Below are 57,671 nucleotides of genomic sequence, written 5' to 3'. Positions count from 1 at the left end.
TGAACCTGTCGACGCTGGTTCGGCAGGACTATCGCGACGACTGTGCCCTTTTCGCCTGCACGGGCGGTACGGCCCGCGCGGTGAAGGTAGTCCTTGTGATCGGCGGGCGGATCGACGTGAACGACCAGATCGATTCCGTCGACGTGAATTCCACGGGCTGCGACGTCCGTTGCAACCAAGACAGGCGTGCGCCCGGCCTTGAAACGCTCGAGAACGCGGGTGCGCTGGTTCTGTGCTTTGCCGCCGTGTAGCGACTCTGCAGCGATGCCGAGAGCGCGAAGGCGGTCGGTGATGCCATCGCATCCGAGTTTGGTCCGAGCGAACATGATCGTCCTGCCGTCGCGGGCACCGATCTCGGAGAGAACGACGTCCTTCTGGCCACGATCGACCATCAGCATGTAGTGATCCATCGTGTTGACACTGGCCTTGCCGTCCTGCGTCGAGTGCTCGACGTGATCGGGTAGGAACTGGCGAACGAGTGATTGGACTTCACGATCGAGGGTGGCGGAGAACAGCATTCGCTGTCCATCGGCCGGTGTGTCCGCCAAAACGGCGCGCACCTCTGGAAGGAAACCCATGTCGGCCATCTGGTCGGCTTCGTCGAGGGCAGTGATCTCGATGGAGTCGAGAATGCAGGTGCTCTGGCGTAGGTGATCGGCAAGACGACCTGGTGTCGCGACGAGAACGTCGACTCCTCGGCGAAGCTGCTCGACCTGCTTGTTGAACGGCGTGCCGCCAACCGCAGCAAGCAAACGAAGACCCTGCGCATTTGCGTAGGGGAGCAGGGAGTCCACGACCTGGAAAGCAAGCTCACGGGTCGGAACCAGAACCAGCGCGCGAGGACGCTTGGCTGCAGGCCTATCAGTGTGCTGTGCGAGGCGAGCGAGGATTGGAAGACCGAACGCCAGGGTCTTACCCGAACCTGTCTGTGCACGTCCGAGCACATTCTTCCCGGCAATCGCGTCGGGGAGTGCTTTGGCCTGGATCGGCGAAGGCACGGTGATGGAGTTGCGGGCCAAAGCGGCCACTACCGCCTCGGGAAGTCCGAGTTCAGCAAAGGTAACGACCGTGGTCGGTACTTCGTCCGCGGTGGGTGTAGTTGGTGTACTAGTCGAAACAGCGTGAGTCACGCAGTAAAACCTCTCCGGATTACGGGCACGCCACGAAGCCACAGCTGAGAAAAGACCCGCAGGAGAAGGGCACATAAAACAGCTAGATCACATAGAGACGAGCCAGGGCACTGTCACCTGGCCATCCTTGCGCAGTTGAACTTCGCGCAGAGTGGGGCTGTTTGTGCCTTATCGAATTACTAGGCCGCGATGGCGACCTAGGACTACTGTACGCGACCGGTCTTCGATTCATCGACTCGAAATATGTGAGCTGTCCTACTTCCGTGACCGAACGACACGTCTAGCCCGGTCCGAGTAGCCGACCGAGTTCGTCTAGCCACGGCATCGCGACGAAAATCGTCGGCAGAACCAAAATGATCGCGGCGGCAAGATACGCCGCAATACTGATGCGGATGTCGGTGCGAGGACCACCTAGACGTCGCACCCTGATCAGGGTGCTCGGGCCGCCTGCCGCGAGTGCACCACGCGGAGCGGTCGATCCGGCACACGTCACGAGTGCCCGAGCCAGCGGTGTCGGCCCGGTGACCTTGACGGCACAGTCGTCGGCCAACAGTTCGACGAGCAACTGCACGCTTCCGAGCGCGGATCGACTTCGGACTATGCGTGGAAAAGCCTCGTTGACTGCTGTGAACGCCTCGAGGACTAGATCGTGACGCGATCGTAGATGTGACCGTTCGTGACTGAGGATTGCCGTGATCTCGGACCTGTTGAGGTTGGTCAACACACCCTCACTGAGCACCACGCGTTGACGAAGGCCTGGGAGGCAATAGGCGATCGGTTCTACGGCGTCGAGAACACGTATGTCCGCGTTGCGCACGCCCGGGAACGGCCGTGCGGAGTCACTGCTGCGATCGAGCAGGTCGACTAAAATGCGATGTCGAGCCCGCCGACGCCGTGTTCGGACGAATACTTGAACGAAGGAGAACAGCAGCTTGGCGCCGATGCTCAAGGTGATTGCCAGCACGGCCACGTACAGGATCCATAACGGCAGGCCAAGTGCTTCGATCTCATCCGTCGGAGCTGTGGTTGGACGGCCGTCCGGACCGGGGACCAACAGTAGGCCGCCGATGGCCAGCCCCGAGCTGAACGCCGAGAGCACCGCAGCGATGGCAATTGCTTGCCAGAGGACAAGAGCTGCACGCGGCGCGTGGTAAGGCCATGTCGCACGACTGAACACAGCAGGAACGGGACCTGCAAGAAGCAGTGCGAGTACCGCGAAGACCAGCGCAGTGGTGGAGTTCATGTCCTCACTAACCGATGGCAGGGATCAATCGGATTGTGACACTCCGACGTGTGAAGTCGAATGTACATCCGATTGTGCCAGCTCCAGAGCCGCCAATGCTTCTCGGAGGGCCGCTGCTTCGTCTGCCCCTACTTGGCCGACGAAGTGAACCAAGGCTGCTGCTCGTCCACCGGACTTGGGCGCTTGCGCGAGTGCGTCCACCATGAGGCTCGCAACCAATTCGTCACGGCTGTGTAGTGGGGCATAGCGGTGTGCGCGATCATCGCGCTGCTGAATGACCAGCTGCTTCTTGGCAAGCCGCTGGAGCACGGTCATCACCGTTGTGTACGCCAGTTCACGATGTGCGGCGAGCGCTTCGTGCACCTGTCGAACAGTCTGTGGTTCCGTGGAATCCCACAGATGATCCATTACTGCACGCTCGAGTTCGCCTAGACCTGCCATTCAGCCAACTCTACGGGTAGTCCGACACAAATGCGTACTACTCCACGTAGTAACTCTGTGATCTCAATTGCAGCGTGGTCCTACTTGTTGCGTGGGGAATTCATCGACAGACCCAATTTAGTACCGAGACATGCCTATCCTGCAGTGATGTCAGAACTTCATCGAAGTCCAGCCTTCGACGTCCAGGAAGGGGCGGAGTGCACTCGATCGTGTCTCTTTCGCTGATCAGCGGCGCCACGCCGATCTTGGTATCGATCCTCGGCCTACTCGGTGCTCTGTGGTTACTGGTGTCGAGGCGACGGTGGTACCTCCTGCGCGCGGTACCTATCGCGCTCGTGATGGCCTCGGTCTTCGGATTCTCTCTTTACTACGTCGTGGAGAAGATGTGGCGGCCGTTTCCGGATCCGATCGAGGTCGAGATCTACGTATGGATCGCAGTCGGCACAGCCGCATTGCTGTTGGTGGTGCCCAGAACGATGGTGGCGTTGGGGTTGCTGGGTAGAGCGGCGTCGATTCTCGCTGCGCTACTCGTCGTTCTGGCGGTATCCGTGCAGGTAAACCTGGTGTTCTCGGCATATCCTACGGTCGCAACAGTGTTCGGGGTCGATTCGGCCGATCGAATCTCCCTCTCGGATCTACCCGGGCCAGAACCCGGCGTGATCACCGGCGATCCACTGGACAAGTCCTGGAATCCTCCGGCCGACATGCCGTCCGCCGGCAAGCTGACCTCGGTGTCGATTCCGGCGACAGCTTCGGGATTCAGCGCACGAGAGGCGCAGGTGTACCTGCCGCCGGCCTACTTTGTAAATCCGCGCCCACTGCTGCCGGTTCTGGTGCTTGTTGCCGGCCAACCTGGGGCGCCCGAAGATTGGCTGAACGGGGGCAGGCTGATCGAAACGATGGACGCATTTGCGCGCGAGCATGCCGGTCTCGCACCGGTCGTCGTGGTAGCGGACGCCACTGGCTCGGCCCTGGCCAATCCGCTCTGCGTGGATTCACCTCTGGGCAATGTGGCGACATACCTGTCCAAGGACGTGCCGAGTTGGTTCACATCCGCCCTGCAGGTCGATCCGAACCCTCGCAGTTGGACGATCGGGGGATTGTCGTACGGCGGGACGTGCTCACTGCAGATGGCAACAAACTTTCCAGATGTCTATCCAACCTTTCTCGATCTGTCGGGCCAGCTCGAGCCGACGCTCGGTGATCGAAACCGAACAGTGAACGACGTGTTCGGCGGGAAAGACGCGGCATTCGTGGCTGTCAATCCAATGGATCTGCTGAAGACGAGACGGTTTCCCGATTCTGGGGGCGTCTTTGTCGTCGGCGCTGACGACAACGACTACAAACCAGGGCAGAAGACGGTCTTCGAAGCTGCTCAGGCAGCAGGAATGGACGTCCGTTACTCCGAAGTGCCGGGTGGTCACAGCTTCGCCGTCTGGTCCGAAGGTCTGAAAGAGCAATTGCCGTGGCTGATGCAGAGAGTAGGGCTGATCTCGTGAGCAAAATTTCCGAAGGAAACCAACAGGTCCCATCGGAAGATGCGACAGCGCCGGACACGACCCCCGCGACCCCGTCTTGGCTCGACCGGCGAAGACTCCGAGCAGTGACGGTGTGGCACAAAGCGGTACGACAACTCGTGCGACTGCGGGCACTGATCGTATTCGGCGCCAAGGGAGCACCCGTCAGTTTCGGATTGCTGACCGCAGTCTTGGTATTCGGCATTCTCGGGGCGAGCATCGGGCACAACACGATTCATCGTGACTTCGCCGTCGGGATCATGCCGTTCGAGGAGTTCCGGGTATGGACAGCGTTGACCTCCGGGCTTGTCGCGCCGGGTGTTCTCGGGTACGTGGTAGCGATTGTTGCGATCCTGGTGGCCGCAGCTCCGATCGAACGAAGGATAGGTTCGGTCAAGTTTGCGATTGCTGCATTTCTCACGCAGATACTTGGTGCCTTGCTAGGCCTCGGAGTCGCAGCATTGGCCAAGACGTTCGATGCGGATTGGGGTTTTCGGCTGCATGTAGGGACTGCTATCGGGCCTACGACGTGGATCGTGGGTGTCGTCATGGTGGCAAGCGCTCGTATGGACACTTTGTGGCGACGTCGTATTCGCGTGGGATTGCTTGCGTTGTTGGTCACGCTGGCGCTGTTCAGTGGACATTTGCAGGATGTCATTCGCCTCGCGTCCGCTGTGGTCGGACTACTCCTCGGTCCCGTGATCGTGGGCAGATCTGCGCGGGGTCCACGGCTCGCCGGTACGCAGCGCGAAGGTCGTGTGCTCGTTGCGCTCATCGTGGCTGCAAGTGCACTCGGTCCGGTCATCGCTGCATTGAGTCCCGACGCCGTCGGCCCGTTCGCGGTGCTCCGCGACGTCGTGCGCGGGGTTCCTTACACCGCCGCCGAGGTACGCGAAATCTGTGCCGATTCACCCACCGATCCGGAATGTCGTACCGGCCTTCTGGAGTTGCGGTTGGGTGGAGTGGGTCCGACGATACTCTCTCTCATGCCGTCGATCTTCTTGCTGTTTCTGGCAGACGGCCTGCGGCGAGGTCGTAAATTCGCCTGGACTGCAACAGTTTTCGCACAGATCGTACTGATGGTGCTGTCGATGGCCAACTTTGCGATCAGATTCGTGGAATCGGGCGACGACCAGTCCGTCTTCTACGGTCTCGAGTCGCCGACGGCTTACCGCACGATCGTTCCGTTTCTCCTACCGCTTGCGGTTCTCGTTCTTCTGCTGCTGACGCGAAAGTTCTTCGATGTGTCGGCGCCGAAGGGGACGTACCGCACATGGGGCTTTGCTGTCGTCGGATCAGCAGTGGGTCTGGCTGTTCTGTACGTTCTGGGTGGTCTCGCGGCGCGCGGGGGATTCGACAACGAACCTTCGATCCTCGGATTGCTCGCGGACTTCCCCCAGAGGTTGGTCCCACCGGTGTATCTCCAGTGGCTGGAGCCACGGTTCTTGCCCGAGAGCATTCCGACCACGTTGCTGTTCGAATGGACCGGCGTCGTGTTCTGGGCGGCACTGTGCGTACTTGTCCTCAACACCTTTCTCACCCCTGCATACGGCGTCGATACCGACGCCACCGAACGTGCCAAGGAATTGCTGACAACCAGCAGTGGCAGCGCGCTGTCGTGGATGACGACCTGGCGTGGCAACAAATATTGGTTCGCCACCGATGCGCGGAGCTATGTTGCGTATCGCGTCATTTCCGGCGTAGCACTGACCACCGGTGATCCAGTGGGTCCACGAGAAAGATTGCGAGAAAACGTCATCGACTTCGCGGAGTTTGCTTCGAAGAACGGTTGGATTCCGTGTTTCTACTCAGTGACACCTCAGGTGCGGGAAATCACAGACAGTATCGGGTGGGGTGGCATCCAGGTGGGCGAGGAGACAATCCTCGACCTCGAGAATTTGGCTTTCACCGGGAAACGATTCCAAGACGTCCGTACCGCCTTGAACCGAGCAAAGAAGGCAGGTGTGGTCGCGGAATGGATCAGCTTCCCCGATGCTCCGCTCGCCATCACCGACCAGATCACGGCGATCTCGGAGGAATGGGTCGCCGATAAAGGAATGCCCGAAATGGGCTTCACACTGGGAGGCTTGGAAGAGGTCGACGATCCACACGTCCGATGCCTGATCGCTGTGGACGAGCATCGGACCGTTCACGGAATCACCTCTTGGATGCCGGTATACGAGAACGGCGAGATCGTCGGCTGGACTCTCGATTTCATGCGTCGCCGTGCCGAAGGCTTTCGACCGGCAATGGAATTCCTCATCGCATCGGCCGCTCTGCTCCTCGAGCAAGAGGGAGTGAGGTTCCTGAGCCTGTCCGGTGCACCGTTGGCCAAGATCGACGACGGCCGAGGTACGGAAATTTCGACGGATGCGTCGACGTTCTCGACTCTGCTCGATCGCTTGCTCGACGTACTGGGCAGGACCCTGGAACCCGTGTACGGATTCAGATCGCTGCTCGCCTTCAAATCGAAATTCCAGCCCAGGTACGAGTCCATGCATATGACGTTCGCCGATCCAGCGGCATTGCCGAGCATCGGAAATGCAGTCGGGCGGGCGTACCTACCCGAAGTCTCGCTGGGGCAGGGCTATCGACTGGTTCGAACGATGATCGAGCGTTAGCTCTCCGAGGAGAACGAGGTCGTGGCGACCGCTTGCCTCTGTGGGCCGCCGACGGCGCCGTAGACATGTCGAGTACCGATAGGAACGATGAGGGGGCGATCGGACACCGGGTCCTCGATCACTCTTGCTTCGAGTCCGAACACATCGAGTAGAAGCTTCTCCGAGATCACGTCCTGGGGGCGACCTGCCTCGACGATTTTGCCTTGTGACATGACGATGATCTGGTCGCTGTACCGAACGGCCAAATTGAGGTCGTGCAGCACCATGATCACGGTGCGGCCCAGGTCTTCGTGGAGTCGGTCGATCAAGTCGAGAACCTCCAGCGAGTGCGCCAGGTCGAGATAAGTGGTCGGTTCGTCGAGCAATAGAATGTCCGTGCCCTGTGCGAGCGCCATGGAAATCCAAGCCCGCTGGCGCTGACCTCCAGACAGTTCGTCGACCGGACGATCGGCCAGATCACCGACTCCGGTCAGTTCGAGGGCGTCCGCGACCTCGGACTCGTCGTCCGAACTCCACTGTCGAATCCAGGACTGATGGGGGTGCCGACCCCGCGAGACGAGGTCGGCGACTGTCAAGCCTTCCGGCGCAACGGGTGCCTGCGGCAACATCCCGAGGACCCGTGCGACGTCCTTCGTGCGCATCGACGAGATCGCTTTTCCGTCGAGAACAACCCTGCCCGACTTGGGTTTGAGCAACCGGCCGAGAGCGCGCAACAAAGTCGATTTGCCGCACCCGTTTGGCCCGATCACCGTGGTGATGACACCGGTCCGAACCTCGAGGCCGAGATTCTCTACGACGATGCGGTCTCCGTATCCGAGAGTGAGATCCTCCGCGACGAGACGTGGCAGATCGGTGGCGGTCATGCGGAGGCCTTTCGATTGCTGCGGACGAGAAGGTACAGAAGGAACGGTCCGCCGAGTGCGGAGGTCACGATGCCGACGGGGAGCTCTACCGGCAGGATCGTTCGCGCGATGAGATCGCTGCCGACGACGAGTAACCCACCCAGGATTGCCGACGCAATGATCGGCGGCCCGGGTGTTCTCACTAGCCGCAGTGCGATCTGAGGGGCTGCCAACGCCACGAACCCGATGGGGCCGGCAGCGGCCGTCGCGATGGCCGCGAGCGCTACCGCAGCGAGAAGCAACGCTGCCTGACGCAATTGCAGTCGCACGCCGAGGGATCGAGCATTGTCGTCGCCGAGGCGGAGGGCGCCGAGGGTGAAAGACGATACGACGGTCAGGCCGCCGACTATGAGCACCGCGCTCATGACCGGCCACACCGAACCCCAGTCTGCACCGTTCAGTGAGCCGTTGAGCCATAGCTGAGCTCGCGACACATCGTTGATGTCGGCACTGATGAGAAGCCATCCGATCGACGCTGTCAGCATGGCATTGATCGCGATTCCGACGAGGATCAACCGAAACCCCTGGACGCCGCGCTTCCATGCGAGTGCGTAGATGATCGCCGCGGTGGCGATTCCACCGATGAGCGCAGCGAGCGGCAATCCGAGGGTCGCGAGAATGCCGGCGAAGGTGCTACCGCCACCGAGGACGATGAGTGCCACGGCTGCAGCACTGGCGCCGGCGGTGATACCGAGGATGTCTGGACTCGCGAGTGAGTTTCGCGAGATGGATTGCGTCACAGCACCGGACATACCGAGTGCCATACCGACGAGCACTCCGGTAAGAGAGCGCGGCAATCTTAAGTCCATCACGATGAATCGCTCGATTCGTGTGCCGCCGCCGAGCAGAACGTCGATGACGTGCCCTATCGACAGGGGGAAGTCACCACGTCCGATGTTGATGCACATCAACAACAACAGGGCCGCCAGCAGAACGAGATTGACGAGCACCATGAAGGGACGCCGCACCAACGAAAGGCGACCGATCCGAAAACCGGGCCTGGATGGAACTGTCAGCTTTGTTGCCTCTGCCGACGTGGTCTTCGATTCCACTGTGGTCACAGGCTCGCTAGCTTTCGCCGACGGACCAGCGCAATGAAGAATGGGGCCCCGAACAGCGCAAGGACGATGCCCACCTGTAGTTCACCGGGTCGCACGACGACGCGTCCGATGACATCTGCCATCAGCAGCATCACGCCGCCCATCAAACCTGCATAGGGGACGAGCCATCGATAGTCCGGTCCGGTGACGACGCGGGCGACGTGCGGAACCACCAGTCCGATGAACGCGATCGGTCCACACGCTGCTGTCGCTGCACCCGTCAGCAGCGTAATGGCGATGATCCCGACAGTTCTGCTGAGTGCGATGTTGACTCCCAACGAGCGTGCGACGTCCTCGCCGAGGCTCATGACGTTGAGGCCAGGAGTGCTGGCGAGAGCGATGAGGACACCGAGTACGAGGAACGGAAGAACCTGCCAGAGGACGTCGAGGCCCCGGCCGGCAACCGAACCCACCGACCAGAACCGGTAACCGTCCAAGGTGGTCTGGTCTATCAGCACCACTGCATTGGTCATGGCCGACAGAAAAAACGCGACAGCGGCACCCGCGAGCGCAAGGTTGAGCGGACTCGCCTTCCCGTTCCCGATAGAGGACAACCCGAAGACCACTACGCTCGCCAGCGCCGAACCGGCAAAGGCGAACCAAAGGTACTGGCTGGGGGAGTTGAACCCGAAAAGGTAGATGGCGAGCACAACGAAAAAGGCTGCTCCGGCATTCAGACCCAGCAGTCCGGCGTCGGCCAAGGGGTTTCTCGTATGGCCTTGGATCAAGGCTCCGGCGATCCCGAGTGCGATTCCGACGACAAGCGCAAGAAGGGTGCGCGGGACGCGCAGGGTGCGAACGATGATGTCGGTATCGGTGCCGGTCGAATGCACCAGTGCGTTGCCGATCTCGGCGAATGTCAGCGGCCTCGCTCCGATGGCGATGCTGGCGAGAATCGCGGCTGCCAGCGCGACGGTCAGAACGAGAAGTCCGAACTGCCTACGTTTACGGATGGCCTGCACCGAGTTCTCGCGTGGGACGGGTTCGAACTGTTCGGCGTATGCGGTCTTTTCACGTACCACCTCGGTGCTCGAGCGGCCGAGAGCGAACTGTCTACAGAGTCCTCGACGGACACCGATCGGTCCTCGGGTTGTGGAGTCACGGACTACGAGTCCAGTCCATCGCATGCCAGTGCTCTGACCGTCGTGCCCAGTACGAAAACCCTGATTCCAGAGCAGCAACCCGACTGCAACGACCACCGAGATGGCTCCGAAGACGAACCTGTCCGCCTCACCACCACCATTGTCGTCGCGAAGAGAATCGACGATCGACCACCCGATCCCCAGAGGTAACAGCACGATCGCAAGGTCGACGAACGCTGCCACGACGCGGAGATACCACGGGGCAGGGCCGCGTGGAATCTGCTCTTTCGAAAAGTCCACGTCCGAAGGTGGACTGGGACTTTTCGATCCGAGTGATGGGGCCGTCGTCACAGTAGTAGTGACTCCTCACTTTGTTGAAGGTAATGCTGCTTAGGTTACGGAACCCTTTGTCCCTACCTACGTCCGGGAAGGCTAGCCAATCCATACAGGCTCATAAAAGCCGAAGCCTCGGTGTTCACTCGAAAGATTGGTTAGGCTAACCTACTGAATGTGGCTCTTCAGGGCTATGTCGTTCGAACAAGGGAGTGTTCTGGTGTCAGTTGCAACAACGACGTCCGATGCCTGGGCCGATGTGCATCGTTCGATTGGGTGCAGCGATGAGGGCGGTCCACTCGGCGGGGCGTGCGTCGGCCTTCGTGCCTTGAACTCGGACTACCCCCGCATGTATGCGGTTGCATCGATGGCGAACGAAGCCAAGCGTCGCTGGTGGCAGTTGGCAGTAGGCCTCGAAAATGGTCGAGCAGCACAGATGGTCACTCGTTCCCTCGAGGACGTGAAGACTCCCGACGTGGCAGCGATTCAGGTGGCAACCGCGCTGATTCATGCAATCGTGGGCCGCGTCGTCGCCTTGTTGGTTCTTCAGGGGCGTGCGTGGGATCCAGGCATCGACAATCTGTGGATTCACATGGACAGCGACGGCGGTATCGACTGGGCGGGGCTCACTTCGCCCGTGCTGAGAGTCTTGCCCGGCGACAGCTTCGATGGGGCTTCGGGGACGGTCACTCTTCCATGTGAGGAAGCGTTGCTGATCTGGACAGCCCACCGATGCATCACTTCCCTCGATGCCGTTTCTCGGGCGATCGCTGACTCTGCGCCTCTCGATCCGCAGGTCTTCTGGTCGTTGGTCGGTGATGCAGTACTCGGCGCATCGACACACGTGCCCATGTTGTCGAGATCGCTCGGAGTATCGAGTGCTCGTCGCGGACAAGCGCTTCTCGATGCCTTTGTTGCTGCCGGAGTTCCCGTCCGTTCGCGTCCCACCTCGATCGGACGAGTTCGATTTCGAGCGTCGTGAACACACCTTGCAGATGCAGTAAGGGTAGCCTAGGCTGACGGAAAACTAACGGACCGCGCCGGAGTCCTGAGGGCTGCAGTGACTCCCGGTCCTTGCCGCGGCGGGCTCTACATCCATTCGGATGTGGGGCCCGCCGATTTTTCTCGGCTGGGTCTCGTGTAGTTCTGGGGAGAACACTCGCCGCTCGCCACGCGCGGCCACCACACACTAGGAGGGCCTGAATGAGCCAGAACGAACCGAAGGCAACAACTCCCTCTGATACGAATGTCGATCCAGCCGACATCACCGAGATGGTCGCGCAGGGTTTCGACGGCACCCTAGGACTCGAGTATCTCGAAGTCTCCGGCGATCGAGTCCGCGCGACCTGGGACGTAACGCCCAAGCTCCACCAGCCAGCCGGGATCATGCACGGTGGCGTTCTCTGTGCCGTGGTCGAGTCGCTTGCCAGCATCGGCGGGAGCGTGTGGCTCGGTGACCGCGGACACGTCGTGGGCGTCAACAACAACACGGACTTTCTCCGCGCAACGCGTTCGGGTCGCCTCACCGGCGTAGCCACCCCGGTCCATCGGGGTCGCACTCAGCAGATCTGGCAGGTGGACATATCCGACGAAGCTGGAAAGCATGTTGCACAAGGCAAGGTTCGGCTCGCCAATATCGTCGACACGGCAATTCTGGGAAACGCCGCGACATGAGCCCGCGAGGAGATTGTCGGCGCGGCGTGAGCGCCGCGTTGCCGCGTCGATGATTCTCTTCGAACTCGACGCACTACCTTTGCAGTCATGAGTGAAACGGTCGGCAGCGGGATGTCGTCTCCGAGGGTCGGAGCGTTCGATCCCGAACACGTCGCCCAGGCACGTGCGGCAATCGCCGCAGTCGACGACATCGGGGTGTGGGTCCAACGCTTCGACCTGCTGGGCGATCCGACTCGGCTACGCATTCTGCTGTGCATGCACCGGGCGCCCGGCATTTGCGTCACCGATCTGGCATCGGCGCTGGAGATGACGCCGACCGCCGTCTCACACGCCCTACGCCTTCTTCGCAACGAGGGGTGGGTTGCCGTTCAGCGCGACGGCAAAAAGATGACCTACCGACTGGACGACGACGTCGTGCACAGCATGCTGCACCAACTCGGCGCCACCCATGCACGACATGTGCACGAATGACGCCGAGTGATGACCTTGGGTGAAGCGGTCAGCCTGCGGCTTTCTGCTCCTGCTTTTCGACCCTCTTCGAGCGCTTCGATTCCATCGAGTTCAATTGTTCGATGGCCAATCGTGCGAACACCTGCTGCTCGGTAGATGCCATCTGTGCACGCCCCTTCCCGAGGAAGGTGACAAACCACGAAATGACCGTGGTGAGGCGGCTGCGGTAACCGACCAGGTAGTACAGGTGCAAGGCGAGCCACATGATCCAAGCGATGAAGCCGCTGAACTCGAACTTTCCGACCTTGGCGACGGCATTGAAGCGCGACACAGTGGCCATGGACCCCTTGTCGAAGTATTTGAACGGCTTGCGCTCTGCCGGATCGGCTCCGGTCAGTGACGCCTTGATCTGCTTGGCGGCGTAATTGGCCCCCTGGATCGCACCCTGTGCCATACCTGGAACATCTTGGACGGACATCAGGTCGCCGACCACGAAGACATTGGGGTGGCCTTTGACCGTCAGATCAGGTTCGACGATGACCCTCCCGGCACGATCGGTCTCGGATCCGGACTGCTCAGTGAGTTGTTTCCCGAGCGGGCTGCCCTGCACTCCGGCGGACCAGACCTTGCACTGTGCGTCGATGCGACGGGTCGTACCGTCCTTTTCCTTGACGGTCAGGCCGTCGTTGTCCACATCGGTGACCATTGCATTCAGCTGAATCTCGACGCCAAGCTTCTCGAGTCGTGCTGCGGCTTTGTGGCCGAGCTTTTCGCCCATGGGTGGCAGCACAGCTGGGGCCGCGTCGAGCAGAATGACGCGAGCGTCACGTGGGTCGATGTTGCGGAATGCGCCGTCGAGGGTGCGATCTGCCAGTTCTGCTATCTGACCGGCCAGTTCGACTCCGGTAGGTCCGGCGCCGACAACCACGAAGGTCATCAGACGGTCCTTCTCCTCCTGATCGTCCGACAATTCGGCCTGCTCGAATGCGCCGAGAATACGACCACGAAGTTCGAGAGCGTCGTCGATCGTTTTCATGCCGGGTGCGAACTCGGCGAAGTGGTCGTTGCCGAAGTACGACTGCTGCGCTCCGGCCGCGACGATGAGGCTGTCGAAGTGGGTGACGGTGACGCGTTCGAGGAGCTTGGAGGTGACCGTTTTGGCGGTCAGATCTATGGCTAGAACGTCACCGAGGAGTACTTCTGCATTCTTCTGCTTACGCAGGATGACCCTTGTCGTGGGAGCAATCTCGCCCACGGACAGGATGCCGGTGGCTACCTGGTAGAGAAGAGGCTGAAATAGGTGGTGGGTGGTCTTCGCGACCAGAGTGACGTCGACGTCGGCCTTCTTGAGTGCCTTGACGCCGAACAAGCCACCGAATCCGGAACCGATGACAACGACGTGATGACGCTTCGACTCGACCGGTTGGATGCTCATTAACCTGCTCCTAGAGATTTGAGATGTACCACAACGGTAACGGTCCGGGTTCGGGGTGTCTCGGCAAGGTTCCCATGTCGGAGGCCGAATCGGGTGTTGACATGACGGCTAGTGCCACTGACCTGGGCGAGTGATCACTGGTCGATTGCGAAAAGCGACCTGTTTGCTTCTGTATCGCTTCAGAAGTGTCTCGTCGGATCATCGGGCGCGAGCGCGCTGTGCCAGCTCCACTGTTGCCGCGCGTAGGTCGGAGACGGCGGTAATCGGTTCGGCATATGCAACGCGAGTGGTCGCCTTCCCGCGTGGGGTGAGCACGGCGAGGTCGAGCCCGTACCGGTCGGCCGACATGACCGTACTTTCCGTCGCATCCGGGTAACCGCCGATAGCGCGCGCCATTGCGAGCAACGACTCGCTGTGATCCTCGTTCAAGTGCGTGAGCGCACCGGCGGCCTGCGTCGCCACCGGGTCGGATGTTGCAGCTGCATAGTCGTCACCGATTGCAGAATCCATCCGGCCGTATCCGCCTACCCAACGGACTCGATCAACGCGCAGAATCCACACCGAGAAATCGCTGTAGTCAATGTAGTACTTGGCGGCGGGGACAGCAGATAGATGCGCTTGCCGCGCAGCGGCTATCTCGTCGCCAGATGGTCGTTCCACCACGCCGGCCAGAGTGATTCTCGATGTCGCGAGCGGATCGGTAACCGATGCCGGGGAGACCACCGACACACTCGCTCTAGGGTCGTGATCGAGGTTCCGTCCATGCTCGGCCATGTTCGATACACACAGAACGGGTGAGCCACCCAATAGGCCATAGGTGATATAGGAAGCCCACGGGTCGCCCTCGACAGTCAAACTTGCGAGGGTGCCTGTGTTGGTCGATGCTGCGACGGTTCGCGCCTCTTCGGCTGCCGACATCCGTTGGGCAGGCTCGAGCTCGCCCAATGGGGGAGGGACGGAAGGAGCGTCGCCGGGATCGCCATGATCGAGTGCCATGATCGCAGTCTACGGAGCGTCTTCGGTCGTCATGACCGTTCGAGTGGCGCAGGCGACTCGGAAAATTCGTTTCGTCGCGCGAATCGCGGGCATACTCTCCCGGTGATCAAGGTAATGCGCACGAACCGAACGGTCCGGGCTGTGGTGGCTGCGATGGGGTTGTTCGTTGTGGTGGCTGCGATATGGGCGGGTGTCGGATACGTATATGCCGATGACCACAAGACCATGTCGGCGACCACGGTGGGTCTTTGTGTCCTCGCGGCCGGGTGGTTGGTGATTCTAGGGGCATTCGGCATCAAGTTCGGTCGCCTACGCGCTCGACGACGTAAGAGTGAACACGACGGCTGAGGCACAGGTGTTCCCTTCGGGTAGCTATCGAGAAGTCGTGAGTACGAACAACTTTTGCGTCGCACGCGTCGTCGCGACATAGCGATCGACCGCTCCCTCGGTGTCTGTCCCGAATGCGTCGGGGTCGATCAAAATTACGAGATCGAATTCGAGGCCCTTGGACATTTCTGGAGTCAGCACGCGAACGCGTGAATTCGCCCGGAGTTCAATACTTCCGGTGGCATCGGCGCTGATGATGCAGACGATCCCTTCCGTGTGCTGGGCCAGCCATGACTCGATAATCGAAGCCAACTCTGACGTGCGTCCGTGCACGACGGGGATGCCGCTCCGACGAATGGAGGTCGGCACGTTGGCGTCCGGCAGAACGGTTCGAATGATCGGTTCGGCTTCCGTCATGATTTCCTCGGGTGTTCGGTAGTTGATGGTCAGCGACGCCACCTCGACGTTTTCGAACCCGACTCGTCGCAGCCGCTCCTGCCACGACTCCGTGAACCCCCGACGAGCTTGGGCGCGATCTCCGACAATGGTGAAGCTCCGGGATGGGCAGCGTGACAACAACATCTGCCACTCCGCATCGGTCAGTTCTTGAGCTTCGTCGACTACTATGTGCGCGAACGGACCTGCTAGCGCGGCGTGACCGTTGTCGAGAGATTCGTCGTCTATAGGGACCATGTCGTCGACGAGGGCATCTCGAATGCCCTTTTGGCGAAGTTGGGCGATCATTCCTTCTTCGTCGTCCAATTGAAGTAGCTCGTCCACAACCCTGTCCATCCGCTTACGTTCGGCCGCTGCGGTTGCAGTTCGGCGGCGGTGCCGGAGGGACAGGTTCGGATCGCCGAGGCGCCTACGCGCGGCGTCGAGTAGAGGGAGGTCGGAGACTGTCCAACTCTTGGGCTTCGGTCGCTGCAGCGTTGCGATGTCGTCCTCGCTGAGCCAGGGCGCACATGTCCGAAGGTAAGCGGGTACCGACCACAGATCTGCGACGAGATCGGCGGCTTCGACCAAGATCCACGCCTTCTCCAGAGCAGCGCGCAACTCCTCGTTCTCGTGCAACGACGTTCGGATAGTCGTGGCCGAAACTTCACCGTTGTATTTGTCGGTCAGGATCGTGAGAAGCAACTCCCACACTTGTTCTCGGGCCTCGTTGTGCGGAATGCCAGGTTCGGGTGCACAGAATGCTTCGACCCAGTCCTGGGGACTGAGCCAAAGGTCGGCCCAGTCGGTCTCGACGGTCATTCCCGTGGTCGATGGCTGCTCGTAGAATCTGACTGCGGACTCGATGGCCGTCACGAGATGTCGCGACGCTTTGAGGCGGGCGATCGAAGCGCCTTCCTCGAGTGCGGCGGACCCACCTTCCGGCACGAGGTCCCGCAGGGTGCAGATGTGGACGCCCTCCTCACCGAGGCTCGGTAGGACGTCGGCGACGTACGCCAGGTAGGGCTCGTGCGGCCCGATGAACAGCACACCACCTCGATGATGACCGACGAGGGCGTCGGCGTACAAAAGGTACGCGGCGCGGTGTAGAGCGACGACCGTCTTCCCCGTGCCAGGACCTCCGTCGACGACGAGCGCACCGCGCGATCCTGCGCGAATGATCGCATCCTGATCGGCTTGGATCGTTCCCAGCACATCGCGCATCCAGTGCGACCTGTCACTGCCGAGACTCGCTATGAATGCGGAGTGATCGTCGAGTGCAGCGAGCCGGCGCACCCCATTCTCGCCTTCGAGTTCGTCAGCAGTGAAAACCTCGTCCCAATAGTCGCTCACACGGCCACGAGTCCAGCGATACCGACGCCGGCGCGCGAGCCCCATCGGGTTGGACTGTGTTGCGCCGAAGTACGGCTCGGCTGAAGGGGAGCGCCAGTCGACGAGGAGTTGATTTCCCTCCGTGTCCAGGAGCCCTAGCCTGCCGATGTACGACGACTCGTGTGTTTCGGCATCGACGACGTGGCCGAGACATAGGTCCAAGCCGAATCGGCGTAGGGACCGAAGGCGAGCAGTGAGTCGGTGGACTTCGAGATCTCGTTCCATCAGTTCCTGGCCCATCCGGCCGGTGTCCTTACGGACGGAATCGAGTCGGTCGGTCAGGTCAGCGATAGATTTCGTGAGGCTTGCCGCGATCGCAGCGAAGTGTTCTTCGTCGCCCTCGATCAACGCGGGGTGGGCTTTGGCGATGAGTCGATCCGAGAGATCGAAGGCATTTTCGGTCGCCGAGCTCACGCGGCCGGCCCCCATGGCTCGATTCGCGATGGGTTCGAAGTCGGTGGTAAATCCGGCACAGGTAGATGCATGAGTTTCCTTCCCTTTCCGCAGCTTTCGGCTTCAGCCGGTAATTCTGCGCCGCACCCGGGGTCTTGCCACAAGCCCCCGGGTGCGCTATATGTTGAAAAGGGAAGGGAAGCTGTTGCACGCTGTGAGCGGCTCGGTGAAGGCCGAGAATGGCCTTGCTACCGGCCCCGTCTATCAGACGAGACGGTGTATCAGACGAGACGGTGTATCAGCCCGAGACGTCGATGATCTCGATCGCGAATACCAAGGTGTCGCCTTGCTCGATGCCCGCGGACGGCTGACCACTGGGGTACCCGTCGGCGGATGTCATCGCGACGGCTACCTTCGACCCGACAGTCTGCCCTGCAATCGCCTTCTGAAAGCCAGGTACGACTCGCGCAAGCGGGAACTCGACCGGTGCGCCGCGTTCGTAGCTGCTGTCGAAGACCGAACCATCGCGGCCGTTGACTCCCATGTAGCAGACCGAGACCGTCGCGTCGTCTGCCACAACCGGTCCGCCACCGGTCTGCAGGGTGTGTACCTGGGTTTCGGTCACAGCGAACGGTGTGGTGACCTCGACGAGGGGAGCCGTCGTATCGGTTGATGCGGCGACTGCCACGCTGCCGGTGGATCCGGGAAGCGTCCATTCAGGTGTGGCGCCGGCCGCGGGTGCTTGGGACGGGCAGGTGGTGGACGCCGGTGCAGATTCGCTGACCGATGAGGTAGTCGAATCGGAGCCGCATGCTGCTAGCGCCACAGCGAGCGCCGCGGCGCAGGCCGTGAGTACGCCGGATTTGGTTGCGCGAGAATAATTCACGTCGATCACGCTACAGAACCTCGATCGCGCGAAGGAACTCGAACCCGCATCGTTCGTAGAGATCGTCGATCGGCCGCTGTGGTGAGCGGAAGAGCCCACCGGTGCTATCCAGTGGTCCGCGTATCGTCCTCCGACTGCCCGGTGGGAAGGATGCCGTGCAGGACGATGTCGGCCAGTGCGTCGGCGACCGGCCCTGGATCGTCGATATCGCGGACGGACATTGCGAAGATCGCGGCACCCGCGAGAATGTCGAGGAGAGTGTCCACGTCGACACCTGCACGAATTTCGCCCTGTTCGCGGCCTGCAATCAGTCGGCGCTCCAGTTCTGCTCGCACTCCTGCGAGCTGGCGTACGACCAGCACTTCACGTAAGGCTCCGTCGGTACGCACCTCGCTCATCAGTCCGGGGGCTGCTGCCCGGGTGGCGGGGGACGCGAAAAGTGCGACCGCGCCCTGCACCAGTGCGTGAACCTGGTCGGCCATCGTGCCGGTGACGCCGAGAGTCGAGTCGATGTCGGCGCCTAGATCCGTGTCCAGAACCGGGTAGACGGCTTCGTTGACTATGTGAGCTTTCGACGGCCAACGACGATAGATGGCGGGGCGTCCGACGCCCGCGAGGGCGGCGATTGCGTCGATCGTGGTGCCGGCATACCCCTTGTCTGTCAGCAATTGTCGGGTGGCATCCAGCACGGCTGCGTCGATCGTCGGGTTCCGCTGCGGGCCGAGCCGATGCTGGGCCTCGGGTTCCTTCGGCATTTTTTACAGACCCCTTGTGGTTTCGGTGTGACGTCCGTTACATTCCGTCACGACTTCAGTCGTTACAAAGTGTAACGACTAGCGCGTGCCATCAGTGTCTCCCGAACCACTAGGAGTGGTTATGACTTCTGAATCCATGGGAGCAGATCCCGACTTTGCCGAGCTCGCCCGACCGGGTGAGTCCCGGAGCGATCCCGCTGTCTTGCGGGCGCGACTCGAGCGCTGGCTGGCCACAGTTCTCGACGCCGAATCCGAACCGGAGGTGACCTCCACCGAAATTCCGGCCGGGACAGGCATGTCCAACGAGACGGTGCTGTTCGACGCTGTGTGGACCGAGGACGGGTGCCGCTCGGAGCACCAGCTGGTTGCGAGGATCGCGCCTGCCGTCATCGGGGTGCCGATCTTCCCGACCTACAACTTGGACCAGCAGTTCCATGTCATGCGGGCAGTAGCGACCCACACCTCGGTGCCGATTCCCCGTGTCTACTGGTCGGAGTCCTCGCCTGAGATACTCGGTGGCGAATTCTTCGTCATGGAGCGGATCAAGGGCGACGTCCCTCCCGACGTGATGCCGTACAACTTCGGATCCTGGCTGTCCGAGGGCACGACGGAAGAACGTTCCCGACTCCAACTCTCCTCTATCCAGATTCTCGTCGACCTGCATGCCATCGCAGAGCCCCACCGCGTCTGCCCGGGTTTGAGATGTACCGACGGCGACGAAGAGCCCACCGGCGAGACGGCGTTGCGTGCGCATGTGGCGGGTCAACGGCGCTACTACGAATGGGCCACCGCTGACGGACCACGGTCTCCGCTGATCGAACGCGGACTCGACTGGATCGAGGCGAACCTGCCCACCGACGACCGACCGGCGGTGCTGTGTTGGGGCGACTCCCGCATAGGCAACGTCATGTACCAGGACTTCCGGCCTGCAGCGGTACTCGATTGGGAGATGGCCACGCTCGGTCCGCGCGAGTTGGACCTCGGCTGGATGATTTACTTGCACAGGTTCTTCGAGGATCTCGCCACGATGGCCGGGCTCCCCGGGCTACCCGACCTTCTCCGCCGCGAAGACGTCGCCGACACGTATCGGGAGCTGACCGGGCACCGACCGGACGATCTGAACTTTTATACGCTGTATGCGGCTGTTCGTCACGCCGTCATCATGTTCCGAGTGCAGAGCCGTGCCGTCGCTTTCGGCCAAGCGCAGCTACCAGAGAATCCAGATGACATGATCATGCACCGAGCGAGTCTCGAAGCCATGCTCGACGGAACCTACTGGGCCGGCGTCACCGCGGGAACCGTCGCATGACTCTGTCTCCGCTCGACGACTACCCAGTCCACCAGATCGCCGAGCCCATCCGACATGTCGGCACCTCGGACCGCAATTTCTACGACCGGTACTACTTCAATTGTCACGCCGGGGTCGACGGGGCCGATCCACTGTTTCTCATCATCGGACTGGGCCAGTATCCCAATCTCGGTGTGTGCGACGGATTTGCGGTGCTGCGACGCGGAGATGATCACCTCGTCTTTCGAGCTTCCCGAGCACTGGGGGAGGATCGCATGGATCTGTCCGTCGGACCGTTGCGGATCGAGATCATCGAGGGATTGCACCGTCTGAGAGTCGTTCTCGAACCGAGCCTGGAGGCTCCCGACCTCAGTTTCGATCTCGAATTCGAGTCCGACGTGCCGGCGAACCTCGAGGCGAGGCACTTCCACCGGCAACTCGAGCGGGTCACCTTCGACACCCAGCGGTTCGTCCAAACCGGGACGTGGGCGGGGACACTGACGCTCGACGGCGAGGCCATCCCCGTCACGCCGGACACGTGGCGCGGCAACCGTGACCGTTCCTGGGGCGTTCGGCCAGTGGGCGAAGCGGAACCACCTGGACGCAAGGCTGATCCAACGATCGCCGCCGAGCAGAACTTCTTCTGGATCTACTCGATCATGCAGTTCGAAGACTTCACCATCGTCACGGTTATCCAGGAGGACAGGTGCGGTCGGCGCATCGTCGAGGACTCGACTCGGGTCTTCGCCGATCGAACTCGTGAACGGGAGTGGCTGGGCCGACCGGATCACGAGCTGACCTTCGTTCCGGGTACCCGCGAGGTCGAGACCGGGACACTGTACTTCCGCAGACCGGGCTCGCCAGGCAAAGCGGACCACGTCCTCACCGTGACCTGCGAACCAGTGCTTCCGCACTACCTGGGGGTCGGGACCGGGTACGGCCTCGAGCAAGATTGGCGCCACGGTATGTGGCAGGGCGAGCTGGTTGTCCAGGGGTTTCGCGAGAAAGTCTCCGAGATCGAGCCCTGGAAGAAGATGTTCAGCCCTGTCGACAATCTCGCGCGATTCACCATCATCGAGGACGGCGTCTCCCTCACTGGCGCAGGACTCTTCGAGGTAGCGGTCATCGGACCCCACGAGCAATACGGGTTCACCGGGGTCGGTGACGTAGCCCCCTGATCACCCGGGACATCGGCTGAACACTGAGCCTTCGTCGACGTCCCGGTCAGTGCTTCACGCGATACCGCACGTGCGTCGTGAAAGGAGAGTGAATGGCTTCGAGTGGTTCGAGGCTCAAGCTTCTCAGGCCTTCGAACGGTGATTCACCGCTTCCGAGCAAGACTGGAGTGATATCGAGGACGAGTTCGTCGATCACGCCGGCGGCGAGGGCCTGACGAACGGTCGACGCTCCGCCGGCGATGGAGATGTCGTTTTCGCCTGCTACTGCCTGGGCCTGGGCGTACGCGGAACCGAAACCATCTGTCACAAAGCGGAAAGTAGTTCCACCCGCCATCTCGATTGGTTCGTGTTGATAATGGGTGAGTACGAACACCGGTGCGTGGTACGGGGGATTGTCACCCCACCACCCGCTCCAGTCCTCATCCCATTCACCCCGGACGGGGCCAAACATGTTACGGCCCATGATGAATGCTCCACGGGGCCGCAGTAGTTCAGCGGTGATCGCGGCATCGGCCTCGTTCGTGGCCTCACCGATATGCCATGTGTGCAGTTGGAGGCCTCCGACACCCAACGGGTTGTCCTTGTCCTGATCGGGGCCGGCGACGAATCCGTCCAGGGAGATCGACACGTGCGCTGTAGTTCGGGTCATGCCCTTACGACTGCCACCGCGATCGAAACTCATCGCCCCATCACAAATGCAATCTACTTCTGGTGATCCCAGGCTATGGAGTCGCGAGTTCTGTAGGGGTAGCGACGAAGTTGAGGAGAAGAATGGCAGTTCAGAGCGATGATCTCTTGACAGGCTCGTGCGAGACATGTGTCTCGCCCCGGCATACGGGCGTGAAGTGCGTAGCGTTCTGGCTCGACGGAGAGGGAATGCTGTGACCTTGGATCGGCGCTAGAGGAGTTTTCGAGTAGGGCTGCCGGACGGCTCGTCGTTCTACACGGTGGCCGATGCCGGTCCGCTGTGAGAATATAAACGACGCGAGTGCGAACGAAGTATTGGCCGTTTTCTCCGCGACACGAGGGACTCTGGGCTCACCCGAGCCGGACAGCAGGCCGAGGCTCTAGGCGAAGATTTCGTGATTTTGCCGGCGGATATTCCCGCAGAACCCGATCGGACCGAACCTCGGGCCCTGCCTCTGTCTGTAATGGCGACCTGACCGAGCACTTGGCCTATTTGAATCGATGTTCGATGCGTCCGTTTCTCGAATGGCGATGTTCCAGATGGATAGTTGGTGATCTGGCACTGTTCCCACGGGGTCAAAAGAACCCGGACGGGACACGGGCCAGTGAGGGTGGCTGGTACGCGGCGGGTTACCGCAGTGGATCGCACGGGTTGTCGGCTTCGAGCTTCGAGCTCAGTCTGAGGGTAGGACGGAGTCAGTGGGGTAGCCCAACACGGTTCGAAATTCGCGGCTAAAGGCCGTCGTGACCCGGTGGGCAATTCGCCAATGGCCGTCAACGCGACGGTACGCAACATCGTAATATCCGTGCATTGTGAGTCGCGGGGCGTCTGCACTGTTACGCCAGGACCCGTGGAAATCGAGATGTATACGCGCCGTAGCGCGGTCGCCGTCAATGGCAAGCTGCGGCAAGTGCAGCATGTGGATGCCCTCAAACGGCACGCCGCTGCAGTATTCGTTTAGAGCCGTGGTGCCCTGCACGAATGTAACTGGAGCTTCGTCACCCACGGGTCGAGACTGATAAATTCCGTCCGCGGTAAATAGGGAGCTCCATCTCTCTCCATCGTGCTCATCGAATGAACGGGCGTAAGTCGCTTCAAGTTCAATAATGTTCAGTCTCGCCTCTAGCGCCTCTACGCGTTGTTCAATGTCCTGCGTCATCGTGCCTCCTTCGTTGAGTTGGTCCGTATTCCGGGACCTGGTGTCAGGTATCGTCGTTTCTGGGATGAATACCTTCGGTGCCGCTCAAATATCGCAACAATGACTGAGGAATCAGCGTGAAACTCCACACACCTCATGTCTTTGATCGGCAGATTTCTGTACCTCAAATTCTTGCTTATCTGGAGACTTATCTGCGGAAATTGTCACTTTGATTGCACCGCTCCGAAGTCTCGAACCAGCGGTGACTATTTGGGTAATTATATTCTTGTCCACTTATCGATCATTCAGTACAGAATGAAGACAGTCGGTGCTTAGATCAATGCAGGATCCCATTGGGCGGGAGTATTATTGCTCCCGCCCAATGGGCCCGCCACTGCGGTAAGGCGCTGCTCGACGCCGCCAGCATGCCGAACGCGGGAATTCCGAGCGAGCCGACGATCCGCAGAACCCTCGTACTGATCGATGCCCACCGGTTTGACCAGCTCATATAAGCGCGGATGCGGCTGACATTCACCACGATCGAGGGGTGCCGGGTTATCGCCTGCGACGGCAAAACTGTGCGCGGCGCCAAAGACCGCGACGGGAACCAGCCACACCTGCCGGCCGCGATGGACCACGCCACCGGCGTCGTGATCGGACAGGTAGACGTGGCTGTGAAAACCAACGATATCCCCATGTTGCGCGAGCTCCTGGGCCAGTTCGACATCACTAATTCGGTAATCACCATTGACGCTCTGCACACACCGCGGTCCACGATCGAGTACATCGTGGGCCGGCTTCCCGGATGCGCACCGGTAGCGGGCCGAGGGTGATGGCGACGTTGCGGAATCTCGCGCTGGCCATGATGCGGGGCGCTGGGCACACCAACATCGCCGCGGCCTGTCGCCACTATCAACACTGTCTTGCGGACGCGATTAATCTAGTTCCCACCAGCGAGAAGGCGGCTTTGACGTGACCCTGTGGTTGGAGGTGCCCGACCCGATGACACGGCCTGGCTCGTTCGGGCTACGTGTCTTGTAGGTTCCAAGGCGAAGTCAGCAGCTGGGTGGCCCTCGGAGCGATGCAGGTAGTCGGCCATCCTGAACTGTCCCAGGTTTCTTGACGCCCACACGCTGGCTGAACTCCTACAGGAGGGGCGATCGTTGAGCGTAGTAGATCGAACGGAACTGAACGGGCGTACGGTGTCCGGGGGTTCTATGTAGTCGGCAGGCGTCTAATCAATCGACCCACTCCATAGCCCAAATACTCGATACCCGCGATCGTGTTCGCCGGCACGCCATGATCCGACTGCGATTGGCAACTGCCTCGGTCTCAGGCATGCCTCGCAGGACGGCGGAGACCTGCGAGAGGTGGCGATTACGAACCTGTCCGATCCTGTTGAGTCTCTGCAGAGCCAGATACGGGTGCCGATAGCTCATCTCCTAGGTGTGGTGTGAGACATACCTTCGATAGGTGTCGCAGTCAGTGACTCATGGTCGGCAATGTCACACAGATAGATACATTGAAGACCCCTACGGAATGCCAGAAAACCGTTTGCTGGACTCTGATCGGCCCTGCTACCTTGCCGGAGAACCGTGCACGAGAACAAGGAGGTGGTACCTGTGAACGCTGTAACGACATGGGTGCTCCTTTCTCTTATCACGGTCGGACGAAAAGACCGTCCGGGAGCGCCGTTAACGAGCACTCTCGAAAGGCACGACCATGAAATTCACTTCTGCACAGCTTGACGACGGCGTTCTCGAGCGTGCGTTCACTCTCGATGGGATCCCCGGCATTCTGTGGACCCCAGAGTCTGCATCCGTACCGGTGCCGCTAGTTTTACTCGGTCACCCTGGGGGACTGCACGCGATGCATTCCAGGTTGGCAGGGCGGGCCAGGGCTTCAGTTGTCGAACACGGCTTCGCCGCGGCCACCATCGAGCTTCCTGGCGGCGGTGAGCGGCCCCGTTCCGCTGCCGCGGAGCAGGCCCGCAGCGATCTGCGGCGGGCGCTGGCGGCCGGTGACCCGGTCGACGAGATAGTCGATCGGCTCGTACTTCCGCTGGTAGACAATGCAGTCCCGGAATGGCAGGCCGCATTGGATGCCCTCCTTGCGCTACCTGAAGTTCGCGGACCGGTCGGGTTCTCGGGAGGACCGATAGCCATCGGTATCCGGTTCGCGGTGGTCGAGCCGCGTATCACGGCCGCCGTGTTGTTCGCGGGTAGCTTCGTGCCCGCCGCCATGTTCGACGAGGCCCGTCAGCTCACCATTCCGCTACAGGTTCTCCTGCAGTGGGACGACGAAGGGAACGACCGGCAGGCCGCTTTGGATCTGTTCGACGCCCTCGGTTCAAAGGAGAAGACGTTGCACGCGAACATGGGCGGGCATGCTGGAGTACCACAATCCGAGGTCACCGGTGGGGCGCAGTTCTTCGCCCGACACTCGAGTTAGTCGGTCGTTTCCGGCACCTGTCGGTATGTCCGTTGTCAGTTTCGGAAGTGGACTGCGCGGTCGTTGGCCGGTTCGTGTCAGAGGAGCGCAGTATCGACCGTACTAGCGGCGTCGATCTGCTCGCACGGCAATGAGTAGGCGCCACTACCGCATCTGCACTCCACGGGCCCGTGCTGATGCGGTAGTGGCGCTGGGCGGCCTGCACTACCTGCTGGGCGCATGAAGATCCCAATCTGTTTGTCACGGTGAGTATTTCAAACTACGTCTCTCTTCGCGGCCATGACCCCCGCTCGATCGGAGTTACCGTAGGCGGCGACGAGGTCCTGATATCCGTGCCGCAGCATGGCGCGCGCGGAGTTGTCAGTCGACGTTCGGCGACCACTGCACGCCGTTGATATGGCTCTCACCGTCGACGAAGAGGGTGTTGCCCGTCATGTACCGGCAATCATCGCTACCCAGGAACAGTGCCACTGGCCCGATGTCTTCCAACGGGTCGCCCATGCGTCCCATCGGATTTGCGCTGGCCAACGCCGCTGCATTCTCTGGACTTGCTGCCTCCATCCGCTCGAACGCCGCGCTCTTAGCGCCAGGACAGATTATGTTGCAGCAAATTTGATGCTGAGCCCATTCCCGCGCAGCTGTGCGAGTGAGTGTGCGTAGAGCCTCTTTCGCCATGTTGTAGGCGACTGAGTACATGTGGGCGTTCACGCCGTTGAGCGAGGCGATGTTGATTACCCGGCCGGTTCCGTGCTTCTTCAGTTCGGGAAACGCAGACTGCATCGCCCAAAACGCAGCCATCGCCCCCATATCGAATCCGGCGCGTACGCGCTCACCGAATCTTTCACTGGCAGTCCAGCGGTCCTGCCATGACTGTCCGGGTTGTTCGTCGAGCCAAGCCGACGCCAATCCGAGACCCCGCCTGCGGTCGCATTGGTCGTCGTAGTCCTCGAGCACGGCGGAATTCTCCTTGTCCTCCGATGCTTGCACCCGAGTGTGGTTGTTTCGGAGCTAATTTCGACCATTCTTGTCGACGTGTGGTTCGTCCGAACAAGATGTCGAGGGACTCGGGTTTGTACCCAGGCGCGGTGGGCACCGGCGCCCTCTGGTCGCCCGTACCGGGAACGGATGTGCTGTTTCTTTGCTGCCCATGAACTCATGGACATTATGGTTGGCAACAAGGGGGCGGGGATGCACACTTGTCGAACCAATGAAAGGGCACCGCATCATGAACACAATGCAGCCGTACAAGCGATGAACTCGATGAGACCCCTCGGTGAGCTGACCCCCGCTGATCGACACCGCGCGATAGCCGCTGTCTTCACCGAAAATGTTGCACTGGTGCGTGATTGGGAGGATCCCGCTCCTGTCGAGGGCTGGGTCGTCCGCGATATCGTTGCGCATCTGGTCAACTGGTTCACTGACTTCCTCAGTGCTGGCGGTCAGAAATTACCACCCGGACCGGACGTACAGTCCGATCCTGCAGCCGCTTGGCAGGCGCACGTCGAGGGTGTGCAGGCCCTGCTCGACGAAGCCACCGACGAGAGCGAGTTCAGCCACCCGATGGTGGGCACCCACCGACTCGCCGACGCGATCGATCAGTTTTATACCTCGGACGTCTTCATGCACACCTGGGACTTAGCAACCGCCATCGGTCGAGCGCCGAACCTGGACCCTGCATTCGCCACACAGTTGCTCGACGGTATGGCCGGAATAGAAGACCTGCTGCGGTCCTCGGGCCAATACGGTCCGGCCGTCGCCGTGGCTGCCGACGCAGACCCGGTGACGCGACTGGCCGGCTTCATCGGGCGAGATCCGAGCTGGCCCAAAAATTCGTTGCCGAGCAGCTGACCACCTGTGGAGCATTCTCGATGGTCCGTTCATGGACGATATTTCCCCTGGACGGTGGACCCCGATAGCGAGAAATGCGGGTTCCGCTGAGAGGATGTCCCCATGTGTGAAGTGGTCGACGGGCAGTGGACGTGAAGTCCCAGAACCGCCAGGATTGGGCCCCGCTCCTGCAAACGCTGGCCGGACGCCGTGAAGCTGCACGGTCCATGGGCGGGCCTGAGAAACTCGCCCGCCACCGGGCCGCCGGTCGAGTAGACGCCCGCACCAGAATCGATGAACTGCTCGATCCGGGTAGCTTCATCGAAATCGGCACCCTGGCCGGCGACGGTTCCACTCCCGCGGACGCTTTCGTCGCAGGCTCCGGCCTCATCGATGGCCGGCCTCTTCTGGTCGGGTCCGAAGACTTCTCGGTCAGCGGTGGTTCCATCGGCACCGCCGCAGCCACGAAGCGCGCACGGATCGCCATGCTGGCACAGCAGGAGCGTCTTCCTTTGGTCATGATGCTCGAGGGGGCAGGGCATCGGGCCGTCAACGGCCTCTTCCCACACCGACCGGCACCCAATGATCTACAGGCGATGAGCGAGTTGGCGGGTCTGGTTCCCACTGTGGCGGTGGTTACCGGCCCATCTGCCGGGCATGGGGCGCTGACCGCGCCCCTGTCGGACTTCGTGGTGATGGTCGACGCGGATGCTGCGCTGTTCACCGCGGGTCCTCCGCTGGTGCAGGCGTCGACAGGCGAGCAGGTAACCAAGAGTGAACTAGGTGGGCCCGCAGTACACGCGGTGGAGAGCGGAGTTGTCCACAACGTCGTTGCGGACGTCGAGGAGGCACTCGCGCTGGTGCGACGCTATTTGTCGTATTTCCCGAGCAGTGCTTGGAATCGACCGCCCGCGACGACAGCAGTATCCGGGCACGATCTCGATGAGCGGGATCTCGATGACTTGTTGGACATCATCCCGCCGAATCCGCGGAAAAGCTACGACATGCGGGAAGTGCTGGAGCGGCTGGTAGATGCAGGATCACTGTTGGAGATCCAGCCCGAGCATGGTGGTTCGATCATCACAGCCCTTGCGCATATCGGCGGGCAAGTAGTCGCGATTGTCGCCAACCAGCCACTGGTACTTGCCGGTGCGATCGACAGGGCGGCCGCAGAGAAAGCGGCTCGCTTCATTTCGATGACCAGCGCATTCCACCTGCCACTGGTGCAGCTGGCGGACAATCCGGGCGTACTGGCCGGCAGCGTGTCGGAGCGCGCCGGAATTCTCCGGGCCTCGGCCCGTATGTTCGCAGCTCAGCATCGTGCGCAGGTTCCAAAGCTTCACGTGACCGTGCGTAAGGCCTTCGGCTTCGGCAGTTCGGTGATGGGGCAGAACGCGTTCGGCGGGCAAACTGTTTCGTTGGCGTTTCCCGGGGCCATGCTCGGTGGGATCCCGGCCGTCGTCGGCGGTCATACTGCCAAGGACGATGAGAAGACTCGAGCGGCACTGATCGAGAACGAGAACTCGGGCCCCTGGCGCTTGGCCGGCACGGTCACCTACGACGAGGTTATCGATCCGCGCCAGTTGCGGAACGCATTGCTGGGAGGTCTGCGAATGGCCCGAGGTCGTGACGACGCACCGGTCGAACCTATTCGGCACGTTGGCTATCTTCCCTGAGCGAAGCGGAGGACAGGGCACGAGCTGAATTTCGTGCCTGCTGCGTGTGAGGGTCGGTCGGCGATGGTTGCTGTTGATATACATACACGAGGTGCGAGTGAATTTTGTTTACCGGAACACGGATCCAGTCGATGGACCGAGCGTAATCAGACAATCGGTCGTTGGATCGAGCGTGAACATCTCAAAAGAGGACGAATAATGAATGCAGAGTTGACCATCCAAGAGCGACGAACACGGGCACTTGCGACGGTCACCGCCCCGGGGCGGCAATTCGAGCTTGTCTACGAGGATGTTCGCGGACATCGAATGCAGGTGTTCAAGAACCGGGCGCGATCGCTGAGCGAGATTCTCACTGCGTCGGCAGCCCGCGGTGATCGCGAGTACCTGGTATGCGGCGACCTTCGGTTGACCTTTGCCGAGCACCATGACCGGGTGGCCTCGCTGAGTCGGGCGCTACAGGAGAAGTACGGTGTCGGCAAAGGCGACAGAGTGGCGCTCTTGGCGGCCAACAGTGCGGAATGGGTGCTCTCCTTCTGGGCTGTGACCGCACTGGGCGCGATAGCCGTCGGGATGAACTCGATGTGGTCGGCGCGTGAAACCGCAGATGCCATCGAACTCTGCACACCCATGCTCGTAGTCGCTGATGAAAAACGTCGAGCAATACTTGACGATCCGAAAATTCCCGTGCTGACGATCGAGGAGGACATTCCTCGACTCAGCCTTGAATATTCGGGTGCCGAACTGCCGCCTGCTGTGGTCGAAGAGGACGACCCGGCCATCATCATCTTCACCAGTGGCACCACAGGTAGGGCGAAGGGAGCCACGCATTCGCACCGCAACGTGATCGCCGCAGCCGACTACTTCGCCGTCAATGACGCGGCGGCTGCTGAGATGGGCATTCCACGTCCGGAACAGCGCCGGGTGCTTCTTGCGGCGCCGCTGTTCCACATGATGTCACTGCACAACTTGGTGGTTCCACGGTTGGTCTTCGGGGACGCGGTGGTGATCTACGTTGGAAGGTTCGACATAGACAAGGCGCTCCAGTTGGTCGAAAAGGAACAAGTGACCCAGTGGGGGATGGTGCCGACCATGGCCAACCGCCTCGTTCAGCTCGAGGACATCTCGGGTTATGACCTGTCCTCACTTACCGCAATTTCCCTGGGGTCGGCACCGTCCTCACCGTCACTGAAAACGGCACTCCGCAAAGTTCTCCCTGACGCAGCAAAATCTCTGGGTACCACCTACGGACTCACTGAATCTAGTTCAGCCGCAACCATTGCGACTGCCGCCGACCTTGCACTTCACGAAGACTCCGTAGGCACTCCAGTTATGACTATGGAGGTGAAAATCCAGGAGATCAGCGGAAGCCAGGTGGCGGACGGCGTCGAAGGCGAAATCTGCTTGAGAGGGCCCTTGGTAATGCTGGGCTACTGGAACAACGCCGTCGCGACAGCTGCGGCTATCGATGCTGACGGATGGCTGCACACGGGGGACATCGGCGTGATGCTCGACGGGCATCTTCGTCTGCGCAGTCGCCGATCCGACCTCATCATCAGAGGCGGCGAGAACATCTATCCAGCTGAGGTCGAAGCTGCACTCACAGAGCACCCCGCGGTGCAGGAATGTGCAGTATTGGGCGCGCCGCACGAAGACCTTGGTCAAGAGGTGGTCGCCGTAGTAGTGACCTCGACCGACACGACGGAGGCAGACCTGAAAGCCTTCATGTCCGAGCGCATTGCGCGCTACAAGGTCCCGACTCGCTGGGTGCTCACTCAGATCGAGTTGCCGCGCAACGCCACAGGCAAAATCGTGCGGCGCGGGTTAGAGGCGCTTGCGCCGCCCACGGCATAAGGGTTCCCGAACCGATAGTGCGCTTTCAACGAAGTCTGTGCAGTCGCTTGATGGCTACCCGCTGGCCATCAAGCGACGACCTGCCGACACCAGCGGCTAGGGCGTCTCGGCGGAGGGCCAGCGCTCGATGATCATCTCGGTCATCTCGTTCACCCGGGTCTCGTCGAGAGCGGAGTCGCGGCGAATGAGGATGCGAAAGATCGCAGTGCCCGCCACAACCTCGGCGATCATCGGCAGCTCGTCATCGCCTCGGCGCTCCTGACGGAAGCGAGATTCGAAAGCTGTCAGATTGCCGGCCAACCGGGCAATCATCATGCTGTGCACTTCAGGGTTGGCGACGGGGCTCGCTGCTGCCGGGCGCAGCGAGGATAGCTTCGAGGTGGTGCCCGAGATCATCGTGTCGGGCGACACCGGGGGAGATGACGACCATGCCTCGACTCGGATGCTGTTGGCGTTCTACGGTTTCACCCCGGCATACCGGCCGGTGCTCGACGCCCACTGTTTGGGCGATCTGCAGCCGGAACTCAACGCTATGTCCAAGCAGGGCGGGCAGCGCGCGCGTGCACCGCCTCGGTACATTCCGAACGAGCCTCGTCCTACAGCGGAGAATCAGCGGCCATCATGCATCTGGTGGTTCAGCAGATGGTCGACGCCATCGCCGGACTCGGTGACGCGCTCGTCGACGGTACTGCTTCTCCTGACCACATACTCCTGGATTTACGCGGAACCGCCGTCGTGCACCAGGTTGGCGAGGTGCCGGTTCTGTCGCCCAGCGAGATCGCCGACATTCGGTCCGATGCTGTACGCGCTGAGCAACACTGGGGGAGGCCTATGGATCTGGAATGGGCGATCGACCGGTCCGGCACTCTGTGGTGGCTGCAGGCCAGGCCGGTCACTACCCTGCCCGGCGAACTCGACGAGATGGACTCGCCACTTGCGGGCGTCGACCACGTGTACACGCGCTGCAACATAGGGGAGATGATGCCGGCGCCTTCTGCCCGCTGACCGCATCGGTATCCGGCTATGCCATCGACCACGCGATGCAAAAGGCTGCAAGTGGTCGCGCGGGCACAACCGAGCTACGAGAAACCGTGGCTTCAGGTCGGGTATTTTTATGGACACATGTTCCTGAATCTGGCCGAGGGCACGGCGCTGAGCTCGGGCCTACTCGGAAATTCGCTAGAGCAGTTCTCCACATCGATCTGCGGTCGGGTGGTCGACGAATTGACGCCCAAGCCGGCGAAACCGTTCTTTCGCAAACTAGGCAATACGGTCCGCCTCACCGCGTATGCACTATCCGCCGGTCCGGCGATCAGACGCCTGGGCGACCAGATCGCCGGATTCCCGGTTCCGACTAGTGATGACCGACGAGACGTTCTGCGGCAGTTGGAAGTCGGCGTCGAACAGTACTGTGACATCACGCTGACTCATGTGCGGTCGTCGTCACGCGCAGCGGTTGCAGCCAACATCCTCGAAAGCGTTCTGATGAAGCAGGCGGTCAGGAAGGGACGCAGTGAGGACGAGGGGAGAGCCGAGGACCCGGAAGGGTTGGGATCGATGATGCAGGAAAGGCGTCTTACGTGTTGCCAAGTCGATAGTGGATGCGCGTGAAGTACAGCGCGGTGAGGTCCTGGTAGCCCCGGTTACCGACGTCGGGTGGACGCCGTACTTCACCGTCATCGCCGCGCTTGTCACCGATATCGGAAGCTCTGTTTCTCACGGTGCTGTGGTGGCGAGGGAGTACGGGCTACCGTGCGTCGTCAATACCTTGGTGGCAACTCAAGTGCTCGAGACCGGTGACCGGGTTCGCGTGGACGGGGACCAAGGTCTGGTCACCAAACTCGATCGGCACTGACCCCCGCCTTGGCGAACGTGAGACGTCAATATATGTTGACGATATGGATTTCGAGAAGAAACTCACCGCAGCCGAACTGACCGCGTTGTACGACGAATACAACGCCGCCCTCGCAGCGGTCGAGCTCGCTGAAGGTGTGCGCGATCTGGGGCGTAAGGATGCTGCGAAGTGGATCACCGACGCCGAGCGGCGTCGCATGGAAGCCGTCTCTGATTTCGATGCGCTCGAGATCAACGCGTTCCTGGCTTCGACGATGATCGCCGACCGCTACGCCATCATCGAGCGACTGCGCAGTGCAAGCCCGCCGGTGCCGTGGTCGAAGATCGGCGACGTTCTCGGCATGAGCAAGCAAGCAGTGCATCAGTGGTACGGCGGCTACAACCTGCGGCCCAGAGTGAAGAACCCGACGCACCCCGCCTGACAGTTGAGTAGCGACTGTAGTGGAGTCGTTGTTTCGTGCCACGGATAGCGTCAAGATTTCTTGACCGTTGCCTGACTCTGAGAGTGGGCGCCAACGAATGAAGTTCCACTGAGAGCGGTTTCGATCGCAGGTCTGGGGGATTATGGCCGAAGTACGCACGGCCGCAGTGAAACAGGCGCAGCAAAGCGATTCGTTGGGCTGACCGACCCTGCGTCTGGGTATAGCCATCGCGCGGCAGTCACGCACCGATGATCCACCGACCGACCGCCGGCTGACGAGTCTGCATGCGTCACGCGGAGTGCGAGTTGTATCGACTGGCATACGAAGCGGAAAACATTTTCGACGGGGGACAACGTTCAACGTATTACTTGACATAATGTTGATTATCGGCAAAATGGGTGAAAACGCAGGAATCCCAGGTCAGCGCACGGCTGGCCCGATGAACTGTTTAGGTCGGTGTTCCTCTTCAAAAATCATCGACCAGTTGCCCAATCACCGTATGCAGAGTCTCGAAAAATACGATACGCGCACACAGGGATTGGCCGCTGCGCTCGATGTACGCCATTCGTACAGCATCGCTATTGCTATCTATCGACTTTGCTGCCATATCGATGGCCTGTCCCATGTGCAGTCTCATCGGAATTTCCGGCCGTCACTTCGGAGTCCATCCCCTGTCAGCGGGCTCTCCAGCCCTTTAAATCGTCACAGTGACGATTCGACAGGTTGGGATTGATCGCCAGGTTCCCTGAAGACCTATCGATGATCGGCGGGTCTCGCACCCGTCAACAGTCGATGCTCTGATCTTCCTTTCTCGCACGTGGATCCAGACAAGAATTCGGCGCAACAGGCGGGATTCATCCGCAGTGGGTGAGTATTTTCAGCCCAGGACAGCTCACACTCGAATTCGACAACCGCTGCCGCGAGGATAGAGGAATGTGATGACTGCTGAATACGATCGCCATCCCGTAAAACAAGGATTTGCAGCCGGAACAACATTTGCCGCCGCAATCCTGCTGCTTACTGTGTCGATTTTGACAGTGCTGCAGGGTATTTCGGCGATATCGAAAGACGCATTGTTTGTCGCCGGACCTGAGTACATCTACAAATTCGATCTCACCACGTGGGGTTGGATCGTCACGATTGTAGGTGTACTCGGTGCGCTTATTGCAATCGGCATGTTCAGTGGAGCTGTCTGGGCCCGAGTCGGTGCCATTGTGATCGCAGCGCTATCGATCATCGCCAATTTTCTTTGGCTCCCCTACTACCCATGGTGGTCGGTTTTGGTGATCGCCATCGATATCGTCGTAATCTGGGCAGTTGCTTCCTGGAGGACTGACTGAAGCACCTCGGCGGCAAGGGAAGTCAGCTCGAGGCGGTTCATCTCCACGCCTCGAGCTGACGGCACACCTCGCTCCTGTGCGTCCTGGTGGGGTCACCTATCCCCCACTGGTAAACCTGTGTGCTGACTTTATCAATCGGATTCGACGATTCTCCAACGTCCTCGACATCAAGAACGGGTACGCATCGTTCGTGTACAGCTTGCTCGGAATGACCGAATTCACCGCCACCGCAACAGAAGCGATCAGCCCGGGCAAGCACCAGATCCGTGCAGAGTTTGCCTACGACGGAGGAGGGCTCGCCAAGGGCGGCACCGTCACGATCTACTACGATCGCCGCGAAGTCGGGACCGGTCGGGTAGATCAGACACAGCCGATGGTTTTTTCCGCCGACGAAACGACCGATATCGGCGAGGACTATGGCATGCCGGTCAGCGTTGCGTACGCCGGCGCCAGTAAATTCAACGGCCGCATCGAGGTCGTGCAAATCGATGTCGACGACGGCGACCATTCGCACCTCATCGACCCCGCCGACATCGCCAGAGTCGCAGTATCGCGCCAGTAGCACCAGGCTTGTTCCCGACACCTGAACCTTGTCGGATCGGTTTTCTCCACCGGTTCGACAAGGTTCAGTGCTATTTCGGGGGCATGACGCTGCGAAAGTGGTCAGCGATGTCGCCTGTCGTGGTGAACCAGACGCCGTCGGCATTCGCCGTGATGTGTTCGAGTGCAGCGCGAAAGCGCCGAAGTCGATACGGCTGGCCGGTCAGAAATGTGTGAATCGAGATGGCCAGCACCACAGACTGATCGGCTGAGTTGTCCTTGAGTTCCTCGAACGAATCGATGATCGTGCGCTCGAACTCGTCCGCTGTGCCGTGATGGTGAACGAATGCCGGCAGATCATTTGCCTCGTGGGGGTACGGAACGCTGAGCAAAGGTCCGCCGCGGGTGGAAAGCCACACCGGTTGATCATCGATCGGCCAGTCGAGTGTGTAATCGAATCCGCGCTCAGCAAGGAGGTCCTCGGTTACGCGACTCGGATTGGCGCCGGGACTCATCCACCCACGAGGCGGTATCCCTTCGAGGCGTTCGATCGTGGAATAGACCTCGTCGATGGTCTGGCGCTCGTCGGTCTCGTCCTGTTGGTTCGGTTGGACCGCGTTGGTGCGGCCGTGGGCTACGAAGTCAGCGTCGAGTTCACGAAATGCGTCGAGCAACTCAGGTGCGTGATCGTATGTTTCGGTGTTGAGCAACAGGGTGGGCCGTATCCCGCTCCGCTCCAGAGTTTCTGCGATTCGGAATCCGCCTACACGGTTACCGTACTCACGCCACCCCCAGTTATAGGTGTTCGGTTGATCCATATCCGGGGTGTAGCCGAGGCCTGGGGGGCCATCATCGTAGGGAAAGTGCTCGCAGTTGACAGCGACGTACACCGCAAGTCGAGCACCACCGGGCCACTCGAACTGTGGACGATCGGTGATAGCCGAGTATTCGAAGCGTCCGTGTGAGGCAAGGGCCATCGGCTCATTATGCCCCGCGACTTCACGATCGCTGCTGAAGCAGAATCATCCTGGGCGGGTGATGCTGTCCGGACCGGAAAAGGGCGATGCTTGAATGCCGAGGACAACGTCTCTGGTGAACACGACGCGCCTGAGCGATGCGATCTCACATGACGACGAAGGAGTGCCCGTGAGCACACGGTCAACGCCTGAACGGACTCCCGCAGTAGTCGATGCACCGGCACCTGAGCATTCGGGTTCAGGGCGCGCTTCACGTGCCTTGGTATCTCGACGGGAGCTTGGACACTGGAATTCGACTACTCGCGGTCACGACCCGCTGCAGACGATCCTGGCGCAGAGCGATATTCGAGCACCGGACCTCCTCCCGATCCGACATGGGCGAATGAGCCACTCTCCGTGGACCTACTACCGTGGTGCCGCGGCAGTGATGGCCGCCGACCTCGCCTCCACCGCCAATACCGGGATCATGGTCCAGATGTGCGGGGATGCGCACATCCTCAACTACGGTCTCTGGACCTCCCCTGAGCGCAGCCTCATCTTCGATCTGCGCGACTTCGACGAAACTCTGCCCGGGCCGTTCGAATGGGACCTCAAACGTTTTCTTGCGAGCGTGATTGTGCTGGCCCGAGACAACGGCGTTTCAGAAGGTCTTGCACAAGAGGCGGTCCGAGCGGGGTACCGCAATTACCGCAAGCACGTGAAGACTTGCGCGACGATGCCGCAGATCGATGTCTGGTACGACAAAGTCGACGTCGAGCAGTTGGTCGAATATGCCACCACAGACGATGAAAACGCAATGGATGCACTCATCGAGAAGCGTGCCAAGAAGCGGACAGGTCGGGTGGCCTCGAAGAAGCTCACCTCGTTGGTCGACGGTCACCGGGTGATTACCGAGGATCCGCCGTATCGAGTGCATAGGCTCGGCGACGCCGCCGAGCAGATACTCCACGACGTGATGCTCAAGTATTACGACTCCATCCCCGACCATCTCGACAACCTGCTCACCCGTTACGACGTGGTCGACGCAGTGCGTCAAGTCGTCGGCGTCGGAAGTGTCGGCATGCGAGTGTTCCTGACCCTGCTGGAGGAACGGCGCACAAAAGACCCACTGCTACTGCAGATCAAACAGGCAGGCCCATCGGTCTACGAACAGTTTCTGGGCAAGAGCCAGTACGAAAACCACGGATCACGCGTGGTGCATGGCCAGCGCATGATCCAAAGCGCCACTGACATGTTCGTGGGATGGACATCATTTCAGGACACGAACTTGAACCTCGATTTGGACTTCTACGTCAGGCAGTTCCGTGATGGCAAAGTCATCCCCAAGGGCGAGAACATCGCTCTGCGTCTAGCGCAATTCGCTGCAGCCTGCGGCCACGTACTGGCGCGCGCCCATTCCCGCAGCGGTGATGCTGCAGCTATTGCGGACTATCTCGGTGGTCGCAGCAAGGTCGAGGAAGCGATGGTTGCATTCGCGAGCGCCTACGCCGACCAAAACGCTTCAGACCACGCCCAACTGGCCAAAGCCGTCGAAGACGGCTCCATCCCGTCCGAGCGTGGCTGGCCTGATATGCCATGACGGTGACCCTGCATTGTCGGCTATCGGTCAGTTACCGACATATCGCGCGAGGTAGTCGCCGGTAAGGGTCGATCGATCGGCGACGAGATCTGCGGGCGTGCCTTCGAAAACGATCTGGCCGCCGTCGTGTCCGGCTCCGGGTCCGAGATCGATGATCCAGTCAGCATGCGCCATGACCGCCTGGTGATGTTCGATCACCACTACTGATCTACCGGAGTCGACGAGGCGATCGAGTAGGCCGAGAAATTGCTCGACATCGGCCAGATGGAGCCCGGTGGTCGGCTCGTCGAGTACGTAGATTCGGCCTTTGTCGCTCAAGTGGGTTGCGAGCTTGAGGCGCTGCCGTTCGCCACCGGACAGCGTGGTCAGAGGCTGACCCAGCTTGACGTAACCGAGGCCGACATCGCAGAGTCTGGTCAGTATCTTGTGTGCGGACAGTATCTTCGCATCGCCTTCGCCGAAGAATACCTCGGCTTCGGCCACCGGCATTTCGAGAACTTCGCTGATATTTCGGCCACCGAGGAAGTACTCCAGCACCGATGCCTGAAAACGTTTGCCCTCACACACTTCACATACGGTGGCAACCCCAGCCATCATTGCGAGGTCGCTGTAGATGACGCCTGCACCGTTGCAGTTCGGGCATGCACCTTCGGAGTTGGCGCTGAACAAGGCAGGCTTGACGTCGTTGGCCTTGGCAAACGCTTTCCGAATCGGATCGAGTAGCCCGGTGTACGTAGCTGGATTACTGCGTCGGGATCCGCGGATCGCTCCCTGATCGACCGCGATGACGTCCTCCAGTCCGGAGAGCGATCCGTGGATCAGCGAACTCTTGCCCGAACCGGCGACGCCGGTGACGACCACGAGAACTCCGAGCGGCACATCGACGTCGACGGATCGAAGGTTGTGGGACGTCGCATCGCGGATTTTCACAACCTCGGTGAAAGCCCGGACGGAGTCCTTCAGTGCTGCCCGGTCGTCGAAATGTCGGCCCGTAATGGTTCGACTTGCGCGGAGTCCTTCGACCGTCCCTTCGAAGCAGAGTTCTCCTCCCCCGCTCCCGGCGCCGGGACCGAGGTCGATGATGTGGTCACCGATCGCTATCGTTTCCGGTTTGTGCTCGACCACCAGCACCGTGTTGCCTTTGTCTCGAAGCCTCAGGAGAAGGTCGTTCATCCGAGCGATGTCGTGCGGATGCAGGCCGATCGTGGGCTCGTCGAAGACATAGGTGACGTCGGTGAGCGAGGAACCGAGGTGACGAATCATCTTGGTGCGCTGCGCTTCACCACCGGACAAGGTGCCGGACGGCCGGTCCAGACTCAGGTACCCGAGTCCGATCTCGACGAACGAGTCGAGGATCCCGCTCAACGACGTCAGCAGCGGCGTCATGGTCGGTTCCTTCACACTACCGAGCCATTCGGCGAGATCGCTGATTTGCATCGCACACAGGTCGGCGATGTTTTTGCCCTTGATCTTGGACGATCGTGCAGCCTCGCTGAGCCGAGTGCCGTCGCACTCTGGACAGGTGGCAAATGTGATTGCGCGTTCCACGAAAGCACGAATGTGGGGTTGCATCGCGTCGACGTCCTTGGCCAGGAAGGACTTTTCAATCTGTGGGATCAGTCCCGCGTACGTCAGGTTGATGCCTTCTGCCTTGATTTTGGTCGGCTCCTTGTAGAGCAGATCGTTCATTTCTCTCTTGGTGTATTTGCCGATCGGTTTGTCTGGATCGAAGAAGCCGCATCCGCGGTAGATGCGGCCGTACCAGCCATCCATGCTGTAGCCGGGAACGGTAATTGCGTTCTCGTTCAAGGATTTGGCCGCATCGAACAACGCGGGCAAATCGAAGTCGGAGACCGACCCTCGGCCCTCGCACCGTGGGCACATTCCGCCGGTGATGCTGAAACTGCGCCGTTCCTTCGTTTGTCGGCCACCCCTGTCGATGGTGACAGCACCCGCACCGGAGATCGAGGCGACGTTGAAGGAGTAAGCCTGCGCCGAACCGATGTGTGGCTTGCCGAGCCGGCTGAAAAGGATACGAAGCATCGCGTTGGCGTCTGTGGCGGTGCCCACAGTCGATCGAGGATCCACACCCATTCGCTGTTGATCGACGATGATCGCCGTCGTCAGACCGTCGAGTACATCGACGTCGGGCCGAGCAAGTGTGGGCATGAAGCCCTGAACGAACGCGCTGTAGGTTTCGTTGATCATCCGCTGTGACTCCGCGGCAATCGTGTTGAACACCAACGAGCTTTTGCCCGAGCCGGAAACGCCGGTGAAGACGGTCAGCCTGCGCTTGGGTATATCGACGCTGATGCCCTTGAGATTGTTCACTCGAGCGCCCTGAACTCGGATGAGATCGTGAGCATCGGCGGCATGCAGTCCATGCGAATTCGCACTTCTCTTCGTGACCATGCGTTCGGTTCTCCATCTCCAGAGCAGGTAGCTGTCGCGGCGTATGTGTCGTCACGGTAGCTTCGCGTCCCACTATCCCGCTTCTCGATTCCTGATCCATATTATCGACGGCTCCTCGCGGGTTAGCATCTGCGCATGAAGCTCGGCGAATACATGTCCCTAGATGCCCTGTCATTGGCAGAAGCCGTTCGCACCCGGCAGGTAACTGCGCGCGAACTACTCGATCTCGCACGTGAACGAGCGGCTGAGGTGAACGGCAAGCTGAACGCCATCGTGGCGCCGTTGGACGCTGCAGACGCGCGGGCCGGCGACCCGTCGCTCAGCGGCCCTCTCGCAGGTGTGCCGTTTTTGATCAAAGATCTTCTCCAGGAGTACAAGGGCTATCCGACGTCGTACGGTTCGCGATCCCTGGCCCATCACGTCGCTACCGATCACGCCCTCGTGACGCAGCGGTTTCTCGACGCAGGTCTGGTGATCTTCGGGAAGACCAACACACCGGAGTTGGGTGCGAAGGGTGTCACCGAACCGGACTACTGGGGAGCTGCCCGCAGCCCATGGAACCTTTCCCGCACGCCCGGCGGTTCTTCGGGTGGATCCGGCGCGGCCGTAGCTGCTGGGATTGTGCCCGCAGCCGGCGCGAACGACGGCGGCGGTTCGATCCGGATCCCCGCGGCGTGCAACGGTCTCGTCGGCCTGAAGCTCAGTCGAGGACTTTCCCCTTATGGTCCGCAGACCGGAGAAATCATGTTCGGAATGGTGACGCAGGGGGTGGTCAGCAGAACTGTGCGTGACAGCGCTGCCCTGTACGACGCGATTGTCGGCCCTGATTCGAACTCGGACTACCAAGCTGCATTTCCCGCGCAAGCATTTTCGAAGGATCTCGATCGAGCCCCGTCCCCGCTACGAATCGGCTGGTCCTCGTCCTCGGCGGTCAATCCGGCACCGCACCGGGAGGCTGTCGAGGCGGTGGAGCGTACCGCCGAACTGCTCGCAGGCTTAGGGCACCACGTCGAGCAGGTGACGCCGCCATACGACGACTGGGCGCTCTCGCGTGACTTCCTGACGATTTGGTTCGCTCAGGTGCACGCGCAGATTGCAGATATCAAAAGACGAACTGGCGCAAGCGATTCCGATTTCGAGGCTGACACTGTGGCAATTGCGGAGTTCGGTCGTTCGAGTGGTTTGCTTGCCCTGATCGAGGCGTTGGAACGAACGACGTCGCACATCCGGTCACTCAGCGCTTTCCACGAGCGTTTCGACTACCTGCTCACTCCGACGTTGGCCACTCCCCCTCTGCGAGTAGGCGCCACCTCCACCTCGTCGTTGGTGCAGCGAACCGCTCGTCTCGTCAGCAAGGTTCGAGGTGGAAAACTCATGGCACTCAGCGGGGTGCTGGACGACGTCGTCGAGGACAGCCTCGGGTGGGTCCCTTATACCCAGTTGGCCAATCTCACTGGCCGCCCCGCGATCAGCGTTCCTCTGCACTGGACCGAGGACGGGCTACCACTGGGCGTGCAGTTCGTCGGAAAATTGGGATCCGATGGTGAACTACTCCGGCTCGCGGCTCAGCTCGAGGAAGCACAACCGTGGATTCATCGATTCCCGGCTCCGGCAGTGTGACCTCGTAACCCGCGGTACCGAGCGCAGTCGGTACCGCGGGTCAGTGAGTCAGAGGTCGAACTCGGCCGGATCTATGCCGACGGCGAAGCACGCGTTGCGCACCGCGTTCTTCTCATGGTCGTCGAACAGTCCGTCTGCGCCACCGATGATGATGCCGATCTGAATGACTGCCCGGGCTTGTTCCGGCTTGGTCTTCAACTTGCCGATGGTGGCAGTGGCTTCCACTTTGCCGAAGTCGAAATCACCGTTCAGCTTGTCGCAATACCAGTCGAACTTCTGTCGCAGTTCGTCGGCAGGGAACACCTTCAAGGCTTCGTTACTGGCAATGAGCGATGCCGTCTTCTGCCGTTCGGCCGGATCTATGGTGCCATCCGCTGCGGCGATGAGAGCGCACATCGCCATGCTGCCGTTGGCGAATTCTTTGTTCTTGAACTGGACGGTCTTGGTCTGCAGCTGCCCGTTCAGCTCTTGGGCCTTCGACTTGAGCTGGTCCCAGAAAGCCATGGATCTCCTTCGTTCGGCGTCGCGCCGTTCGCGCGATCGACTCCATTGTCCACGCCTTGGTCCGAAGTGTCCGAATCGATGAACCAACTGGCCTCGGTGAGCCCTATCTCAACCGTTCGGCGTCTTTTGCTCTGGCCAGAAGTTCGACGCACAGTGCTGTGAGTTCTTCCGCCGTCGCACCTTCCTGCACAGCAATCGCGACGTCTTCGGCTGCACATCGGACCTCGAACGTGCGGTCGATCAACGCCGACGCCTCATCGGCCGACAAGACGACGGCATCTTCCGGGATGGATGTGCCCTTCACCGCGCTGCGGTGCTCGTAGGCTCGCTGCCGGCACGACTGACGGCAGTACCTCCGCCGTCGACCCATTCCGGAGTCGGCGACCTCGCGTCCGCACCATGCGCACGCATGAACTCGACGAGACGACACCGGCATGTACCGAGCCTAACGGTGCGGGACGGTAGAATGACCACGGACTGGCGCCGACCAGAGACTTCTCGCGTGTCGATACGGGAACGAACGACGCGGTACAGACGTTGACATATTTGTGAGTTGCAGGTGGGCATCACTCGCCCCGCGCAAAATCGCATGCACTATGAGGAGAGGACTTCACAATGGCAGACCGCGTACTACGGGGTAGCCGTCTCGGTGCTGTGAGCTACGAGACCGACCGCGATCATGATCTCGCGCCTCGCCGGGTTGCCCGGTATCGCTGCGACAACGGTGAAGAGTTCGACATCCCGTTCGCCGACGAAGCCGAGATTCCCGGTACTTGGGCGTGCAAGAACGGCCTCGAGGGTTCACTCCTCGAAGGAACGGCACCGGAGGCCAAGAAGGTAAAGCCTCCGCGTACTCACTGGGACATGCTCCTCGAGCGCCGTTCCGTGGAAGAGCTCGAAGAGCTTCTCAAGGAACGGATGGACCTACTGAAGGTCAAGCGCCGCGGCGCCTGAAGTAGCTCCGCTAACTTTGCGCCGAACGAATGGAAACATTCGTTCGGCGCATTTTTTTGCCACACTTCATACGGTGGGTTTGTTTTCGGCATGCACATATTTCGAATCGACTACAAATGAACAATTTCTTCACGGACGCCATCCCATCTTCGTCATGTGATGGAAGGATTGTCCCCTGGGCCGGGCTGCGTTCAATCAGCGCAATCGGTCCGTACGTCGGGATCGGCAATGCATAATCGGCAACGCACAATCAGTAGCGATCAGCGGTAACAGCTTGCCGAGAATAGTCGATGTATATGTCGACCCAGCAGGTGGAAACGCAGTAGGTGGAAACGCAGCTTTCGAAGATGAACGCGGCATCCACGGCAGAGCGAGAGGGGCGGCACCACGTGAACGGGGATTCCGAAAATCTTTTGAGCTCACTGCGTGAGGAACTGGACGCGGTAGATCACCGTCTTCTGGATTCGATTCGTGACCGGATCGATATCTGCGCGCGTGTCGCGCGCGTCAAGCGTGAGTTCGAAATACCGATGATGCAACCGGGCCGCGTCGGGGTCGTTCAGGAAAGAGCCCGCCAGTTCGCACGTAGCAATGATCTGTCGGAGGACTTTCTCACCTCGGTGTACAAGTTGTTGATCACAGAGGCATGTCGTGTCGAAGACCTCATCATCGAATCGGACTCTCCCACCCAGCGCGCCGCGTCCGACGCGCAGCATCGTTAGGTGATGGCCATGGCTGTACGCACGTTGCTCATCGACAATTACGACTCGTTCACCTACAACCTCTACAGCCTGTTGGCAGAGGTGAACGGCGTGCCGCCGGTGGTCGTCAAGAATGACGTGCCCTGGGAGTCCATCGATTTCGGCAACTTCGAAAATGTCGTCGTGTCTCCGGGGCCGGGACGCCCGATGACCGCACACGACCTCGGCATCAGCGCACGCGCTATCGAGGAAGGTGAGCTACCGATACTCGGCGTGTGCCTGGGCCATCAGGCGATATGTCACCTGCTCGGTGGCGTGGTCGATCTTGCACCCACGCCGATGCACGGTCGAATTTCGGAAGTCGTCCATACCGGTGACGATCTGTTCGAGGGAATTCCGTCACCATATTCGGTCGTGCGATATCACTCGTTGCTGACCGTGGAAGTGCCCGACGAACTCGAAGCCTTCGCGTGGACCCATGATGGCCTGGTGATGGCTGTTCGTCACCGCACCAGACCGATCTGGGGAGTGCAGTTTCATCCGGAGTCGATCAGTACCGACTACGGCCGCGAATTGCTGGCAAACTTTCGGGATCTCACGGTGGCCCGCAAGCCCAGAGCGTCGACCGAACTTCCGCCTAGATCACCGTACTCGATCGAAACTCACTGCATAGACGGCGAATTCGATACCGAGCGAGCGTTCTCTGCGCTGTTCGCGAGTGGACCCAATAGCTTCTGGCTCGACGGCAGTGCCGCGGTCGAGCCGAATTCACAGTTCACCATCATGGGAGACTGCTCTGGTCCGCTGGCGGAGTACGTTACGTACCGAGTCGCCGAGGGACAGGTCAGAGTCGAAAGCAGCAACGGGTCGGTGGAAACCATCGATTCGACCTTCTTCGCGTACCTCGACCGCCAACTGCGTGATCGTGCAACTCCCCCACTCGAACACCTGCCCTTCGCATTCGGCCTCGGTTACGTCGGTTACTTGGGTTACGAACTCAAAGCCGATGTCGGCGGTCAGCTCGTTCATACCGCACCTACTCCGGACGCCTCGATGGTGTTCGCTGACCGCGCCGTAGTCTTCGACCATGCAGGACGGCAGTGCTATGTCATGGCCCTCGTCCTGGATCGAGCGGAGACAGAGACTGCACAGTGGTTCGCATCGGTCGAGCACGCATTGAGATCGCTTGGCCACGAGGACAAGAAGGTTCCAGACACGCAAGCGCCCTTGCTCGCTCCACTTGCGCAGAACGAGTTGCCTCTTCGCCACAACCATGCGAAGTATCTGGACCTGATCGAACAGTGTCTGGCTGAAATCCGGTCCGGAGAGACATACGAAGTGTGCCTTACCAATACCGCGACGTTCCCCGGTCCGATCGATGCGCTCGGTACCTATTCCTATCTGCGCGAAATCAATCCCACACCCTACAGCGCATTTCTCGGCTTCGCTGATCTGTCGGTTTCAAGCGCATCACCGGAGCGGTTCTTGCGTATCGATGCCGATCGAATTGTCGAATCGAAGCCGATCAAGGGGACGCGGCCGCGCGGTGAAAGCGCTGAACAAGATGCGGAACTCCGGGCTGATCTTCTCGACAACGAGAAAGACAAGGCCGAAAATCTGATGATCGTCGACCTCGTCCGCAATGATCTTGCCCGCGTATGCATCCCGGGTTCGGTACATGTCCCCAAGTTGTTCGACGTCGAAACATATGCGCCGGTACACCAATTGGTGTCCACAGTGAGAGGCCGACTACGCGACGACGCCTCTGCCGTCGACTGTATCAGCGCCGCATTTCCCGGTGGCTCGATGACAGGAGCGCCGAAAATTCGAACGATGGCCATAATCGACAAGTTGGAAGACGGTCCGCGCGGGGTCTATTCCGGAGCGATCGGATACTTGTCGGTGACGGGCACCGCCGACTTCTCGATTGTCATTCGAACCATCGTCTCCACCGAGCACGAGGTCACGTTCGGAGTCGGCGGAGCCATCGTTGCGTTGTCGGACCCGGAAGAGGAATTCGAGGAGACGATGGTCAAAGCAGTCTCGATGCGAAGGGCGCTGGGCCGCCGGCCTGAGGGACGAAGCTAACTGTTCCGCCCCTCAGACCTCGGTTCCTCAGGGAGTAGCGAAGTACTCGAACACCGCTGGTTGAACCTGCGGGTTGGCATTGAGTGTTCCGATAATCGATCCCGCCACGACACCGATGGCAGTTCCGATGATGCACCCGGAAATAAAGTTCGGAAAGATCGATACGCATCCGATGGCGAATCCGAGGGCTGCACCCACGGCGGTACCGATTGCGCCACCGTTGGCATAGCCGATAGCGATTTGGTTCAGTGCATTATCGAGTGCAGCTTGCTTGGTGATCGGGCCCGCCACATCGGTCACGAGCGACGCTGCCGGTTGTGGCGTCAGCAACAATTGTCGACTGCCGAGTACGGCGGGCGCTATCGAATACGACGTACCGTTGACGGTGTAAGACAATGGCAAGGCGGCCAGGACGCTACCGGATGCACCGATCACCTGAACTTGCTCAGAAGTTGCGTCGATACGAAACGCGCCTGAATCGAGGATGGTACTGACAGCGCCATCCGGTAGAACGGATGTTTGGTAATTCACTGTTTCGTTCGCTGCGACCGGATCGGCATATGCCGTGCCGCCCCCGACCGCAACCGTCACTGACGTCGTAACAAGCACCGCAGCAAATGTAGCCGTTACTGACTTGATCCGCTTCACAGGCATCCCCAGACCGTAGTTCGACGAATTGTTCTTTTGTCTCTGCGATGGTATTCGGTACTACCCGATTCGTGTGCTCATTACAGGTTTTCATCGAGATAGCTTTCCAATACTGTGCCGATTTCCGCGAGCACCTGCGGTTCGATCATCTGATTGTGGGCGCAGTCGACATCATGTATTCGCACTTTTCCGGTCACGAATTCATTCCATTGCGCAGGGTCGCGAGAAACTCCATCGCCGGAGCCCTGTGCCGCGGAGAAGAACAGAACGTTCCCATCGAAGACATCAGGCACGAAGCGGTTCATGATTGTCGTCGAGTTACCGAATCCGTCGTTGATCCGTTCCAGATGCTGCGGAGTCACACCGGTGTTCTGGCCGAAGGATTCGTTCAGAAGTTCCACTGCACTCTCGTAGTTCAGCGGTGCGTCCGACTCCTGGGGCCCGACATCGAGGCCGAGCCCTGCGAGCAGCTCCTCGACGGTGAGGCGGCCTACGACCGCCTCGTCGGGGTCGATCACATAACTGTCCAGGATCGTCAAGGACTCGACGATGGATTCGCCTCGTCGAAGTTCGACCGCGACCGCATGTGCGATCGCACCGCCGAGTGACCAACCGAGAAGGTTGTACGGACCGGAGGGCTGAACTTTTCGGATCTCCTCGACGTAGCGGTGTGCGAGAGCCTGAATCGACTCGAAGGCACCACCTTCGGAAATGCTCGGAAGCTGAAGACCGTACACAGGTCGATCGGCCGCGAGGTGTCGAACGATTCCGGAGTAACCCCACGACAGTCCGATGCCGGGGTGAACACAGAACAGAGGTGTTCCGCTTCCCTGCCCACGAAGTGGGATCACTACCGCAAATGCACTGTCGAGAGCAGACGACGAGCTTTCGGCAGAGTCGATTCGGGCGGCAAGCACAGCCGCAGTCGGGTCCAGGAACAACGCTTGCAGAGGGACGCGAACACCCGTCGCGATCTCCAAAGCAGGTACGACGCGTGTTGCCACCAACGACGTACCTCCGAGGTCGAAGAAGTTGTCGTCGACGCCGATGGTGTCGACTCCTAGAATCTCGATGAAGACCTTGATTACGGAGGCTTCTGTCGCCGAGGACGGTGCGCGGTACGCGACCGTCGCCCCGGTCAATTCCGGTACCGGCAACGCTCGACGGTCCAACTTACCGACGGGAGTGAGCGGAATCTCGTCGAGGACCACGATTGCTGTTGGGACCATGTGCCGCGGAAGCGATTCGCCGACGAACTCGAGCAGCGTGGCCGTAGTGACCGAGTGCCCATCAGCAACCCGAATGTACGACACCAGGACGGTGTCGCCGGACGGCGCAGTATGACCGATGGTCGCCGCGAACACGACGGCGTCGTGCGCGGTGACCGCGGCATCGATCTCACCGAGTTCGATCCGGAAGCCGCGAACCTTGACTTGGAAGTCACTGCGCCCGACGAATTCGATCGTGTGGCCAGCAGTCCAGCGAACTACGTCTCCCGTGCGATACATACGTTCACCCGGTTCACCGAATGGATCCGCGACGAACCGTTCGGACGTCAAGGCGAAACGAGAAAGGTAACCGCGAGCAGTTCCAGGCCCGGCAATGTAGAGCTCTCCTGCGACGCCGGCTGGAACTGGACGCAGTCGTTCGTCGAGGACCGAGTAGCGGAAGCCGATTGCCGGCCGGCCCACGTCGATCACCTGACCGGGGACCAGTGGACCACCGACGCTTGCCTGGATCGAAGTCTCGGTTGGGCCGTAGCCGTTGAACATTTCCCTGCCCGGTGCCCATCGAGCGACGAGTTCGGGCGTGCACGCTTCTCCGCCGACTGCGAGAACACCGACGTCGGTAAGCCGGTCACCGTCGATGGAGGACAGCGCAGCCGGGGTGAGGAAAGCATGCGTGACGCCGGATTGCTCGAGCAGATCTGCCAGATCGTCGCCGCCGAAGATTCCGGGCGGAACGATGACGACTGTGGCTCCCACACCGAAGGCCATGATGAGTTCGTAGATCGAGGCATCGAAGCTCGGGGACGCGATATGGGAGATCCGCGACTTCATGTTCGGATGGAACCGGTGCGTGACTTCCTCTTCCAAATTGGCCAGACCACGGTGCCGCACGGCAACGCCCTTGGGTCGTCCTGTCGAGCCCGAGGTATATATCAGGTAGGCAGGATGATCGAGCTGCAGGGTCGACGTCCTATCGGCGTCGGTGACCTCCTCGGTCGGATAACGCTGTGCATCGTCGACGAATTCGGGATCGTCGATGACGAGCCACGGAATCATGTCTGGCAGCTGGTCACGGTATTCGGCGACAGTGATACCGATCGGTGCTTTCGAGTCGGTGAGCATATGAGCGATGCGATCGGAAGGATAGTTCGGGTCCACCGGAAGGAAGGCCGCACCGGACTTGGTCACCGACCACATCGACACGACCGATTCGATCGACCTCGGCAGGGCAAGTGCGACGAACGACTCGGGACCCAGGCCGAAGTCGATCAACATACGTGCGATACGCGTAGACAGATTGTCCAGATCCCGGTAGGAGATCCTGGTGTCCCGAAATTCCAACGCGATGCCGTCGGGATTCAAAGATGCCTCTGTCGTGAGCATCTGCGGCCAGGTCTGCTCCTGTACACCGTCATCGCCGCGTGCCGGAGCAAACTTCGAGCGCTCTGTGGGCTCGAGTATGTCCACGTCACCGATCGGTGAAGCGGAGTCGAGGGTGACCGAATCCAGTATCCGAACGAACCGATCAGCGAAGGACTCGACCGTCGCGGGATCGAACAGCGATGTCGCGAAGTCGAATGCAGCTTCGATACCTGCAGGCTGACCGGACTCGTCGAACGTTTCCGAGAGCAGCAACTGCAAGTCCTGTTTCGCGACAGGAACATCGAAGTCGAATCCTTCGACGGTGAGCGACGGCAATTCCAGACGTGCCTTGGTGTTGTTCTGGAACGACAACGCGACCTGGGACAGCGGTGAGTATGCCGTCGATCGTGCCGGATTGAGGACTTCGACGACACGCTCGAACGGGATCTCGGTGTTGCCGAAAGCTTCGAGATCGGCATCGACAACCCGACCGAGCAGCGACTCGAACGATTCGGCGCCATCGACGACAGTCCGAAGTACGAGAGTGTTGACGAACATGCCGATCAGGTCGTCGAGTGCTGCTTCACCTCTGCCTGCCACCGGAGTGGTGATGGCGATATCCTCTGTTCCGCTGAGGCGGGCGAGGGTCGCGGCAAACGCACCGTGCACGACCATGAACATGGTGGCGTTCCGCTCGCGGACGAATTCCGTCATGCGCAGGTGGACATCCTTGTCGATCGAGAACACGACGCGTCCTCCGCGGAAGTCCTGCATGTTCGGCCGTGGACGATCCGTCGGGAGCGGAAGCAAGTCGGGCACTCCGCGAAGTGTCGTGCGCCAGAAATCCAATTGTCCGCTGGCGATGCTGGCGGGGTCCTTTTCGTCGCCGAGTAGTTCGCGCTGCCAGAGCGTGTAGTCGGCGTATTGCACGGGCAACGGTGCCCATGCGGGCGCACTCGAGGCGGTCCGAGCGGAGTAGGCGATCATCACGTCGCGGGCAAGAGGGGCCATCGAGGCTCCATCCGCTGCGATGTGGTGTACCACGACGGCGAGCACATGTGTGGGTTCGGCTGACTCGACTCGGTACAGCGCAAGACGAATCGGGATCTCGGTAGTGACGTCGAATCCGGTCCCGGCGAACGCGGCGATGGCATCGCGAAGGTCGCCTTCGGCAATGGAGACCACCGAAACAGCAGGAACCACGTCCCCGGTTCGGTGGATCCGTTGTTCGGGCATCATGCCGTCGGACGGGAATGTCGTCCGCAAGGATTCGTGCCGATCGAGCAGGTCCGTGACTGCCAGTTCGAGGGCCGCCAGGTCGAGTTCTCCGGTCAAGCGCACGACAAGCGGCACGTTGTACGCGGGCGAGGTCGGATCGAAGGTGTTGATGAACCACATGCGCTGTTGCGCCAGCGACAGCGGGATCCGCTCGGGGCGATCGACGGCACGCAGGACTGGGCGGTCACCAGCACGTGAGGACGTTCCTATGGCCGCAGCCAATCCTGCGACTGTGGGTGTTTCGAAGATTGCTCGAACTCCCAGTCCCGCACCGCTCGCGGCGTTGATGCGCGCGATCACTCGGGTGGCTGACAAGGAATCTCCACCCAGATCGAAGAAGCTGTCGAGGGCACCGACGCGTTCGATTCCGAGAGTCTCTTCGAACACGGTCGCAACCGTGGCTTCGTACGCGTTCCGCGGCTCGATGTAGGTTCTTGCATCCGAACCGAATTCGGGCTCGGGTAGTGCCCGGCGGTCCAGCTTGCCGACCGGTGTCAGCGGTATTTCGGCAAGTTGCACGAAAAGTGAGGGCACCATGTGGCCGGGAAGGCTCGCCGACGCATGTGCCGTCAGTTCTACGCTGTCGATCTCCGAAGAACGCTCGGTGGCGCGGACATATGCGACCAGAACTGTAGCGCCAGAGGGTGTTTGCGATCCTACGGTGGCAACGAAGCCGACGGCCGGGTGGGTGGAGAGCACGGCGTCGATCTCGCCGAGCTCGATGCGGAACCCGCGCACCTTGACCTGGAAATCGCTGCGCCCGATGTATTGGACGGTGCGTTCGGGTGTCCAGCGAACGACGTCCCCGGTGCGGTACATACGAGCGCCGGCCGAGCCGAACGGGTTCGCGACGAAGCGTTCGGAAGTCAAGGCTCCTCGTGCGTGATAGCCACGTGCCAGTCCTGCGCCCGCAAGATACAACTCACCCGGCACACCGACAGGAACGGGCTGCATTCTGGTGTCTAGTACCACTTCGTACACCGCGCGGATGGGACCACCTATGGTCGGCGCAGAATCAGCATTCAGCGGGTCGCTGATGTTCGACATGATGGTCGTCTCGGTCGGACCGTAGCCGTTGAACAAGTTACGTCCGGGTGCCCAGGCTGCGACCAACTCGGCGGGAACAGCCTCGCCGCCGACAACCACGTGCTGGAACGAGTCGAGACCGGCAGGATCCACCGAGGCGAGAACTGCCGGGGTGATGAAACCGTGGGTGACTTTTTCGGACGAGAGAATGTTTGTGAGTTCTTCACCGCCGTACACGGTCGGCGGGACGATGACCATGGTCGCGCCCACTCCGAATGCCAGTAAGTACTCGAGCACCGAGGCATCGAAGCTGGGAGAGGACACATGCAGAGTCCGCGACTGTGGGGTGATCTCGTATCGCTCGGACTGTTCGAGAGCGAAGTTATCGAGACCGGTATGCGTCACTACAACACCCTTGGGCAGTCCGGTCGAGCCGGAGGTGTAGATGGCGTAGGCGATGCTGTCGAGCGCGATCCCGGTGACCCGCTCGTCCTCGCGGAGCGGCGTCGAAGAGTAATCGTCGAGTTCTGCCGTGGTCTGTGCGTCGTCGAGAACGATCCATGCACCGCCACCAGCCAGCATCTCCGGCAGGCCGGACATATTGGCCCGCACGGTCAGGCCGAAGTGTGCGTCCGAGTCGCTGACCATATGGTCGATGCGATCCCGCGGATATGCGGGATCCACTGGGACGAAGGCGGCACCGGATTTGGCGACAGCCCAGACGGCCACGACGGATTCGATCGACCGGGAAAGGCCGATGGCAACGAACGTTTCCGCAGACACCCCACGTGCCAACAGCAGCCTGGCCAGTTGTGTGGACCGACGATCCAGCTCGCCGTAGGACAAGGTCCGCTCACCGAACCGATCGGCGAAGCGAAGTGCTTGATGGTCGGGGTCGACGGCTGCGGCCTGCTCCAGAATGTGCGGCAACAATCTGCTCGAGCCGCCCTTGGCACCGACGACTGGAGCCAAGGAAGCATGTTCGATGTCGTCGAGCAGGCGAACCCGCGCCAACGGGCTCCGATCGTCGGTGAGGACGGCATAGAGCACACGCTCGACGCGGGCGACGATCCGATCGATCTGTTCGGTGGTGAAGAGATCGGGCAGATACTTGGCCTTCAAGTGAAGGCGATCATCAACGGACGCAACGAGAGTCAGTGGATAATGTGCGGCGTCCGAACCCAGGACGTCGGCCACCTTCATTCCCGCGATATCGGTCTCCTCCGACAAGCCGGCGCGGTCGACCGGATAGGACTCGAAGACGGTCAGGGTGTCGAACGAGACGCCCGGGCCTGCTGCGCGCTGAATCTCGGTAAGACCGAGGTAGTGATGGTCCAGCAAAGCTGCCTGCTCCATCTGCACACGATCGATGAGGTCACCGATCGGTTCGGCAGGGTTCAATGTGATTCGCACGGGCAATGTGTTGATGAACAAGCCGATCATCGACTCGATGCCGTTGACTTCCGGCGGCCTGCCGGACACTGTGGCGCCGAAAACGACGTCGGTGCGGCCGGTCAGTGCAGCAAGTACCACGCCCCAGGCGCTCTGGACGATGGTATTGAGCGTCGAGCCGTGATGTGCAGCAAATTCTCTCAGCGCCGCAGTGGTCTCCAGTGACAACGACCGAGACCTCTCCACCGAGATCGTCGAGAGATGACGGCCACGATCTGCATCGGCGAGAAGCGTGGGTTCTTCGACGCCTGCCAGAGCACGCGTCCATTCTGCGGTGGACAGCGAAGAGTCGCGGGTGTGCATCCACGCCAGGTAGTCGCGATACGCGGGCACGCGAGGCAACATCGAATCGTCACCCGCAGTGGCGTAGAGCGTCAACAGTTCCTTGATGAGCAGAGGTGTCGACCATCCGTCGAGCAGGATGTGGTGGTTGGTCATCAACAGACGCCACTCCCCCTCTGCCTTGGTGATCAACGTAAATCGGAGCAGCGGAGCATGATCGAGTGCGAATCGCGTGGCGCGGTCGGTTTCGAGAACACGGTCGAGAGCGGCATCGCTGTCGACTTCACCGCGCAGATCGACGTGGCTCCATGGAACCCGAACGCCCGTTTGAACAACCTGTACCGATTCCCCGTCTGCATTGTGCACGAACGCAGTTCGAAGATTGGCGTGGCGATCGAGCAAGGTCTGCGCCGCAGCCTTCATCCGATCGATGTCCACGATGCCGCGCAGCTCCAACCCGAGTTGCACCATGTAGGCGTCGACACCTGTATCGACGCTCTGGTCGACCTCGCCCGCCAGCCGGGCGTGGAACAACAGGCCGGCCTGCAACGGCGACATCGACCAGACATCGTCGAGGGCAGGAAAGCGTGCCTCGAGCTCGGCGATGGTCGCCTGGTCGATATCGACCAGATCCAGATCCGACGGGGTGAAGCCGCCCGCATTCGACGTCGTGGCGTGCGTCGTCAACGCAGTCAGCGCCGCAACCCACAGTTCGATCAGTCGGTCCACCTCGTGCGAAGCGAGAACACCTGCCGGATAAGCGAAGGTGGCGTCCAGAACGGGGCCTGCCGGGGTGGCGTTCGTGACGGCGTTGATGTCCAGAACAGCGGGAACCGGCATGTTCGGGTTCTGTGCGTCGCCCAACGTTGTATCCGACACCGGGATCCAGCCGATGTCCTGCATGTTCTCCGATGAACCTGTGGCGAAGCGCCCCAGGTAGTTGAAGCTGACCTGTGGTCGGGGGAACCTGCCCAGGACAGTTCTTCCTTCCTCGGTCAGGTACCGCAGCATGCCGTAGCCGATGCCATGATCCGGGATCGCCAGCAGCTGTTCCTTCACCGATTTGATGGCATCGCCGGCTGCGGGTCCCCCTTCGAGGACGTCGTCGAGATCGATGCCGGTCAGACCCAGGCGCACCGGGAAGATAGTGGTGAACCAACCGACGGTACGTCCGAGATCTGCACCCGGCACGACGCCGTCTTCACGACCATGGCCCTCCAATGTGACAAGGGCATTGTCGGCAGTCGAGCCCTGCTCACGTCGCCAGGCCGTCAGTGCCACAGCGAGACCGGTCAAAAGTCCGTCGTTGACGCTGCCATGAAATTTCTCCGGGAGAGTCGTCAGAAGGTGTTCGGTGACAGTCGTCGGCAACGACACTCTGATGCGTTCGACGGTGGCGTCGACGTCCACGGTCGGATCCAGGGCCCGTGAACCGATGACCTCGTCGGCTCCGGCGAGCATGCCCTGCCACAGCGACAACTCGTCCGTACGCGTCTCGGCGACCTCGGCGAGGCCTGTTGCCCATCGACGCATCGAGGTTCCGGTCTCGGGCAGTGTGGGTTCGGTACCGGCCACTGCGTGCGCCCAAGCCGAAGCCAGGTCCGGCACGAGGATGCGCCAGGACACCCCGTCGATCACCAGGTGATGCGCGACGATGAGAAGACGACCACGGCCCGAGCAGTCTGCGAACCAGACCAGCTGAATCATTCGACCGACCGTCGGATCGAGACGGTCTGCGGCAGAATCCAATTCGAGCGCGGCTAAGGTGGAGAACTCGGATCCTTCGATCGAGTCGACTTCGACCCTGTGGATGATCGATGAAGCCTCTACCGACCCGACCGGCTCCACCGTTTCCGACCAGACACCGTCATCGTTCCGGTACAGGCGTGCACGGAGCATGTCGTGGGTGTCCAGCACGGTCTGAACAGTGGTGTGGAGAATCTCCCGCTCGATCTGCGTGGGCAGTTGCAGCAGCGCAGTCTGGGTGTATCGACCGAACTCTTCGCTGCGCTCGAGCATCCACTGCACGACGGGGGTCAGCGGAAGGTCACCGACTCCACCACCCGGCAACTCCTCGAGGACCACAGCTTCGGAGTCCTCGGCGCGGCGAGCTACTTCGGCCAGTGCCGCAACGCTCTTGCGCTCGAACACGTCTCGCGGAGCGATGACCAATCCTGCTGCCTTGGCGCGCGAGACCAGCTGGATCGACATGATGCTGTCGCCACCGAGTGCGAAGAACGAGTCGTTCACTCCGACTGCATCAAGTCCGAGAACCTCGGCGAACAACGATGCAAGGCTTTCTTCGATCGGCGTCGCAGGGGCCCGGCTCAATGTGACACTCGAGGCGAAGTCCGGTGCCGGCAGAGCTCGGCGATCGAGTTTTCCGTTGGCCGTCAACGGAAGTGCATCTAGGACGATGACTGCTGCGGGCACCATGTACGACGTCAGCGTCCCACTTACGAACTCCAGAATCGACGAAGTGTCCACGGTCCGGCCCGCTTCCGGCACGACATAGCCGACAAGACGATCGCCTGCCCCGTCGTCGCGAACCGAGACCACCGATTGAGCGACGCCGTCGTAGCTGGACAACGCAGCCTCGATCTCACCGAGTTCGATTCGGAATCCATGTAGCTGGATCTGCATGTCACTGCGGCCGAGATACTCGAGTTGGCCGGCACGGTTCCACCGAGCGGTGTCACCGGTGCGATACATCCGAGTTCCCGCGCTGCTGTCGGGGTCCGCGACGAAGCGCGTCGACGTCAGAGCTGTTCGACCGAGGTACCCGCGTGAAAGTTGTGCACCGGATACATACATTTCGCCGGTGACGCCAGGAGGAACCAGACCCAAGCGTCGATCACGCACGGACACGGTCAATCCGGGGATCGCCTGCCCGATGACGCTTGCGGACGCAGAGGCGGCGAACTCCTCGTCGAGCGGCAGATAACTGACATGCACGGTGGTTTCGGTGATTCCGTACATATTCACCAGAGTGGGTGAATCCTCGGCATGTCGGTCATACCAACGACCGAGTTGACCGAGATCGAGTGCTTCGCCGCCGAAGATCACGTAGCGCAACGCCAGTGCATCGGAATCGGCAGGCGCCGTACGGTCTGCCTCGGCGAATTGGTAGAACGCCGTCGGTGTCTGATTGAGCACGGTGACCTGTTCGGCAGCCAGTAGCTCACGGAACAGTTCCGGCGAGCGCGCAGTGTAGTAGTCGACTACGACCAGCTTGCCGCCGTACAGCAACGGCCCCCAGAGCTCCCACACCGAGAAGTCGAAAGCATAAGAGTGGAACATCGTCCACACATCGGATTCGTCGAAGCCGAACTTACCGATGGTGTTCTGGAAGAGCGTCGCGACGGTCGCATGCGTAACTTGAACGCCCTTGGGGCGGCCGGTGCTCCCCGATGTATAGATGACGTACGCGACCGAATCCGGCCTGGCGTCGCCGACACGCTCGTTCGAAGACAACGGTTCCGGCGACAGCGAATCCAAAGTCGACACGGTTTCCGGGTCGTCTATCAGGACCGTTGCGAGAGCGTCGGTGGGAACCGATTCCACATCCCGAGACGTCGAGACGACACAGACCGGTGCGGCATCGACCAGCATGAAGGCTAGTCGGTCTGCCGGATAGGTGACGTCGACGGGGAGGTATCCGCCGCCGGCCTTGAGTACCGCCAGCAGTACGACGATCAACTCGGCAGTCCGCGGCATAGCCACTGCCACAAGAGTTTCCGGTCCTACCCCGACCGAGACCAAGTGGCGTGCGAGCTGATTCGCTCGCGCCTCGAGTTGGGCGTAGGAGTACTCGGCTTCACCGTCAACGACGGCCGTGGATTCGGGGAAGCGTCGAACAGCAGCCTCGAACCGCGCGGTCAGGGTCTCGCTCGACGGAAGTGTTCCTGGGTGATTCCAGTCGGACCGCATCGCAGCAATCTCGGCGGGTTCCACGATCTCGATCTCACCGATCGTGACGGTCGAGTCTGCGGTCACAGCATCGACGATTGCGACGAATCTGTCAGTGAACTTCTGCACCGAGTCCTCGTCGAACAGGTCGACGGCATAGGTCAGTGCACCCGACATCCCTGCGGGAGAACCTGATTCGTCGAAACGCTCCGACATCGTCAACTGCAGGTCGAACTTTGCGACCCCGGCATCGAATTCGAGAGCTGTGACACTGAGATCGGGTAG

At 60.7% G+C, this 57,671-nt stretch carries 42 protein-coding genes and 2 pseudogenes (1 of these 44 running past the window's edge); 22 read left to right on the top strand and 22 right to left on the bottom strand.

Annotation, left to right across the window (positions count from 1 at the left end):
• From H2510_RS18525 to H2510_RS18515, 3 genes are all read right to left on the bottom strand, one after another.
• Nucleotides 1-1,130, bottom strand: the 5' portion of a protein-coding gene (locus H2510_RS18525) for a DEAD/DEAH box helicase (RefSeq protein WP_397517386.1). It extends 532 nt beyond the left edge of the window; only the first 1,130 of its 1,662 coding nucleotides appear in the window; the start codon lies at nt 1,128-1,130; the stop codon falls past the left edge of the window.
• A 280-nt stretch (nt 1,131-1,410) separates the two neighbouring features.
• Nucleotides 1,411-2,373 carry a M56 family metallopeptidase gene (locus H2510_RS18520; RefSeq protein ID WP_186629762.1) on the bottom strand — a complete coding sequence of 321 codons (963 nt, stop codon included), beginning with the start codon at nt 2,371-2,373 and terminating at the stop codon, nt 1,411-1,413.
• A 24-nt stretch (nt 2,374-2,397) separates the two neighbouring features.
• Entirely contained in the window at nt 2,398-2,814 is a 417-nt protein-coding gene (locus tag H2510_RS18515) for a BlaI/MecI/CopY family transcriptional regulator (RefSeq protein WP_186629761.1), read from the bottom strand.
• Between the two features lie 197 nt (nt 2,815-3,011).
• On the opposite strand from H2510_RS18515, the gene H2510_RS18510 reads away from it, so the two are divergent.
• Nucleotides 3,012-4,313: an esterase family protein gene (locus tag H2510_RS18510; RefSeq protein ID WP_186629760.1), complete on the top strand. Its 1,302-nt coding sequence runs from the start codon at nt 3,012-3,014 to the stop codon at nt 4,311-4,313.
• 104 nt (nt 4,314-4,417) lie between these two features.
• Entirely contained in the window at nt 4,418-6,952 is a 2,535-nt protein-coding gene (locus tag H2510_RS18505) for a phosphatidylglycerol lysyltransferase domain-containing protein (protein WP_186629759.1), read from the top strand.
• Here the strand turns inward: H2510_RS18505 and H2510_RS18500 are convergent.
• Genes H2510_RS18500 through H2510_RS18490 form a run of 3 tightly spaced genes read right to left on the bottom strand, consistent with a single transcriptional unit; the run spans nt 6,949 to nt 10,387 of the window.
• Entirely contained in the window at nt 6,949-7,815 is an 867-nt protein-coding gene (locus tag H2510_RS18500) for an ABC transporter ATP-binding protein (protein WP_186629758.1), read from the bottom strand. The genes H2510_RS18505 and H2510_RS18500 overlap by 4 nt on opposite strands.
• Nucleotides 7,812-8,915 (bottom strand): iron chelate uptake ABC transporter family permease subunit, encoded by a 1,104-nt coding sequence (locus H2510_RS18495; RefSeq protein WP_315901432.1) that lies wholly within the window; start codon nt 8,913-8,915, stop codon nt 7,812-7,814. The genes H2510_RS18500 and H2510_RS18495 overlap by 4 nt, the downstream gene beginning before the upstream one ends.
• Nucleotides 8,912-10,387: an iron chelate uptake ABC transporter family permease subunit gene (locus H2510_RS18490; protein ID WP_186629757.1), complete on the bottom strand. Its 1,476-nt coding sequence runs from the start codon at nt 10,385-10,387 to the stop codon at nt 8,912-8,914. Before H2510_RS18490 ends, H2510_RS18495 begins: the two co-directional genes overlap by 4 nt.
• A 241-nt stretch (nt 10,388-10,628) precedes the next feature.
• Between H2510_RS18490 and H2510_RS18485 the strand changes: the two genes are divergently transcribed.
• The 3 genes from H2510_RS18485 (at nt 10,629) to H2510_RS18475 (ending at nt 12,514) form a co-directional block, all read left to right on the top strand.
• A complete protein-coding gene (locus H2510_RS18485; protein WP_315901442.1) occupies nt 10,629-11,351 on the top strand; it encodes a hypothetical protein in 723 nt (240 codons plus the stop codon).
• A 221-nt stretch (nt 11,352-11,572) separates the two neighbouring features.
• Entirely contained in the window at nt 11,573-12,043 is a 471-nt protein-coding gene (locus tag H2510_RS18480) for a PaaI family thioesterase (RefSeq protein ID WP_186629755.1), read from the top strand.
• 87 nt (nt 12,044-12,130) lie between these two features.
• The gene (locus H2510_RS18475) at nt 12,131-12,514 is read left to right on the top strand and encodes a helix-turn-helix transcriptional regulator (protein WP_261393039.1); all 384 of its coding nucleotides are present in this window, start codon (nt 12,131-12,133) and stop codon (nt 12,512-12,514) included.
• 28 nt (nt 12,515-12,542) lie between these two features.
• Here H2510_RS18475 and H2510_RS18470 read toward each other — a convergent pair whose 3' ends face one another.
• Entirely contained in the window at nt 12,543-13,928 is a 1,386-nt protein-coding gene (locus tag H2510_RS18470; protein WP_186629754.1) for an NAD(P)/FAD-dependent oxidoreductase, read from the bottom strand.
• Nucleotides 13,929-14,126: 198 nt separating this feature from the next.
• Entirely contained in the window at nt 14,127-14,924 is a 798-nt protein-coding gene (locus H2510_RS18465; protein ID WP_186629753.1) for a HugZ family protein, read from the bottom strand.
• 102 nt (nt 14,925-15,026) lie between these two features.
• Here H2510_RS18465 and H2510_RS18460 point away from each other — a divergent pair, with 102 nt between their 5' ends.
• Entirely contained in the window at nt 15,027-15,272 is a 246-nt protein-coding gene (locus tag H2510_RS18460) for a hypothetical protein (protein ID WP_315901430.1), read from the top strand.
• A gap of 24 nt (nt 15,273-15,296) precedes the next feature.
• Here H2510_RS18460 and helR read toward each other — a convergent pair whose 3' ends face one another.
• From helR to H2510_RS18445, 3 genes are all read right to left on the bottom strand, one after another.
• Nucleotides 15,297-17,492 carry an RNA polymerase recycling motor ATPase HelR gene (gene helR / locus H2510_RS18455; RefSeq protein WP_186629752.1) on the bottom strand — a complete coding sequence of 732 codons (2,196 nt, stop codon included), beginning with the start codon at nt 17,490-17,492 and terminating at the stop codon, nt 15,297-15,299.
• A gap of 277 nt (nt 17,493-17,769) precedes the next feature.
• A complete protein-coding gene (locus H2510_RS18450; protein ID WP_186629751.1) occupies nt 17,770-18,357 on the bottom strand; it encodes an FKBP-type peptidyl-prolyl cis-trans isomerase in 588 nt (195 codons plus the stop codon).
• Between the two features lie 104 nt (nt 18,358-18,461).
• Nucleotides 18,462-19,112, bottom strand: coding sequence for a TetR/AcrR family transcriptional regulator (locus H2510_RS18445; protein ID WP_186629750.1), 651 nt, complete (start codon nt 19,110-19,112; stop codon nt 18,462-18,464).
• Between the two features lie 121 nt (nt 19,113-19,233).
• Here H2510_RS18445 and H2510_RS18440 point away from each other — a divergent pair, with 121 nt between their 5' ends.
• The gene (locus H2510_RS18440; RefSeq protein WP_186629749.1) at nt 19,234-20,421 is read left to right on the top strand and encodes a phosphotransferase family protein; all 1,188 of its coding nucleotides are present in this window, start codon (nt 19,234-19,236) and stop codon (nt 20,419-20,421) included.
• On the top strand, nt 20,418-21,578 hold the full coding sequence (locus tag H2510_RS18435; protein ID WP_186629748.1) for a hypothetical protein: 1,161 nt from the start codon (nt 20,418-20,420) through the stop codon (nt 21,576-21,578). Before H2510_RS18440 ends, H2510_RS18435 begins: the two co-directional genes overlap by 4 nt.
• A 46-nt stretch (nt 21,579-21,624) precedes the next feature.
• Here the strand turns inward: H2510_RS18435 and H2510_RS18430 are convergent, their stop codons facing one another.
• The 3 genes from H2510_RS18430 to H2510_RS18420 form a co-directional block, all read right to left on the bottom strand.
• A complete protein-coding gene (locus tag H2510_RS18430) occupies nt 21,625-22,227 on the bottom strand; it encodes a dihydrofolate reductase family protein (protein WP_186629854.1) in 603 nt (200 codons plus the stop codon).
• 712 nt (nt 22,228-22,939) lie between these two features.
• Nucleotides 22,940-23,425 (bottom strand): nuclear transport factor 2 family protein, encoded by a 486-nt coding sequence (locus H2510_RS18425; protein ID WP_186629747.1) that lies wholly within the window; start codon nt 23,423-23,425, stop codon nt 22,940-22,942.
• A gap of 311 nt (nt 23,426-23,736) precedes the next feature.
• Nucleotides 23,737-24,165: a hypothetical protein gene (locus H2510_RS18420; RefSeq protein ID WP_186629746.1), complete on the bottom strand. Its 429-nt coding sequence runs from the start codon at nt 24,163-24,165 to the stop codon at nt 23,737-23,739.
• 961 nt (nt 24,166-25,126) lie between these two features.
• On the opposite strand from H2510_RS18420, the gene H2510_RS18415 reads away from it, so the two are divergent.
• The gene (locus H2510_RS18415) at nt 25,127-25,855 is read left to right on the top strand and encodes an alpha/beta hydrolase (protein ID WP_186629745.1); all 729 of its coding nucleotides are present in this window, start codon (nt 25,127-25,129) and stop codon (nt 25,853-25,855) included.
• Nucleotides 25,856-26,215: 360 nt separating this feature from the next.
• Here the strand turns inward: H2510_RS18415 and H2510_RS18410 are convergent, their stop codons facing one another.
• Nucleotides 26,216-26,842, bottom strand: coding sequence for an SDR family oxidoreductase (locus H2510_RS18410; protein WP_315901429.1), 627 nt, complete (start codon nt 26,840-26,842; stop codon nt 26,216-26,218).
• 264 nt (nt 26,843-27,106) lie between these two features.
• Between H2510_RS18410 and H2510_RS18405 the strand changes: the two genes are divergently transcribed.
• From H2510_RS18405 to H2510_RS18395, 3 genes are all read left to right on the top strand, one after another.
• Nucleotides 27,107-27,703 (top strand): TIGR03086 family metal-binding protein, encoded by a 597-nt coding sequence (locus H2510_RS18405; RefSeq protein WP_261393038.1) that lies wholly within the window; start codon nt 27,107-27,109, stop codon nt 27,701-27,703.
• Between the two features lie 125 nt (nt 27,704-27,828).
• The gene (locus H2510_RS18400; protein ID WP_315901428.1) at nt 27,829-29,358 is read left to right on the top strand and encodes a carboxyl transferase domain-containing protein; all 1,530 of its coding nucleotides are present in this window, start codon (nt 27,829-27,831) and stop codon (nt 29,356-29,358) included.
• Between the two features lie 198 nt (nt 29,359-29,556).
• Nucleotides 29,557-31,209: a class I adenylate-forming enzyme family protein gene (locus H2510_RS18395; RefSeq protein ID WP_186629744.1), complete on the top strand. Its 1,653-nt coding sequence runs from the start codon at nt 29,557-29,559 to the stop codon at nt 31,207-31,209.
• A gap of 96 nt (nt 31,210-31,305) precedes the next feature.
• Here the strand turns inward: H2510_RS18395 and H2510_RS18390 are convergent, their stop codons facing one another.
• On the bottom strand, nt 31,306-31,620 hold the full coding sequence (locus H2510_RS18390) for a hypothetical protein (RefSeq protein WP_397517390.1): 315 nt from the start codon (nt 31,618-31,620) through the stop codon (nt 31,306-31,308).
• On the opposite strand from H2510_RS18390, the pseudogene H2510_RS20950 reads away from it, so the two are divergent.
• The 5 genes and pseudogenes from H2510_RS20950 to H2510_RS18365 all read left to right on the top strand — a co-directional run.
• Nucleotides 31,550-31,756, top strand: a pseudogene (locus tag H2510_RS20950) (LLM class F420-dependent oxidoreductase); the annotation flags it as partial. The gene H2510_RS18390 and the pseudogene H2510_RS20950 sit on opposite strands and share 71 nt — an antisense overlap.
• 2 nt (nt 31,757-31,758) lie before the next feature.
• Nucleotides 31,759-33,064 (top strand): annotated as a pseudogene (locus tag H2510_RS18385) (PEP-utilizing enzyme); the annotation flags it as partial.
• 43 nt (nt 33,065-33,107) lie between these two features.
• Complete coding sequence (locus tag H2510_RS18375; RefSeq protein ID WP_186629743.1) at nt 33,108-33,485, top strand: hypothetical protein; 378 nt, start codon at nt 33,108-33,110, stop codon at nt 33,483-33,485.
• Nucleotides 33,486-34,423: 938 nt separating this feature from the next.
• On the top strand, nt 34,424-34,825 hold the full coding sequence (locus H2510_RS18370) for a hypothetical protein (RefSeq protein WP_186629742.1): 402 nt from the start codon (nt 34,424-34,426) through the stop codon (nt 34,823-34,825).
• A 208-nt stretch (nt 34,826-35,033) separates the two neighbouring features.
• Complete coding sequence (locus tag H2510_RS18365; RefSeq protein WP_261393037.1) at nt 35,034-35,387, top strand: hypothetical protein; 354 nt, start codon at nt 35,034-35,036, stop codon at nt 35,385-35,387.
• 70 nt (nt 35,388-35,457) lie between these two features.
• Here the strand turns inward: H2510_RS18365 and H2510_RS18360 are convergent, their stop codons facing one another.
• Entirely contained in the window at nt 35,458-36,342 is an 885-nt protein-coding gene (locus H2510_RS18360; RefSeq protein WP_186629741.1) for a polysaccharide deacetylase family protein, read from the bottom strand.
• A gap of 169 nt (nt 36,343-36,511) precedes the next feature.
• On the opposite strand from H2510_RS18360, the gene H2510_RS18355 reads away from it, so the two are divergent.
• Nucleotides 36,512-37,921 carry a DUF2252 domain-containing protein gene (locus H2510_RS18355; protein WP_315901427.1) on the top strand — a complete coding sequence of 470 codons (1,410 nt, stop codon included), beginning with the start codon at nt 36,512-36,514 and terminating at the stop codon, nt 37,919-37,921.
• Between the two features lie 27 nt (nt 37,922-37,948).
• On the opposite strand, the gene H2510_RS18350 is transcribed toward H2510_RS18355, so the two are convergent.
• Nucleotides 37,949-40,333: an excinuclease ABC subunit UvrA gene (locus H2510_RS18350; RefSeq protein ID WP_186629739.1), complete on the bottom strand. Its 2,385-nt coding sequence runs from the start codon at nt 40,331-40,333 to the stop codon at nt 37,949-37,951.
• 135 nt (nt 40,334-40,468) lie between these two features.
• On the opposite strand from H2510_RS18350, the gene H2510_RS18345 reads away from it, so the two are divergent.
• Nucleotides 40,469-41,953: an amidase gene (locus tag H2510_RS18345; protein WP_186629738.1), complete on the top strand. Its 1,485-nt coding sequence runs from the start codon at nt 40,469-40,471 to the stop codon at nt 41,951-41,953.
• A gap of 48 nt (nt 41,954-42,001) precedes the next feature.
• Here the strand turns inward: H2510_RS18345 and H2510_RS18340 are convergent, their stop codons facing one another.
• Both H2510_RS18340 and H2510_RS18335 read right to left on the bottom strand, forming a co-directional pair.
• Nucleotides 42,002-42,457 carry a tellurite resistance TerB family protein gene (locus H2510_RS18340; protein WP_186629737.1) on the bottom strand — a complete coding sequence of 152 codons (456 nt, stop codon included), beginning with the start codon at nt 42,455-42,457 and terminating at the stop codon, nt 42,002-42,004.
• Between the two features lie 103 nt (nt 42,458-42,560).
• Complete coding sequence (locus H2510_RS18335; RefSeq protein WP_186629736.1) at nt 42,561-42,893, bottom strand: hypothetical protein; 333 nt, start codon at nt 42,891-42,893, stop codon at nt 42,561-42,563.
• A 179-nt stretch (nt 42,894-43,072) separates the two neighbouring features.
• Between H2510_RS18335 and H2510_RS18330 the strand changes: the two genes are divergently transcribed.
• The 3 genes from H2510_RS18330 (at nt 43,073) to pabB (ending at nt 46,200) form a co-directional block, all read left to right on the top strand.
• Nucleotides 43,073-43,411: an RNA polymerase-binding protein RbpA gene (locus H2510_RS18330; protein WP_084345141.1), complete on the top strand. Its 339-nt coding sequence runs from the start codon at nt 43,073-43,075 to the stop codon at nt 43,409-43,411.
• A gap of 347 nt (nt 43,412-43,758) precedes the next feature.
• Nucleotides 43,759-44,133: a chorismate mutase family protein gene (locus H2510_RS18325; RefSeq protein ID WP_186629735.1), complete on the top strand. Its 375-nt coding sequence runs from the start codon at nt 43,759-43,761 to the stop codon at nt 44,131-44,133.
• A gap of 9 nt (nt 44,134-44,142) precedes the next feature.
• Entirely contained in the window at nt 44,143-46,200 is a 2,058-nt protein-coding gene (gene pabB, locus H2510_RS18320) for an aminodeoxychorismate synthase component I (RefSeq protein ID WP_186629734.1), read from the top strand.
• Between the two features lie 27 nt (nt 46,201-46,227).
• On the opposite strand, the gene H2510_RS18315 is transcribed toward pabB, so the two are convergent.
• Nucleotides 46,228-46,809 carry a hypothetical protein gene (locus tag H2510_RS18315; RefSeq protein ID WP_315901426.1) on the bottom strand — a complete coding sequence of 194 codons (582 nt, stop codon included), beginning with the start codon at nt 46,807-46,809 and terminating at the stop codon, nt 46,228-46,230.
• A 119-nt stretch (nt 46,810-46,928) separates the two neighbouring features.
• A partial coding sequence (locus H2510_RS18310; protein WP_186629733.1) for a non-ribosomal peptide synthetase occupies nt 46,929-57,671 on the bottom strand: 10,743 nt, incomplete at its 5' end.

It is taken from the genome of Rhodococcus sp. BP22 (genome assembly GCF_014281965.1).
Classification (GTDB): domain Bacteria; phylum Actinomycetota; class Actinomycetes; order Mycobacteriales; family Mycobacteriaceae; genus Rhodococcoides.
This window is presented reverse-complemented; position numbering and strand designations above follow the sequence as displayed.

Excerpts from the sequence above, each read along its gene's own strand:
- H2510_RS18370 (WP_186629742.1), top strand. The coding sequence starts at position 34,424 with ATGACTGCTGAATACGATCGCCATCCCGTAAAACAAGGATTTGCAGCC.
- H2510_RS18425 (WP_186629747.1), bottom strand. The coding sequence starts at position 23,425 with ATGACGCAGGACATTGAACAACGCGTAGAGGCGCTAGAGGCGAGACTG.
- H2510_RS18360 (WP_186629741.1), bottom strand. The coding sequence starts at position 36,342 with ATGGCCCTTGCCTCACACGGACGCTTCGAATACTCGGCTATCACCGAT.
- H2510_RS18470 (WP_186629754.1), bottom strand. The coding sequence starts at position 13,928 with ATGAGCATCCAACCGGTCGAGTCGAAGCGTCATCACGTCGTTGTCATC.
- H2510_RS18350 (WP_186629739.1), bottom strand. The coding sequence starts at position 40,333 with ATGGTCACGAAGAGAAGTGCGAATTCGCATGGACTGCATGCCGCCGAT.
- H2510_RS18445 (WP_186629750.1), bottom strand. The coding sequence starts at position 19,112 with ATGCCGAAGGAACCCGAGGCCCAGCATCGGCTCGGCCCGCAGCGGAAC.
- H2510_RS18430 (WP_186629854.1), bottom strand. The coding sequence starts at position 22,227 with ATGACCCGAACTACAGCGCACGTGTCGATCTCCCTGGACGGATTCGTC.
- H2510_RS18440 (WP_186629749.1), top strand. The coding sequence starts at position 19,234 with ATGACTTCTGAATCCATGGGAGCAGATCCCGACTTTGCCGAGCTCGCC.
- H2510_RS18375 (WP_186629743.1), top strand. The coding sequence starts at position 33,108 with ATGGATTTCGAGAAGAAACTCACCGCAGCCGAACTGACCGCGTTGTAC.
- H2510_RS18365 (WP_261393037.1), top strand. The coding sequence starts at position 35,034 with ATGACCGAATTCACCGCCACCGCAACAGAAGCGATCAGCCCGGGCAAG.
- H2510_RS18465 (WP_186629753.1), bottom strand. The coding sequence starts at position 14,924 with ATGGCACTCGATCATGGCGATCCCGGCGACGCTCCTTCCGTCCCTCCC.
- H2510_RS18480 (WP_186629755.1), top strand. The coding sequence starts at position 11,573 with ATGAGCCAGAACGAACCGAAGGCAACAACTCCCTCTGATACGAATGTC.
- H2510_RS18405 (WP_261393038.1), top strand. The coding sequence starts at position 27,107 with ATGAACTCGATGAGACCCCTCGGTGAGCTGACCCCCGCTGATCGACAC.
- H2510_RS18345 (WP_186629738.1), top strand. The coding sequence starts at position 40,469 with ATGAAGCTCGGCGAATACATGTCCCTAGATGCCCTGTCATTGGCAGAA.
- H2510_RS18325 (WP_186629735.1), top strand. The coding sequence starts at position 43,759 with ATGAACGCGGCATCCACGGCAGAGCGAGAGGGGCGGCACCACGTGAAC.
- H2510_RS18395 (WP_186629744.1), top strand. The coding sequence starts at position 29,557 with ATGAATGCAGAGTTGACCATCCAAGAGCGACGAACACGGGCACTTGCG.
- pabB (WP_186629734.1), top strand. The coding sequence starts at position 44,143 with ATGGCTGTACGCACGTTGCTCATCGACAATTACGACTCGTTCACCTAC.
- H2510_RS18335 (WP_186629736.1), bottom strand. The coding sequence starts at position 42,893 with ATGCCGGTGTCGTCTCGTCGAGTTCATGCGTGCGCATGGTGCGGACGC.
- H2510_RS18340 (WP_186629737.1), bottom strand. The coding sequence starts at position 42,457 with ATGGCTTTCTGGGACCAGCTCAAGTCGAAGGCCCAAGAGCTGAACGGG.
- H2510_RS18330 (WP_084345141.1), top strand. The coding sequence starts at position 43,073 with ATGGCAGACCGCGTACTACGGGGTAGCCGTCTCGGTGCTGTGAGCTAC.
- H2510_RS18500 (WP_186629758.1), bottom strand. The coding sequence starts at position 7,815 with ATGACCGCCACCGATCTGCCACGTCTCGTCGCGGAGGATCTCACTCTC.
- H2510_RS18435 (WP_186629748.1), top strand. The coding sequence starts at position 20,418 with ATGACTCTGTCTCCGCTCGACGACTACCCAGTCCACCAGATCGCCGAG.
- H2510_RS18520 (WP_186629762.1), bottom strand. The coding sequence starts at position 2,373 with ATGAACTCCACCACTGCGCTGGTCTTCGCGGTACTCGCACTGCTTCTT.
- H2510_RS18415 (WP_186629745.1), top strand. The coding sequence starts at position 25,127 with ATGAAATTCACTTCTGCACAGCTTGACGACGGCGTTCTCGAGCGTGCG.
- H2510_RS18515 (WP_186629761.1), bottom strand. The coding sequence starts at position 2,814 with ATGGCAGGTCTAGGCGAACTCGAGCGTGCAGTAATGGATCATCTGTGG.
- H2510_RS18475 (WP_261393039.1), top strand. The coding sequence starts at position 12,131 with ATGAGTGAAACGGTCGGCAGCGGGATGTCGTCTCCGAGGGTCGGAGCG.